Source organism: Prevotella sp. AM34-19LB, from assembly GCF_003468525.1.
Taxonomy (GTDB): domain Bacteria; phylum Bacteroidota; class Bacteroidia; order Bacteroidales; family Bacteroidaceae; genus Prevotella.
This window is the reverse complement of sequence record NZ_QSIG01000007.1, coordinates 1-57,671: the sequence shown is the minus strand read 5'-3', so window position 1 is coordinate 57,671 and position 57,671 is coordinate 1. Positions and strand designations below refer to the sequence as shown.

The following is a 57,671-nucleotide window of genomic DNA, read 5'->3' as shown; positions in this document are numbered from 1 at the left end:
TCCGCCTTCGGTAGTGCCGCCACCCTGGCTGGAATCACCTCCCTGGTTGGTTCCGCCACCTTCCTGCGAAGTTCCACCGCCCTGCGAAGTGCCTCCGCCCTGGGTGGTGTCACCCTTGTTGTCGCCCTCGCCGGAGTTCTCCTTGTCGGCAGAGGTAACCTGCTTCACGATCTTGCCGTTGCGGTCGTAGCAGGTGATGTTGACGCTGGTCTTGGCGAGCTCCTCCTTGATGTCGGCGTTAGGCACGAAGATGATGTAGCGGCGGTTGATGAGCGAAGAGCTCACCTTGTTCACATCCTCCACGGCGGTAGAGTTCAGACCGAATCGGAGTGAACCGAGACCCGGCACTGCCACAGAGTGACCCTCGGTGGCCCATGCGGTGATGACTGCTCCGATGGCGCCCCAGGCAGCGTTGATTACCTGCTTGGCGAGTCCGCTGCGTACGGCAGCTTCCTCGATAACCTTACTCTGGGTAAGCTGACCATAGAGGTCTGCCTGCATAACGTATGCCCACTTCTGCTTACCCTTCTCAAAAGCGACGTTGCGCTCGATAGCTTTTACTTTGATACCCATAATTCAAATAGTTTTTAAAGTGAATAATTTAAATTTCAATAAACTCGATTTTAGTGGTTAATTCAGTTTCAGTCTAGCTCGATATCGTGAAAGATTCGAGCACTACATGCAGCTCGTAACTCCGAGTGATGTGCAGAGTGCAGTGAGTACAGTCACGATGATCTGCAGAATTGATTTCCATGTTTCCTTTTTCATTTTTGTTCATTCCTTTCTTTTTTAGTGAATAATCCAGTTTCTGTATCGGGCATCCCCTCCCTGCAGTTCCGCGGTATCCTGTCCGGCAGAGAGCCCCATCAATGAGTTTCATTGACGATGCAAAGATACAACATTTTTGGGCGAAATGCAATAGTTGTCCCGGCATTTGAATCGGCTTGTCCCGGCAGTTGTGATGTGAGGCATGAAATCCCCTTCGATAGAGCTGCCGTTTCCTGCGTCCCGACGCAGGAAATATTACGTCCCGACGCAGGAATTGCTACGTGGCGACGCAGGAAAAGGGGCGAGGAGGGGAGAGGGATGCTTTTCTGCCCCCTGGCAGAAAAGGTCAAAAGGTCAAAAGGTCAAAAGGTCAAAAGGTCAAAAGGTCAAAAGGTCAAAAGGTCAAAAGGTCAAAAGGTCAAAAGTGACTTTTGGGATTATCCTTTTTTTTAGTGGAAGCCTGGAAGAGAGATAGTCTGCTAGGTCTTCTGTAAGAGAATAGAGCTTATGATGATAGGATGATAGAAGATTCTATATATTATTATTGTATGCGCGCGTACATTATATAATGGTTTATTATTAATAATAGCATCTCTCATTAAGTCTTTAGGAATATCATCCTCCATCTGTTCATATTGCAAAAGGTCAAATGTGACTTTTGACCTTTTGACCTTTTGACCTTTTCGGCATCTTCCATCTCATCTTCCGTCTCATCTCATCTTCTCAATCCTTTCCCTTTTTTTTATTCCTTCTGCTGGCTTTTTTCTTTCAATTTTCATGTTCCTGCATTAAAAAGTAAGCGAAAAAACAGAGTGGATGGAAAAATATCGCTGATAACGCAAAATAACTGGAAAAATGTTTGGTGGTCTTGGCGAAATTCCGTACCTTTGTAGCTAATAAACTCCTAAGCAAATGATAAAATCATTAGACCTACCTCGAGAACTCATTTATATGGGCAAAGGGGAAAATGGATATGAAAAGTACATGGCTGACGACCCTACTGGCATCAACCACGTGTTGGATGAGTTGTATGGTGTCGTCTTCAATGAAGCTTCTGCTGTCTTGAGCTTTGACGAACCAGACATCTACTTCGATTGTGCCTATGAACTGGCGATAAGAATGAGGCTGCAGAAGTATCCTCACCGCTATCTTAAACCGATAGATGTGGAGAATGCTGTAAGGGCTAGGGTAGCTGAACTTCTCGGACAGGAAAGTCGCCCGGATAAGTCGGATGACTGCAGACTTATCTGCTGGTTAGGCTATGCCATCATCCGGTTGCAGGGAGACAATTCTGAATATCTGAAGGATTTTGCGGATAATCTGCTGGAGTATCTTGTAGATTGGCAGTCTTGCAGCACTTATCATTATACAAGGGATATTGATGAGCTGCTGGATGAATTCATCGAAAAGGAAGGGAATATCCGTAATCGCAATCTCGATCCTCAGCCTATGCCTGTAGAAGAGCTTTGCGCCAGAAAGGATTTCCAGATTTCTTTCCGTAAGAAGCTATGCGAGCTAGACCTCATTTCCCTGCTTAAGATTTACAGGGACGCTCAGTCGCAGGCTAAATTCCACGAATTCCTGGTCCTCAACCATGTCACTAATCCTGATGATTATCATTTAAGAGCAAGAATCGAGGAGGGTGAATTTTCCGGGCTTTCTGCTGGCAAGGCGGATACCTATGAGGAGAAATTCAAGGTGGCTATGCAGGAGATAGAACTGCTCAGGCAGCAGAACAAGCAGCTGATCGAGATCTTGACTGACCTGAAAGAGAAATATGCCCCGGATGATCCACCAGGTAATGACTTTTCTGAATTTAAACTGCATCGGTTCAATTTCACGGATAAGGATGCCCAGCTCATGAAGGAAAACGTAGGGAAGGATTTCACCTTTTCCTTCACCGGTAAGGACATTGATGAAGGCTTTGTCCTGGGTTTGAGTACTAAAATGATTGGTCTCTTCTGTGATCTGGGCAATATGGTGATTGATCCGAGAGAAATTGATGATGAACTCTATCCGGGAGCTAAGCGACTGCTGGAAATCTTTTTCGATTCTAAGCAGTTCTTGGAACAGTTTGGTGATCAGGACCTGAGTGAATACGGCAAGCTGTTGAGAAATTGCGACAAGCTGAGAAAACAGCATAGGGAAGAGCAGGAACAGGAGAAAAACGCGCAGCAGCAGAATATGCAGCTGATGCAGGCGGGTGTGGCAGATGCCAAGAATGTGACCATCATCAATGGCAACAAGATAGAGCGCAGCTATGGTACCAACTACAATCTGGAGTCGGGGGCTAGTGTGGTGGCTGATGAAGGCATGCCCACTAAAAAGCTGCAGGCAGTTCTGACCATGGCAGATGGGCTCGGAGAACTTTCAAACAAGGAGATACCGTTCGAACTCGAGATTCAGGCAAATTCGCTGGATCCCAACATTCAGGTGACTCCTATCAATCCGGACAACGTGTATATATCAAGCAGACCTGCGAAAGGAGGCAAGCGATGAACATATACAACAACCATAACTATGGCGATAACTATACCCTGCAGGCTGGCGCCACGGTGGTAGCCAAAAGCGGGCTGGAGGAGGCCTTGGCACGTGAGCGAATCTACGATGAGCTGGAGCGGCAGGCCGAGCAGCAGGGGATGACGCTGGAAGAGTGGCTGGCGATGCAGAAGCACAGGAATCAGCACAAGGACCAGCATCAAGACCTGCACATGGACAGGAATCGGCATCAGGAAGCGGCTGCAGAAACGTGGCTGCAGAAATCCAAGGAGGAAAGGATAAGGATAGCCTTCGAACAGATGAAGACCGAGAAATGCCAGGGGCGTACAGCCAACTATTTCGGCAGGAGAGTGGGCTATCAGTATGCCTTCATCCTTGCCCTGATGAGAGCGAAGGACGAGAGGTATGGTCTGCCATATGTGGAGACTACCAATGAATTCCTCACCTATCTCAAGGAATATGTGGGGGTGAAGGATCTTCCTTCTGAGGACACCATCGGCAGGCGCCTTACCCGCATTTCGGGTAGATACCCCGACTGGAGAATCGAGGATGGCAACCAGATGGATATCCTGGAGGCGCAGCATGTGGCGCAGAGATTCCTTTCTATCTATATGAAAGGCGTTTAAAAAAGAGTTTTGATTAGATTATTAGATATAAAACTGAATTAACGGATAGAAAGACTGTAGTTTTAGGATAATAGAGCGGGCTTCTTGCCCGCTTTTTTTGTGCCTATGCGGCAAAGTGTGCGGCAGGTTATGCGGATTATGCGGCACAGTATGCGGCAACCCATTTCAGCTATTGATTTCCCTTCCTGGATTTTGTATCTTTGCATCAGAAAAAACAATTTAATTATGCAGAAGAACGAGAATTCTTTGCAGCCCGACAATCTCCAGGAGATTGCAGCCGCCCAGCTTTCCAATCCTCAGGCTGGCGAAGGAAAAGAGGATGAATTCATCATGCTGCCCTGGCAGAACAAGGCGCATCGTCTGCCCAAGCCCAAGGACCTGCCACCCGTGTTCCGTGAACTGGTGGGCAATGCTCCCGAGGTGCTCCGTACACTGGTATTCGTGGCTTGTGCTCCGGCTCTCGGAACCTACGCTCCACGTCTGAGATTCCAGTATGTGTACGACCAGACACCATCCACCTGCCTCCTGCAAGTGATAGTCTGCGGCGACCAGAGCTCAGGAAAATCATTTGCCAGATACGTGCAGCAGATTATCATGCAGAAACTCATCGACAGGGATAGCGAGCAGAGAAGAACGGAGCAGAAGTATAATGAAATGAAGAGAAGAAAAGGAAAAAAGGATGGACAATTGCCTCCGGAACCGAAGACAGATATTGTAAACCTTCCTCCTAGCGTAAGTATCACCATGCTGATGAAGCGTGCCGATGCACCGGTAGTGAAATATGGCGCACCCAGAACACTCTTCATGTTTGCCGATGAACTCTCCACCATCACCCAGTCGAACAAGCGAGCCTTTTCCGACCTGAAGCAGATTATGAAGACTGCCTACGATTTGGGCTCTACCTATGGTCAGGATTATCTGAGCGAAACTTCCTACAGCACCGTGGTGGATGTGCTGCTCAACTGTCTCTTCTGCGGAACGCCTGCCGCCATCGACCGCTATATGGACAAGAATGCCATCGAGGGTGGTAACATCACCCGCACCATCCTCTGCCAGTTGGAGAGTCATATCGGCGATGAGCCGCCTACACTCAAGGTCATCACGCCAGCACAGCAGCAAGTAATCGACCATACCATCGAGCAGCTGATGGCAGCCACCTATCAGGACGAAACAACGATGCAGCCCGAGGTAATGCTCGATACCCAATGGCTGGAATCTGCCATCACCAAATGGTGTGGTGAGCGCCGTGTAGAGGCGCTCAAATCCTGCTCCAAGGCACTCGATGTGTTCTACAAGCGCAGCTCCGTATCAGCCTTCCGCATCGCCTGCCTCTGCCAGTATCTCTATCAGCTGGAGGGAAAGAAGGACGAGAAAACTATCCACAAATGGGTGAAGCAGATTTATCTTGCCATGGCCGACTATACCCTCTATAATATGATCTCAAAATGGGGTGCGGTGTATGAGCAGATCAATGCCGACCATGTGGTTACGGATTACCGTCCGAGCCATCTCTTCGAGAACCTCCCTTCTGAGTTTACCCGCGACCTGCTCAAGGTAACCCTGGAGCATCTGGAGCAGAAGACACCTGCCAAGAACGTGATTTCACGCTGGGTGAAATTGGGATGGATAGAGAAGGTTGACAAGAATCAGTTCCGCAAACTCAAGCAGTAGGTTTCTTCCTGAAGCTCGTGTTTCTGTACTTCAACTACTGCTTTTAGTAGATATGATAATATCAAGAACTATAATGAGATAAACTATGATAGATAAAGTAATGATAGAAAAGCTTCGCTCCCTGCCGATAGAGCAGGTTGCCGATGCGTTGGGAATGGGATTGCGATGGCATAATGCCATCTGCCCCTTCCATAACGATTCTCATCCGAGCCTTCATTTCTCAACCTCTCACAATACGTATCATTGCTACGTATGTGGCAAGCATGGGGGCACCATCGACCTCGTGATGCACAGGATGAATCTCAATTTTCATGATGCCTGCTGCTGGCTTGCACAGGCATTCGGACTCTATATTGAGGATGACGGAAGAACAGGCAATCGTGGTTGCAGATATGAAAACTCTGCTGGCAGATTCGCAGATGTGAAGCCCAGAAAGGTGCTGCCTATGGAGCCATCTCGCCCCGTTGCTGTAGATACGGAATACCTCAATCTCTACGTGTCGCATCCTGTGCTCAATGCCGAGGCAGAACACTTCCTGCTGGAAGAGCGAAGGTTGAGAAGAGAAGTCATCGAGTGGTGCCATGTTTCGAGTATCTCGGAGCCTACTCCGTGCAGAAGATTCGGCAAGCCATTCTATGATGCGCCCTCCCTGCTCATTCCTTATTATACCCGGGAAGGGAGGTTGCTCTCCGTGCAGAGCCGCTACCTGGGTACTGATGAAAAAGGGGCTGGGGGCAAGCAGGCTGCACGAGCCAAGGGGGTAGCGAGGTTCAAGTTTCCCAAGGGTTCGGAGTGCCATGTTTACAATCTTCAGATACTTAACTGGGTGTCGCCCGGCGAGCCTCTTTTCATCACGGAAGGCTGTACGGATTGCTGGGCGATGATGAGTGCCGGGCATAAGGCGATAGCCATTCCATCAGCCACCTTGCTGAAGGAAGAGGATCTTCGCCCCTTGCAGGACTTGAATCTCCATATCTTCCCTGATGCCGATGAACCTGGAGAGCGACTGTATCTGCAGTTGAAGGATCTGTTGCCGCAGCTGGTTCGTCATCAGTTGCCTAAAGGATGTAAGGACTTTTCGGAGTATTATATCCGCCTTGTAGGTAATAATTAAAAATAGACATTTAATAATAATCATTTAAAATAATATTGCTATGTTGAATTTGTATGTTGAAAGAATGATTTGTGAGCGTGGTACCATTATGGGGTTGCTCAAGGCTGAGAATGTGAACGATAGTGAGTTTGATGAGCAGGTGAAGGTATGCGGCACCGTAGAGCGTGAGGCAGATTGTCTTCCGGCAGGAAAGTATCGTGTGTGCATTGGCAAGTGCATCTATCACCGTCGCAAGATGCCGTTTCTGGTTCCGATGGATTCCTCCCAGTGTGAGCTATGCTGCAAGGCGCGTCATTCTCATGAGTTTGGCGATATTTCAGCTTTCTCTTCCCTGCCATGTGCGATGATTCAGCCGGGCAACGGTCCGTTTACGATGAGCCGTGGCAGCATCCTGGTGGGCGAGGTTCATGCTCCCGGCTATGTATTGAAGAGCCAGCCGCTTTTCACCACCCTCTACGAGCGCATCAAGAAGGCGGTGTGGCGAGGCAACGTAGTAACGCTGGAGATCAAGGAGGTGTAGGCAGGAGAAGGATGCTTTTGTTATAATACAGTAAGTATTGTAGTAGAATAGCTGATGATATTGTAAAAGAAAAAGTAGTTGTTGCGGTAAGAGGCAACAACTGCTTTTCTATTGTCAGAACCATCAAATATCCCAGAAAATACACTTTTTCGATGATAACAAATGTTAAATCATACACTTTTTCGAGGATAAGGTTGATTTATGCTTGAAAAAATAGCATTTTAATGGTAATGGAGATTGATCATTTGTCAGTTAATTTGTAAGTCGTGCGCAAATGTTCTGACTGCATTTTCTGCAACTTTTCATTGCTCATTTCGCCAGATTCCCAAAGCTTATCCATTTCTCGTTGCAAGCGCTCATTCATGAACTTTACTAATTGTTTTGCCATAATCGTAACTTTTAGAATTATGATATGATAACCCATTTGCCTGATTTCTGCGAGCCTTCTCTGCGGATGATATGATCTTCCTGCATCTTCTTGAGATGCTTGGAGATAGCACTTCTGTTGATATTCAGAGTGCTAGCGATTTCTCTGGAAGTGATATTCCCATTGCTGGTGATAAGTTGCAAAATGGCATTTCTCGTTTCTGGTCCACCTTTCTGGTCCACCTTTTTGATTTCTGGTCCACCTTTCTGGTCCACCTTTTGCTTCTCCTTTTGTACCTTTCCATCTTCTTCCGGCTCCACTTTGATATCTGCTATTGCAATATCTTCTTCCATAGATTTCCTGTATTCAAGAATCTCGTTTCTCAGGTTTTGCGTGTGCTCTTTCAGCATGAATTCCTGGAAGGGTGCCATTGCCTCTTCTTCTCTCGATTCATTGAGGGCTTTGATATACTGCGCTTTATCTTCTTTGATGATTTTAGCAGGCACCAGTCCGAATTCAAACTGCAGGTGATTCATGATGAGGCGCGACATTCTGCCGTTGCCATCTACCATGGGTGAATAGTAACGAGAATGTTGTGGGCATCGAAGCTCAGCAGGTAGGCATCTATGGCATTGGGGCTTTTGATGAGCGCTTCTCTCCGCTGGTTGATGTGGTTGCAGAGTTCTTCCAGTTTCATCGGAACTTTGCGGTAGTCCATGTAGGAGCGGCCACCTGCTCCTGCCGTAACGCCAACAAGGCGCAGGTCACCCTTTGATGAGTCGAATTCGCCCATCAATGTACTGTAATGGCTGCCCGTATTTCTCATTACCAGTGCGGAGAGGTTCTTGAGCATTTCCACTGTGAATGGCTTATGTTCTCTTGCCCATCTGATGGATTGCTCGTAAGCTCTCTTCAGGTCGAGGTTCATGAGTTGTTCCACCATCGGTTTGCCTTTAGCCGTGATACCTTCGTCGAAGAGAAGCTGGTTCTCAATCTCGGTCACGGTGGAGCCTTCGATGGCGGTAGAGTGGGTGATGATAGAGTAGAGATAGAACTTCTGATAGTCTATCTGCTCAGATATTCCCAGCTCCTGGTATTCTTTCAGAACCTCTAGGAGTTCATTGATCTGCTTGTCCATAATGCTTCTTTTTGTAACTGAATCTTTCTGCAAAGATACGATGAATATTTAGAAAGCAAAGAATTTCTCTTGCATTTTTTCTTTGAGGTTAAACTTCTTTGTTGTATCTAGAGCACGTTCAATGCAGATGAACTTCTTATCAGTATGCTGCATAAAGTATTCTACTGTTTCATCGTTGAGATTTGCATCTACAGTAATATAGGCCTCCTTTTTTCCATCTGTTGCCCAATAAACTGTGTTTTGGGTAAAGCTGGCTTGCTTTTCCAGTTTATAGGTAAGCATGAAGCCTTGTTTGATAAGTATTTCTGTTATCAGTTCCTCTTCATTAAACACGAGTGTAAGCTGGCTCTCTTTTTCCTTGATGTAATTATGGAAAAGGGCAAGATTCTCTTCCTCGTTCTTTGTTGGGTCAGGTGTAAAGTCTGTTCTTGGGAAACTTGACTTTGACAGGGTGAAGACCTTGAAGCCTAACTGGTTGAGCTGCTGCTTGTATTCCTCGTCAAGGATTTTACCTTCGCTTTCTTTCTGATATCTTTCAACCACAGCTTTATTTCGGGCAATGGTTATTTCGCTGATGGTCTTGTAGCCAGCTTTATAAGCTGGAGATTTTTTATCTGTGAATTCTGGGATTTGTACAAGGATGAATTTTCTGTGAGCTAATTGTTGGTTGTTTAGCTTAACCACCGAGTGTCCCGTTGTACCAGAACCTGCAAAGAAATCCAGAATGATATCATTTTCTTTTGTTGCAATTTCAAAAATTTTGCTTAACAGTTTTGTTGGTTTCGGATTGTCGAAAATATCAGCAGCACCTAACAATTCTTTTAATTCTTTGGCAGCTTCTTGGTTATGACCGACTTCCTTGTTTGTCCACCAAGTCCAAGCATTGACTCCATCCACTTCTGACAAAAAGTTCTTTTTACGAGGACGAGAAGTACCATCAGCACCGAACCAAATTCGATTGTCCTTTACTAAATCATTAAACGTTTCTTTAGATAAAGCCCAACATCTTCCTATCGGTGGTGTATACTCTATTCCTGCAGGAGTGGTAATTGTATAGAATTGTGATTCGGTTGCATGACCTGTTTGCCCTGTGATGTCAACCGAAGCCCATTTTCCACGAGGATCATTATCAGGATTCTTATATTCAGACGCTCTTTCCTCTGTTAATTCAATCTTGTTTAATGTTGGTTTTAGTTTCTCGATATTTTTGGCATAAACTAATATATAATCATGGGCTGGACCAAGATTGCATCTTGCATCAGGGAAGTACGTTTTTGCCATACAATATTTGCCACAAAATTTTCTTCAAAGAATATTTCATCGCATAGTTTATGAAGATGATGTATTTCGTGATCATCAATAGATATGAATATGACACCATCTTCTTTTAATAAATTGCGAGCAATTAAAAGACGACTATACATTAAGTCTAACCAACTGCTATGATAACGACCTTCTGTATTAGAATTAGTATCAATGTTTGTACCGTGTTCGCTTCTTTCCCAGTATTGTTCTTTACTCTCGTAATAATTATCTTTATAAATTCTGTCTTCTCCTGTATTATATGGTGGATCAATATAGATACACTTCACCTTATTTCTGTAGTTGGAAGTCAGTACTTTGAGCACGTCGAGGTTTTCACCTTCAATGATGATATTCTCGGTAGACTCTGCATTTACGCTTCGCTTCTCATCATAGTGTAATGTGGCACGTGTTGGGGTGAAAGCGTTGCGTTTTGCCGCTGATTTGCCAAACCAGCGGAACTCGTAACGCTCTGTTTCTTCTACACTATTTGGGTTCACTGCCTTTTTCACCTCGTTAATGTCGAGATATCCCTCCTGTGTAAACCAGTCTGGGAACAACTCACGCAGTTTGCTGAGTCGTTCCTCGTTCATGTCGGGTGATAGGGTGATATGTTCTTTATATGTTTCCATTTTCTTTATCTGTATTTATAGTTTGGTCGGCTTGCGACTTAAATGTTTTGTATTCACGAATAGGAGCTTTATAATATGCCTCGATGCCTATTGAGCGGAAGTGCTTGATGGCGCATTTTATTCTAGCTACTTCGTGAGGTGAAAGGGCTTTGGTGTCAGTAATGTCGTTCGTTCCCTTTATCTCCACAACGAAGTAAAACTCCCGCTTGTCGTTTGTATCTTTTAATGATACTCGTTTCAATACCACTCCAAAGTCAGGATTGTAAGAACCTATTGGGGTCGGAATCTTGTACCATGAAGGGAATTTCAGGAAGCACACGACGTCTGAGTTTTCTTTGTCTGCGTCTGCTGCGAAATCTCGTTCGAGTGTACTGTCATATAGAGTCTTGTCCCATACTCCATGATTAGGAGTAGAGACGTAATTCTCACATCCGTCTTTTGTAAAATCCTCAAAGTTGAAAGGAAAATGCTCATCGGTAGGTGAGTATTCTACGCATCTGGTTAACTCTTCCAACTGAATCTGCTTGATTTTGAATACTGCCTGTTCCATATATACAGGCGGATTCTTTAAGTATTGTTCTTTGTTGGTGATACCAAGTAGAATCTGCAGTACCGAATTGTAGCATAAACCAGTCTTCTCGCTCAAATCTTCAAGTAAATCCTGTGGAGTAAAACGGCCATGCAATTTGTAATCTTCCGATCCGACGTATTCGCGAGACAGATCTTCGATATTGTTCACTCTATAGCTAGCCACCTCCGCTTTATAATCACCGATACTTATCTCGCTCAGCGCTTCTATAGAACGGCGGATGATAGCATCTTCATCGAAATGTACACGATAGGTTGTCTTCTTAGCAATGACATTCCAAAAACGGCGGAACATGCTATTGAAGGACTCGTCCTTTTTCAGTGTGAATGTTACTCTGTTCTTGTGCATTCCTTTATGAGTATGCTTCAACTTGGCAGATGCATCCTTGGTGCCGAAAGCCTTCTCATTCTCGTTCTGATAGCTGCGAGCGAAAGTTTCATAAGTTTCGTTTGGAACTACTGTGAGCTGGTTGATGATTTTATCATCCTGTGCATCTTCAGGGTCATAGATGCGCTTACCTTGTTGGTTCACACAAATTCGAAGACCACGGCCTATCTCTTGTCTTTTTTTGTTTTCTGAGTAGCTTTCGTTGAGAGTAGCTATTCCGAATACATTTGGATTATCCCATCCCACGCCAAGTGCTGAATGAGAGAATATAAACTCTATAGGACTATCGAATGACAATAGCAGTTGTTTGTTATGCAGTATCTGGTCGTAAATGTCCTTATTGTCTTTATTGGTTCTCTCATTATCCGTGTATTCTCCTTGTGTGGTTTTGGCAAAGTAGAATCCCTGTACTGCCTTGATTTGTTCCTTTGAAGGAGATACGCCATTATGAAACTCCGCATACACTTTGGTAAATTGCTCTTCGAATATATTCTTGATAACAGGATTGGTGGTGCTCATATAGTTTGCCACCCTATCTATGAATATGAGAGATAGATTCTTGATACCTTGGGGGCGTAGGCGAAGTCGGTTCTCAAAGTGGCGACGAATAAGCCATTCTAGTTGTAATGCCCAAATCTGTTCCTTATTGGCTGAAGAATTCCCTTGCGTAATACTTGTTCCGTTGGTAAACTCCACAGTCCACTTTCTTGTACTCATCTTCTTATAGATGCGGCTGATAGTAAAGTCTGTATAGGAATCATTTCCTGATTTTACAGCCAGATTATCTCCTTTTTTAAGGAAATTCGAATCCTTGAACAGGAAGTTTTCCTTTGACTTATTGAATCTCCACAGTTTCAACTTAATTTTTGGTTCGCCTTTTGTTTCTTGCACATCGCTGATCTCAATTTTCAAGGTTGCTTCATCGTTTTTCTCCGTCACGGTGAGCACTTCTATCTTCTTGACAAGTCCAAGACGATAGCTATCGTTAGGCGTGAGTTGATAAAGCATATTCATTTTTACTGCATGGGTTGCAGAATAACGAAACTTGAACAATGGATGCAACTTTGAAAGCCACTCCTTGGAATTGTCTGTGTCCATTCCTTCTTGTGGTTCATCCATAAAGATGATAGGATGGGTTCTGCCCACAGCTTCAATATGAGGCTTGTTATTAAACAAGTCTTCACGTACAGCTTGATTAAGAATCTTATCTTCAGAATTGAATGAAGCCATGGTCATTATCATCAACTGAGGAGTTTCTGCAGTGATAAAGTCTCTTAGATAACTCAATTTAGAGCTATCGTAAACAAATGCATTCAGTGAGGCTTCGTATCTTTCTTCCAATTGTTCCTTAAAGTTGTAGAAGGTATCTATAACCCCTTGTCTGATAGGAACAGACGGAACTAATACTATGAACTTTGTGAGTCCATATTCTTTGTATAGTTCGTATGCAGTTTGGATATAAGTAAGCGTCTTTCCTGTACCTGTTTCCATTTCGATGCATGCATCTTGCGATTCTTGCAGGTTTGCATTACTCTGGGAAATATGGTTCTCTTCAATGATTCTTTGGATGTTGGCATACAATTCTTTCGGAGGCAATGAGCAATAGTTCGCCCTAATGTCTTCGTCTGTAGAATTGTCATATGTATTCTTCTCCATACCTCTAAAGACTTCCACTACGCTATGAATGGCAATCTTTTGATGTTCTGGGTTTTCTAATCTAAATTGCATGAATCTTCGATGTTTTAATGATGTACTCACAATTGTCTTTGCGTGATATAAGCTTCTTTTATTCTTGAATATGTATCTAGAAAAATCAGCTCTTCTTTGCAAGTTTAGTGCAAAGTTACATTTTTTTTTGAATTATTTATCCAAAAATGACTTTTAATTCTAAATCAGACTATTTTTTGTATTTTAAGGCATAAATGCTTGTAATTTTCAATATTTCTTCGTACCTTTGCCACTTGAAGGATGCGGAATCGGATTAATAGAGGGTTCGGAATCATCCGGAAGGTGGAAGAAAGCAATGTAGAACTTTAAAAACGAAAGAATTATGGAGGAAAAGAAATATCATATCGAGGAATTGAAGATTGCAGGGGATAAGGTCTGTGAGCCATCGCCTGCCTATCGTTCGGCAGCATCATCAGTATCATCTGCATCATCAGTATCATGGGATGAGGCTTACGACACTGATTCCTATCCTATGGGGCGCTCGCTGGAGCAGGTGATGGAGCATTGCGCAGAAATAGACAAGCACTTGGATGACCCGAACTATGGAATGTCGTGGGAGGAATTTAATGCTCATTTACGTAAAACGATTCCAGGATGGTTGTAAGACAGGATGAGGTCTTCATGCAGGAATTTCAGAAATGTCTTGTTTTTGCATTAGAAGAGTTTGGAAAGAAGACGGTTGGGAGATGGCAAGAGCAGATATCTCGTATCATGCATCGGTTGAAAATGATGCCTGAGAGTTATCCGTTTGTGCCTGAACTGCAGAAATGGAGAAAGTATCGTGGTGCCATCATCATGAAGAACTTCAAGATTATCTATTTTATAATGAAAAGGAAGATATCCTCTGGCTGGTGGATCTCTGGGATTTGCGCCAAGATCCTCGTAAGCTGAACCTGCGAGCCAGGAGGATAGAAAGAAAGGATTATCATTAGTCTTTATGATAAACAAAAGAACCCGCCAGGTGTCCCAATGGATTTTGAATCCGGTAGGACACCTGGCGGGATGTTTGTTTGAAGTTGTATTTTACAAAGACTCATCCACTTCTTTCCAATCTATCAATCCCTTGCCTGTTTCATCGAGTTCCACGGCCAGGGCGATGACCTTGCGCTTGTCGGCCTTGAAGGGCTCGGTGTAACTCTTTTCCTTTATCTGGCTCTCGGCAGCAGAAATGCCGCCATTGTTCGATAGCTTCAGCTCCAGGACGTAGATGAAGGTTGGAACCTCCACAATCATATCAATCCTGCCAGTGGCCAGCATTCTCTCAACTTCCACTCTACAGCCAATGGCATTGAAAATTGTACTCAGAATCAGACGGTAACGTTCTTCCATATCCATGCTTGCAAGCTTCTTGTTGCTGTATGGTACATCCGCAACAAGGGCTTTCAGACACTTCATTGCTTCTGGTAGATTTCCCATGTTCAGGTAAAGATTCAGAAATGCTTGTGGTGACTGAATGTCATTACCCTTACGCATGGAAAGGGTTGGCAAAACTATTTCATTCAGAGCCTGTCTTACCTCGAAGTTTGGAATACCAAGGAGGTAAGTTCCGTTCATGTATCCCTTTATTGTGAGATAGCCAGACTGATAAAGAAACAGTTCTGGTCCACCACCTGTTACATCTGACGATTCTATTATAGAGCTTAACAAGGCACAATGATCAAAATCATTCAAGCGTATTTCCATATCATCTACAAACTTAGGAAGCAACGAGGTTGCTCCAGATGAGGCCCAGTAATTTCTCAATTTCCTATCCTCCAGGGCATTGATGAGGCTGAACGGATTGAAGATGTCAATCATATTTTCATGACAGAAATGATATCCGTCGTAAAACGCCGTGAGCTGCTTCAGCGTCTCCTCTGGAGTCCATCCATTTTCTTCTCCCATTGCCTCAATTTCCGGCATGAAGTTGTCGGCAACTTCCTGTTTCGAAATGCCGCAGATGGTGGCGTAGGGTGCATCAAAACTGATGTTGCTCAGATTATTGAGAACAGAGAAGAGAGAAATCTGAGTGAACTTGGTGATGCCCGTGATGAAGACGAAACGCTCGTGCTCGTCCTCTTTTTTCAAGACGGCAAACACGGACTTGTAGATGGCTGTGCAGGCATCATGCTGAGGAGTCTTCCAAGAATGCTGCAATGGAGAATCATACTCATCGATGAGGATAACCGCCTGTTTTCCTGTCTTTTGAAACATCGTTTCGATGATGTTCTGGAAGCGGACGGCAAGGGAAGCCTCTGGGCGCACGGCTACCTCATACTTCTGTTCAAGTTTATAGAAGGCGTCATCGAGATAGGAGTTGAGTTCTTCTGGTGTAGCTCCTCCGCAACTCATATCGAGTCGAATGACGGGATAGCAGGTCCATTCTTTCTCCAGCTCCATCACCTTCAATCCTGCGAAGAGTTCCTTTTTACCTTCGAAGTAAGCCCGAAGTGTATCCACGAGAATCGACTTACCGAAGCGGCGTGGTCGGATCAGGTAATTATACTTTTTTCCCCTGTTGACAAGATTCCAGATGATATCTGTCTTGTCAACATAAAGATAACCATCCTTTCTGATAACCTCAAAAGACTGGATACCTACCGGCAATCTTCTATCGTTCATTTCTGTATCTGTCATAATCTGGTCTCCTATGTTTTCAGGATAGCTTTTTGCGAGCCAGCCATCTTTCTACACATTCTTTCTGCAAAGATACGACGAATATTTTGATTTCGCAAGAAAAAATGGGGGATAATATAAAAAAGGTGGCGAATCTTTATTTCTTCGCCAGCCATCTGCGCACTGGCAGGTCGTAGAACTTCAGACAGAGCCAGGCGGCTGCTATCGAAACCGCACAGGTGATGAGCGCCTCGGGCCAGGTTTCACCAAGCGTGAAGAGTTGCTTCTCGATGAGCCACGAATAGAAGTAATACATAAACGGATAGTGCACGATGTAGAGCGGGAAGGAGATGTCGCCCAGGAACGTGCAGACGCGGGTACTGAAACGGTCGGTTGTTGTCCCGCTCGCTCCCAGCCATACTATCGCCGGAAAAATCAGAATGATGCACACTGCTTCGAAAACACCATTCAGCATGATGCCATTCTCCATGATGCCATCAGCGCTGTCCACACTACTGCCGCCAACCGTACTCTCTATATAAGGTACGTGGAAGAGCAGGAGAAGAATGATGGAACTGATCCAGAACGCACCCCTTACCTTGAACTGGATGCGATGGAAAACACGGGACAGCAGCATTCCTATCGTAAACGGGCAGAGCATGCGCAGAAGTCCACCCCAGAAGTTGAGACCATCCAGCGTCCAGCCCACACCAAACATGCCATATCCGCAAACATCCGTAGCCGTGAACCAAAGCAGAAGGATGGATAAGATTCCGGCGAGTATCGCCAATGCCCTGGTGGAGAGTCGCCGGATGAAAAGGGCATAGAGGATGTTGCCGATGTACTCGAAGAAGAGCGACCAGGCGGGGCCGTTGAGCGGAAACATTTCGCCATTGCCTCTTACTTCGTATCCGCAACCTGGCAGGGCGGGAATCATCAGCATGGCGCAGAGCAGGGCTATCATCATCGCCGGTACCGAAGCCGGTGTGCCGTTCCAGGTCACTGCCCCCTGAAGGATGAACATTACGAGTCCTATCAAGGCACCCATCACTACCATCGGATGCAGGCGGATGAGGCGGCGCTTGAAGAATTTTCCCAGTGTCAATGTCTTTCCCCAACGGTCGTCGTATGCGTAGCCGATGACAAAACCGGAAAGGATGAAGAAGAAGTCAACCGCCAGATAGCCGTGGTTGATTTCCTGGATGATGGCTGAGCCGGATGCAAACTGGTAGCCTCGAACACATGATACCACACCACGAGCAATGCTGCCACCCCTCGCAATCCGTCGAGCAGGGCATAATGGGGTTTGGTATCCGAAAAACGGGATGTTGATTGTTGTAAGTTAGCCATATATTTCTATTTGTTTGATTTCTTGTTTTCTATATTCTGATTTCTTGTTCTCTGAAATTTGAATTCGCATGCAAAAATACAAAATATTTTTGGAATTATCAAGATAATGTTAGATAAAATAAAGATGAAGTGAATGTATAATCCGAAAATAAGATAAAACAAAAACTCACCAGCCGCTTTGAAAGGATGAAAAAAAACAAAGTTGGGCTGGTGAGGGGCAATTGTGCATTACAAAAAAGATTTCTTTATATAGTGTCAGTAGTATGTTTCGGATACAATCTTACGGAGTTATTCCTCCTGATACATCTTCTGTCTGTTCTTGGCAGATGAAAGCCGCTTGACGATGGCTTTCAGGCGCAGGCGGTACATGATGCAGGCAAGGATGCCATACACACCCACCTGGCACCACAAACCAACATATTCATGATGAATATCCTCGATGGATGCCCCCGTGCCCATGATGCGCAGGTAGCCGTTCATGCCAAACGTTGAAGGGAAGAGCCAGGATACATACTTCCAGAACTTTGGTATCTCTGAACCCGGCCACGAAATGCCCGACATGAATAGCAAGGGCACCGAAAGGAAGACGAACAGCATGATGCAGTCTTCCCTCCGGTAAACCAGTACCGACAGCACCATCGCCATGAAGATGCAGGCAAGGATGTAAGGAATGATGAACCTCAGGAACACGAAATAGTTACCCACATTCGGCAGGCTGAACCAACGGGTTACGGCGGCATAGGCATATATCGCCATCAGCAGATAGAGGATGAAGTAGAAGATGGCTTTACCCAGGACGATATCCACCGGTCTTCTGTACACTTGCGCTTAGGCAGCATGCGGGCGAGGCATTTCTCGCGCTGGTTTCCCATCGACATGCCGATGCCCAGAAACAGCGTCTGCTGCAGGATAAGCATCAGCACCGGTGGTATCAGGAAGGCGGCAAAACCGCTCTGCGGGTTGAAGAGACTGATGTAGTCGTATTCTATCGGCATTCGGGCTATCTCCTCATCCTGCCGGGTCATCGGATGCAGATGCTTTTCCACCTTGATGTCGCGGTTCATATCCAGCGAAACATTGTTGGCGGCAAGGAGCAGCGCCTTGTAATAGAGCAGCGAACTCATGTCGCAATACAGTCCTACGGTGGTCTGTTCGCCTCTGCTGATATCAAGATTGAAATTCTTGGGGATGCGCACCACGCCATAAATCTTCCTTTCCATCAGCAGCTGGTGGGCTTCGCTCACATCGTTGCAGTGGGCAGCCATGTGGGCTTCGGGCGTGGCATCCATCTTGCGGATGAACTCACGGCTCATGCTGCTGTTGCAGTCATCAATCACGGCAAACGGCACTTCGCGCACCACCTCGTTGGTATAGACGTAGGAGTAGAGTAGCGGATAGCACAGCGGCACGAAGAGGATGAAAATCATAATGCCCTTGTCGTGCATGATTTCCTTCAGCTCCGTCATCCAAATCTGTATGATATTTATGATAGACTTTGTCATTATGGTATGTACTTAACTTTGGTGAATAAACTGCGATAGTGGTGCAGCGTGAGCAGTGGCAGCAGGGCGAATATCGCCAGTGCCAGCACGCTATGCCAGGCGTATGCGATGCTATACCCGTTGAGTGCCTGGTTGACATACAGCAGATAATAGTGGCGCAGAGGAAAGAGAACGCTGAGCTTCTGCAGGATAGGGTCCATCGCCGTTACCGGATAGGTGAAACCTGCCAGCGAGAACGAAAGGATGCCCCAGAGCGAGCAGAGGCACATGGAGAGTCGCATCTGTCCGCTCACCCCGAAGAGGAAGGTGGCAAATCCCTGTGCTCCCAGTACCGTGAGCATGCCCACGCCTATCATCGCCATGATGCCGCTGTTGCATGGATATTGCAGATAGCGGTAGAAATATACGGCATAGAGGATATAGATGAGCCAGAATACCAGGGTTTGCGGCAAGAGTTTTCCCATGAGGGCGGTGAGCGGAGAGTTGCCCGATATTCGATAGAGTACAAGCTGCGTATCGCGTTTCCATTCCAGTCCGATGGTGTAGGCTGCCGAGAGCATCACCAGGAGGATGAAGATTCCGGGGATGAGCATATTGTTGAGATATACTGCATAATCAAGGTAAGGGTTGTTGAGCGGATGTGTCTCTATCTTGATGGGTTGTATCACGCCCATCGCCTGTCGTGGGTTCATGCCGTGGGCATAGAGCGATTCCCGGGTCAGGGCTAGACCTGTAAGCTCTGAAGCATAGCGCATGTCGCGCATCAGCAGATTACCCGGCACATAATAGCACTCGTTGGTATAGAACGAGATGCGGGGCTGGCGGTTTGCCAGAGCCTTCTCAGTGGTCTTCTTGGGAAGATAGAAGAAGGCATAGATTTCTCCCCGCTGCATGGCTTCTCTTGCCTCGCCGAAGGTAGGATAGTGGCGGATGATCTTCACGCCCTCCATCGAGCCGAGTATGCGGGTGATGGTATGGGTGATGTGGGTATCATCTTCATCCACCATCGCTGCTGGCATCTTGGTAGGCAGGCCGGCATCCATCAGTGAGGTGAGGAATATGAGACAGAACAGCGGCGCAATGATCATGCAGAAGAGGAAGAGTGGGCGATGCGAATACATCTTCAGTTCTCTTTTGCCTATCATGGCGAGCCTTCTGATAGTCTTGCTAATGATGTTCATGATGATTGTTGATTATTTGCTGTTGTTCTTTGGGGCTTCGCTGGTGGCAGAGGATGATTTTTTCAATACTGCCGACATACCCGACATGATGTTGCTTACTGGCTGCAATGGGTGAGCCTGAACCTCGAAGGTCTTCAGGTCGAGATCATCGAGAGCCTTGGTGGCTTTCCATACGGCAAAGGAGCCTACGTCCTTCATCTGGGTGATGCGCACAGGGATGGTCTTGTCCACGGCTGGAACATATACCTCTGCCTGGGTGCCGATGGAATAGCCCTTCAGCTTGTCTTCACGGATATTGAAGACGAACCATACATCTTTTACTACTGATACATTCATGATGGGTGCACCAGTGCCCACCAGTTCGCCTACCTCTGGGAATATTTCGGTTACCATTCCGTCGGCTGTGGCTGTCAGCACCGTCTCCTTGATGTAGGAATGTACTTCGGCAATGGCTCCCTTGGCGCGGTTTGCCTGTGCCTGTGCCATCGACTTCTCTTCTTTTCGTGCTCCGTTTACCGCCATGTCGTATTTAGCCTTGGCTGCTTTCTCGGTGGCGATGGCTGCATCGTATTGCGCCTTCGCCTCGTCGCGTTTCTGCTCAGCCATCACGCCGCTGTCAAAGAGGCGCTGCACGCGGTTGTAGGTCTTGTGGGTAACATCTACGGCTGCTATAGACTTCTGCCACATCTCGTATGCTGCCTGTATTTCCTCCTGTCGGGCACCGCTATATACCTTGTCTTCCATAGCCTTGGCTGCATCGTAGGCAGCTGTAGCCTGCGAGAGCTTGGCTTCCACATCCGGTGCTTCGAGTACCACGAGTGTATCTCCCTTGTGAACAAAGTCGCCTTCCTTCACTCTCAGTTCCAACACGCGTGAAGGTACCTTGGAAGAAAGTCGGTAGTCGGTGGTTTCTGCCTGTCCTTCCAGGGTTTCTTCCTTGGTGGTCTTAAACAGTCCTACTGTGATGACGACGATCATGACAGCAATGAGCACCAGGGCCATTGCCAAAACACTGGTTATGATTCTATTCTTTTTCATTTCTGAGTATTTTCTGATTAAACATTCATGTTGTTATACATTATATATATACCTCATATATTATATATGGGTGTCGATGGAACCTACGGCCTTTCTCAGATAGAGGTTGGCAAGGCGTACATCCACCTGTGCGTTTACCCATTCCGATTTGGCTTTCAGCCATGCCGTCTGTGCTTCCATCACATTGCTCAGCGTAATCACGCCTTCCTTCATTCCCAGGTTGGCATAGCGCAGGTTTTCTTCAGCCTCGTCCACGCTGCGCAGGGTGGTCTGGTATCGCTCCATGCTCTCCTGCAGTTTCTGTCGGCATTGGTTCACCTGCAATTCTATCTTTTCCTTCACCTCTTCGGTTTCATACCGGTGCATCAGGGCTTCTGCCTTGGCACTTTTCACCTTGTAGGATCGGTCGCCCCAGGTAAGGATGGGTACATTCAGGGTGATGCCCACGTTCCACATGCCTTTCAGCTTGCGCTCGAAGCTGTTGAACACCGAAGGGTTGCTGGCTAGATAGCCTCCCATCAGCGCCACCTTAGGCAGATATTCGGCACGTGCCAGATTGATCTTCTCTTCGTAGATCCGGTTCTGGAGTCCCAGGGCCTGCAGTTCCTTGCGGTTGCTTTCAGCCTGCTGCACCAGGTTGTCAGTCTTTGAACTGACCATATCTACCTGCCCCATGATGTTGGCATTCTGATTTTTCTCGTCGATGGCATCCTCCACTTCTACGGGTTCGTTCATTGCGAGTCCACAGATTCGGCAGAGATTCATTCTTGAGAGTTCAATGCCGTTGTTTACCTGGATGAGCGATACGCCGGCTTCGTTCACCTTTACCTTCACGCTCAGCAGGTCGGCCTTGGTAGCCATGCCTTCCTTCACCAGTTTCTCTACATCGCCTTCCAGTTTGTCAACCAGCGCCTTGTAGCCCTCGGCAAGTTTCTTCTTGCTGTATAGTGCCACCAGATTCCAGTAGGCTTCATCTACATCTACAATGATATCCTGCAACTCCTTGTCGTACAGGGTTCCAGCAGCCTCTTCGGCATATTGGGTAATCTTGTTGTAGGCTCTGATCTTGCCACCCATATAGATAGGTTGGGTCAGCATCACCGCCACTACGCCTGCATTGCGGGTGTCGGTATGCAGGGCATCTACTACTCCCTGTCCGGCGGTGTTGATGGCAGAACTCATCGGGGCGAGATTGGGAACCACAGCGGAAAGTCCTGTTCCTATATTAGACAAGGAGGTTTTCTGCTCATCGCTCAGCAAGGAAAGCTCGCGGCTTGTGTACATATATGCACCTGTGGCTGAAACCTTCGGCAGGTAGTTGGTGGCGGCAGATTTACGGGTGTAAGAAGCTGCTACCTTTTTCTGACCTGCCATAAGGAGTGCCTTGTTGTTGCTGATGGCTTTGGCTCTCAGCGAGTCGAGTGACCAGGAGTTGCCTGCGGCATGTGCATCAATCAGCGCAAGCGACAACAATCCAAGCATTAATACTTTTTTCTTCATTCTTTTCTTTCTTTTTTATAATTGACGTGGCAAAATTACTACAAATAGAACACTCTGCGGTGTTCTAATTGTCGGATTTACCGGTCTTTTGAGCGAGTAGTTATCTAAAAGAACAATAATTCTTCAGTTTAAACTACTAGATGTGGCTTTTTTTTGCTAAATTTGCCAGCAAAAACATCGCAATATGGCAAATTTTGAAAAAATAGATATAAGGGACATGGAGCAGTTGACAAACGTGGAGTTTGTTGGCTATGCTGATAATGATGTCGTTATCATTGATGACCTGCGCAACTTCTCTAAGCTGCAGGCCATCAAGGTGGATTTCCTGCTGATTATCGTCATCAAGCAGGGACGCGTGGCTATGCGGACGAATAAGGAAGAAGCTACTGCCTCTTCCAATGATATTATCATCTGCCAGCCTAATACTATCATGAACGATTGCCTGTTCAGCATCGACTTTACGGCGAAGGCGGTCTGTCTCTCTTCTCAGATAGCCCGCAGTATGCTGCATATCGGTGATGTGGTAGATATCTCTTTCTACCTGAAGAACCAGCCTATCATTCATATTGATGAGTCGAGCATGAAGACTTTCGAGAAGTATCATGCCTTGCTGGCTGAGCAGCTGGTAAAAGCAGATACCAAGTACAAGAAGCAGATTGTGGGCAGTCTGGTCAGTTCCTTCCTGTTCTGTCTGCTGAGCATCATCGAGCAGGTTACTCCGCAGAGGGAATCTCTCCACATGTCGAGAGGCAGTCTGCTCTTCAAGCAATTCATCGACCTGCTGACTTCCATGGAAGTAAAACCAAGGAAACTGGAATACTACAGTACGAAACTGTGTATTACCAGCAAATACCTCTCGGATGTCTGTAAGAGCAACAGTGGCAAGACAGCCAATGACTGGATTACGGAATATACGGTAGAAGACATCAACCGCCTTCTCTCACATTCCGATATGAGCATCAAGGAAATCTGTGCCTATCTGGATTTCCCTAATCTTTCCTTCTTCGGCAAATACGTGAAGGCCCATCTGGGATATTCGCCTACGGAATATAGAAGGTTGAAGGGAAGACATGAGAATGGAGCCAATAGTCTTGATTATCCTCGTAATAACGGGAATTTATCGTAATAGCGGGAATAACGGGAAATTATCATAATAACAGGAATTTATCGTAAAAATGCTAATAAGATGTCGTTTCTCTTTGCCGGATGAAAATAAATCCTTACCTTTGCATAATATTTGAAATATGTGGAGATTACCAACGAAAGTTTAAAAAGAGAAAACATAAAAGAGAGACGAAAATGAAATTGAAATTGAGATTCTTGAAATTGATGCTGCTGCTCTTCATCCTGCCTTTGCAGATGCTGGCGGCAGAACTGGGAGAGGCGGGCAAGCTGTTGGCGACGCTGCCTGGTGTGAGTGACGTGGAAACGCTGAAAAGTACGCATTTCCCTGAAAAATATGTGTTCTTCATCAAGCAGCAACTGGATGCCAAGGATGCTTCCAAGGGCAGTTTTGAGCAGCGAGTGATACTCTGCCACAGAGGATTCGACCGTCCTACTGTGCTCGTAACAGAAGGCTACAACGCCAAGTATGCATTGCGCGAGGGATACATCGAGGAACTTTCCAAGCTCTTCGATACCAACATCATCACCGTGGAGTACCGCTATTTCGACAAGTCGATGCCGAAGCCTTGCAACTGGGATTACCTCACCGTGGAGAACTCGCTCTACGATCTGCACCACGTAAACCAGACTCTGCATGCGATGTACAAGGGCAAGTGGATTGCCACGGGTATCAGCAAGGGCGGACAGACCACGATGTTCTATCGCGCTTACTTCCCGAATGATGTGGATATTTCCGTGCCTTACGTAGCGCCACTGAACAAGGGCGTGGAGGATGGCAGACACGAGAAGTTCCTGCAGGAGGAGGTTTCTACCAAGGAGAACCGACAGAAGGTGCTCAACTTTCAGCTGCTGCTCTTCAAGCGCAAGGCTGCGCTGCTGCCGATGTTCGAGAAGTACTGCAGCGAGAAGCAGTATCGCTTCAATGCGCCTATCGCCGAGATTTTTGATTACTCGGTGTTTGAGTATGCCTTCGCCTTCTGGCAGTGGGGTGAGGATATCAAGAAGATTCCTACGAATGATACCACCGACGACCAGGTGTTTAAATACTGGATCAACATGTGTGAGCCGGAGTATTTCACCAACTACAACGCCACCTCTCCGTTTGATGTGCAGGCTGCCAGGGAGTTGGGCTATTACGGTTATTACACCAAGCCATTCAAGAGATACCTGAGCATCAAGTCGGCAAAGGGTTATCTGAAGAAGCTGATGGTGCCAAAGGGTGCCGAGAACGTGGAGTTCTCGCCAAAGCTTTACAATTATACCGTGGATTTCCTGACCAAGAACGATCCGAAAATGGTGTATATTTATGGTGACATCGACCCATGGGGTGCATCGGGCATCTATGGTTTGCCTTTCACCAAGAACAAGAAGAACCTGCATGTCTATATGTGTCATGGCGGTTCGCATCTCACCCGCATCCTGTCGTTCCCTGAGCCTAACAGACAGGAAATCATCGACCTGATTGGGGGATGGTTGAAGGAATAAGTCTTTTAAAAACAGATATAAAAAACAGATATAAAAAAAGCGTCTTGAAATCATTCAAGGCGCTTTTTTATATCTATATGCTTATCATACGTTTATCATACGTTAATCTTATCCGTTTGCGATGTTTCCAAACAAATCGAATGAGGCATCCCAATCCTTCCATACTGGCTCTCTGCCCAATTCCTTCAATCTCGCATTGATGACCTTGGCGGTACGCTCATCGCTTACGGTGAACTGCTCCAATGCCTGAGGATAAGTATGGTAACCGCCAGGATTTACCTTTGATTCTGCCGACATGGTGGTGACACCCAGTGTTGCCATGTTGTCACGGATGTAGGCTGGCTCACGGGTAGAGTAGGAGATATCTACATCGTGGTCGAAGATACGCATGGCGAAAGTAGCCTGTGCCAACTGCTTGTCGGTCATGAAGCAGTTTGGCTGGAAACCTTCATTCTGGGCAGGGCGCATACGAGGGAAGTTCACGCTGTACTTGGTCTTCCAGTAATGCTTCTGCAGGTAGCGCAGGTGATGAGCCATCATCACTACATCCGTGCGCCACTCCTTCTCCAGTCCGATGAGCACACCCATACCGATGGAGTGAACGCCTGCCATACCCATGCGGTCGAAACCATCGCAGCGCCACTCAAACTTGCTCTTCATGCCACGTGGGTGGTAGAGCTTGTAGTGCTCGTGGTTGTAGGTTTCCTGGAAACAGATTACGCCGTTCATACCATGGTCGGCGAGAGTCTTGTAATCCTCTGTAGAGAGCGGCATCACCTCAATCTTCACGTTGGAGAAATACTTCTTGGCGATGTCGATGGCCTTGGCAAGATAAGGGGTGCCAGCCTTTGCCGGGTTCTCGCCCGTTACGAGAAGGATGTTCTCGAATGGAGCCAACTGCTTGATTGCCTTGTACTCGTTCTCAATCTGCTCTGGGGTGAGGATGGTGCGGGCCATCGGATTCTCACGATGGAAACCGCAATACACGCAGGAGTTAGAGCATGAATTGGTGATGTAGAGAGGAATGAACATCGACATGGTCTTGCCGAAGCGCTCCTCGGTATATTTGCGGGAAAGACGCGCCATTACCTCCAGGTATGGCTCGGCTGCCGGTGAAATCAGCGCCATGAAGTCGTTCACATCACAATGGTCCTTGGCGAGGGCACGGCGCACATCGTTATCGGTCATTCGAGCAATGCGCTCCGTGGTCTCCTCCCAACTGATATTCTTTAATTCGTCTGAAAACATTTTCTTACTTTTTAAACTTTCTCAAATCGTGTGTCAACTTGGCAGCGCAGAAGTTTGGACCACACATGGTGCAGTACTCACCGTCTGTATGACCTGCCTCCTCGAAATACTTCAAGGCGAGCTCTGGGTCGAGTGAGAGGTGGAACTGGTCTCTCCAGCGGAACTCGAAACGGGCCTTGGAGAGGGCGTTGTCGCGGATGGTTGCACCTGGATGACCCTTTGCCAAATCGGCTGCATGAGCGGCAATCTTATAGGTTACCACACCTGTGCGCACATCTTCCTTGTTAGGCAAGGCGAGGTGCTCCTTTGGTGTTACATAGCAGAGCATTGCGGTGCCGAGCCATGCTATCTGGGCGCCACCGATGGCTGAAGTGATGTGGTCGTAACCTGGAGCGATATCGGTAACCAATGGACCGAGGGTGTAGAATGGTGCCTCGTGACAGTGGTCGAGCTGACGCTCCATATTCTCCTTGATCTTCTGCAATGGCACGTGACCAGGACCCTCGATGAATGCCTGCACGTTCTTGTCCCAGGCACGGGTAACGAGTTCGCCCATGGTATCCAACTCGGCAAACTGGGCTGCATCGTTGGCATCGGCAATACAGCCTGGGCGCAGACCATCACCCAAAGAGAGGGCAACGTCATACTGTGCCACGATGTCGCAGATGTCGTCGAAGTGCTCATAGAGGAAGCTCTCCTGGTCGTGGTAGAGACACCACTTGCTCATGATACTACCGCCACGGCTCACGATACCGCAGAGACGGCTATCGGCGAGATGCACGTTGTGACGACGGATGCCGGCATGGATGGTGAAGTAGTCAACACCCTGCTCGCACTGCTCAATGAGGGTATCACGGAATACCTCCCAGTTCAAATCCTCTACCTTGCCGTTTACCTTCTCCAAAGCCTGGTAGATAGGCACGGTTCCTACCGGTACAGGGCAGTTGCGCACAATCCATTCACGGGTTTCGTGGATATTGTCGCCGGTAGAGAGGTCCATCAAGGTATCGCCTCCCCACTTGCAGGACCATACAGCCTTATCCACCTCTTCCTCGATGCTGGAGGTAGTGGCAGAGTTACCGATGTTGGTATTGATCTTCACGAGGAAGTTGCGGCCGATGATCATCGGTTCGCTCTCTGGGTGGTTGATGTTGGCAGGAAGCACGGCACGTCCGCGTGCAATCTCATCACGCACATACTCAGGAGTGATATGGGTATCGATGCCCAACTCCTGGCAGTTCATGTTCTCGCGGATAGCCACGTACTCCATCTCTGGAGTGATGATGCCCGCCTTGGCGTATGCCATCTGGGTGATGTGCTTGCCAGCCTGAGCACGGCGAGGCAACTGGATGTGCTCGAAGCGGAGGTGGTCGAGGCTATGGTCAGCAAGACGCTGCTTGCCATACTCGCTGGTAACCTCCTTGAGTTGCTCGGTATCGTTGCGGTCGATAATCCACTGCTCGCGCATTCTTGGCAAGCCCTTCTTCAAATCTACCTGATAGTTAGGGTCGCTGTAAGGACCGCTGGTATCGTAGATATAAACCGGAGCATTTGGCTCTGTATGAGGAATGCCGCGCTCATCCTTCACAACAGTAGGAGTGAGGTTTACCTTGGTCATTCCAACTTTGATCTGTGGGAAGAGTTTTCCCTGCATATACGCCTTTTCTCTCTGGGCGTAAGCTTTCTTATCGTTTGGCATATTTTTTTTAAAAGTTTATCCTATATGTTATAATTAGTCGTTGAGGAATGCGGTGAGTGGAGAACTTGCCTCGGCACAATCGCTGATGGCTCCGAGACCTGCCTCGTAAGCACGGCGACCGCATACCACAGACTCCTTGAATGCCTTAGCCATTTCTACAGGATCACCTGCAACGGCGATGGCTGTGTTAACCAGACAAGCGCTGGCACCCATCTCCATAGCCTCGGCTGCGTGACTAGGTGCACCGATACCTGCATCTACTACTACAGGAACAGTAGCCTGCTCGATAATGATCTGCAGGAAGTCCTTCATTCTCAAGCCCTTGTTGGTACCGATAGGTGCAGCAAGTGGCATCACGGTAGCAGCACCAGCCTCTTCGAGGTGCTTGCAGAGTGTAGGGTCTGCCTGACAATATGGCAAAACTACGAAACCGAGCTTCACCAGTTTCTCGGTAGCCTTCAGAGTCTCGATAGAGTCTGGAAGAAGGTAGCGAGGGTCTGGGTGGATTTCGAGCTTGAGCCAGTTGGTTCCGAAAGCCTCACGAGCCATCTGTGCTGCGAATACAGCCTCCTCGGCGTTGCGCACGCCACTGGTGTTAGGAAGGAGCTGGATATTTGGGTTCTGCACGATATGAGAGAGCAGGTCGTCCTGCTTGTCTTCGAGTTCGATACGCTTCATGGCAACGGTTACCATTTCTGTTTCAGAAGCCTTGATGGCTTCAGCCATGAGCTGGTTGTTGTTGAACTTTCCTGTTCCGAGGAAGAGGCGGGAGTTGAACTCTCGTCCTGCAATTACTAATTTTTCCATTTTTTGTTATTCTTATTTTTAAATGTTTGCTTATCTGAATTCCTTCATCATTTCCATGATGTCATGGGTTTCTGATGCCGGATCCTTGGCATTGAGGATGCAGCCGCTGAGTGCGATGCCGTTAACTCCCGTCTTCATGATTTCGGGGATATCCTCCCTGGTGATGCCTCCGATGGCAACGATAGGGATGTTGATGCCTTCTGCCTTCATCTTCTGGATGATTTCCTTATATCCTTCAAGACCGAGGATAGGGGAGAGCTTCTCCTTGGTAGTGGTGAAGCGGAACGGACCGCAACCGATATAATCGGCACCAGCCTCATAGTGAGCTTTCACATCCTCGAAGGTGTTTGCCGTACCGCCGATGATGAAGTCTTCGCCCAGAATCTTGCGGGCCTCGGCAATCGGCATATCGTTCTTGCCCAGATGCACGCCATCGGCGCCCACCTCTTTCACCAGTTCCACACGGTCGTCGATGATGAAGGTAACATTCATAATCTTGCACCATTCCTTCACCTTGTAGGCGATGGGGCGCACTTCATTATCAGAGGCATCCTTCATGCGGAGCTGAACCCATTTGCAGAGTCCCGTTATTGCCTCGTGGATGCCATCCAGATAACTCATCTTCTCATTCTGATGAGAGATGAACTGCAGTTGAAAACTGTCTAAAGGTATTTTTGCCATAGCCCTATAAACTATTAACTATAAACTCTTGACTAAAGATTATCCTCCGCAGAATGCCTTTACAATCACGATGTCGGCACCCTCCTGAATCACGTGGCTTTCCCACTCGTCACGAGGCACCATCTCGTTACTGATGGCTACAGCGCAACCTGTAGCTGGAAGATCGAGTTCCTGGGCAAGTTCCTTGACTGTCTTTGCCTGAATCTCAGTTTCTTTGTTGTTGATGATAACTTTCATAATCTGTTCCTATGTTTACATTTATAAATTTACAATTGTCAACACGGGGGATATGCCTGATGAAAGAAAAGGGGTTGTAGAGAAGCAAGAGTAGGTTACATCTATCTCTGCCTGGGTGTAAAACGATCTATCATATTTCCTGCGTCAGCATTACCTGCTTCAGGTTCAATGGGTATAATCTCAGCCGATTGCTCAGCACCCCCGTGATAATTACAGATGCAAAAGTATAGATAATTTCCGAATTATCGTAGAAAAGGCGGATTATTTAATCTATATTAACGCAGAAGGTAGGCTGTATTAACACAAGGGGATAATCTGTCCCTACAGGAAGTCTCTCTAGACCATCAACGAAAAAAGCGTGCCAGTAAATAAATACCAGCACGCTTCCTTATATATCAAGTGATTATGCGCAAGCACAACCACGACCTTTGCAAATAGCTTCGCCATAAAGTGACATTGCATTCAGATAGTTTGCAATAAATGACTTCATGACCTTCTTGATTTCTTTCAACATTGTTTTCATAATCGTTATCCTTTCTTTCTTTTTCGTTAATACTTGAGCCTCGCCGGGCTCTACTTTCATTCTCTTTCCTACAAAGGGATGGAGTAATTACTTACCCATCTCAATGTGGTTGTTTACATTGATTGCCTTAGCATCATGATTGCTACTACTGCGAGTGCCATTACTGTTGTCATCATAATTTGTTTCCTTTCTCAATCTTTGTGGAGACATCGCATTTTCGGTCTCCTGTTCTACATGTTATCCTTTTACAATCTCTCTTACCTGAAACCTTCCTTCTCCTGTACTTGAGATTTCTCATCTTTTTTATATATATAAGACTTCTCATCTCGCATACTCAAGATCTCTTGTTTCATCTTTACGAGTGCAAAGGTAATGCCTTTTTTTGATATTCGGGTAACAAATGGGTGACAAAATGATGAAAGAAAGCTATTTTTTGATACAAGTCAAATACTGTCAGTCAGCCTCTTGACGCAGGTCAACTACTGTCAGTTTCTTACTTCACATACTTCAGAATCTCCTTGCTTTTTCTGCCTTTTTTGGCAGGAAGTGGCATAAATCCCTCGGTAAGTCCCGTTTTGTCGGTCATCGCCTGGAATACGGAGGCGGCATAGCTGTCGAGTTTCAGCTTCTTCAGTTCCTCGTTGATAGCATCCTCATCATAATCGTCTGCATATAATAAGGTATGCAGGTCGTCGAGATACTTCTGTGGGATGTTCTTATGCGGCATTCTGCTCTGAATCTGCATAATCTGGGCGATGATGGCATGCTGAGTCTGCTGGGCGATGGCTTCTGCCTTTCTGTGCTCGAAATCGGCGAGGGTAGAGGCATCCGTCTCCTGCCAGTCTTCCATCGTACCTTCTTCGGTGATGAGATGACTGTAGCCGAAGTATCGGATGAGGGTGATATGCCTGTTCCATCCGAGTTTCTCCAGATAGGCTTTCTCCAATGGGGTGGTGGCGATGATGAGGTCTGAGTGCCTGTACATCGCCTTCTGGTACATCAGGGTCTGCAGACTGCGCTTGAAGTGCGGATTCCGGCAGTTGCGCTCTGAGAGGTCGCCGAGTGGGCAAACGATGTAGGGGATGCCCATCTTGCGAGACATTCTGGCGAGCTGGGCACCTTGTCTTGTCCATGCTCCCAGTATCATCACGATATCGGCATCTACCAGGTTCTTGGTGATGTCGAGCTTCTGCTGCAGCGCTCGATGTAAGGAAGATACATCTTCAGCGTCTTCTTATGTTTGGAAATGAACAAATATACTTTCATCGTTATTTAAGTTTGCTTGTTGATTCTAAAATCCTACAGTTTATGACTGGTGAAGTCGTTCTTGTCTGCACGCCAGTATCTTATCTTGTTGGCAAGATTTCTCCAGATGATGCCATACTCATAGAATGGCAGCTTGTGGAGCGAGATGTCATCGTCGAAATGTCTGATGGCCTTGTGGGCGATGACGGTGCGGAGAATCAGGAGCAGAAGCAGGGCGAAACCTGCAATGCCAGTCAGGATCCAGTCTTGCATCAGGATGGCGTATGCCAGGGTGGCCAGCGAGGCGATGAGACTGAGGTGAGGGAAGAGATGATCCATTGCCATCAGCGACATCATCGACTTGGCTCTGGTCAGACTCTTGCGGGATGCCTGGAGGTAAAGGTGGGCGTTGTGCCAAGCCTTGTCGGTAGGTTCATCGTGGATGAGCCATGCATCGCAGTCTAGCTCTACAGCAGTATCTCCATAGGCAGCATACTTGTTGACCAGGAAGTCGTATTCGCCGCGCACATACTCCAGGTTGCCCTGATAGCCCTGCTCGCGCATGAAGTCGCTTTTGCGGAAGGCTACATTTGGCATGTGGGTGCGGTAGCCATAGCTGTGCTGGGCACGGTGGAGCAGATAGAATGCCTTGCGGATGCTGTCGTATCGGCGAACACCCTTGGTTGCCTCCTCTAGAGCTACATAGCCCAGAACCAGATGGTTGGGTTCCTGACAGTTGCGCGCCATGGTATAGAGCCACCTGTCGTTGGATGGGGTGCAGGTAGGTTCGGTGAGGATGATCCATTCATATTTGGCAGCCTTCACGCCCAGTGTAATCTGCAGCTTCTTTCTGCTCATATAGCGGGAGCTTTCCGGGATATACGTATAATATAGGTGAGGATTCTCTGCTGCCATGCGCTTCAGATAGTCCAGAGTCTCACCATCGGTACTCTGGCAAACCACAATCACCTGATAATCGGCTGGATATTTCTGCTGCAGGAACATCTGTAGATTGTGCTCCAGTTCATAGAGGTTGTCGTGAGCGGTGATAATCACCGAGATAGGTTCTCTAGATTCCAAGGATTCCTCCTCGTCAGTAAAACGCAACGAGCGCAGAAATGGATTTATCAGCGATCCGAGGATTGCCAATAATACCACTACTGCGCCTGCTATGATAGTTGTTAAACTAATTGTCATCATTTCTTTTTTTCTCGTATTTTAAAGCTTTTGCCCTTTACCTTTCCCTTCGGCCGGTGACCGTTGGTTCAGGGCGCATTGCTAATACTGTCTTAACCCAGGGCGATGCCCTGGGCTAAGTGCTTCTGCCCTTTCAGGGCGTGCTTTCCTTTAAAAATCTTCTGTGATATATCCCTTTGGCAACTGGCGGCAGTTATACTGGCTCGCCATGATCTCACCGTAGGCTCCGGCTGAACGGAGGGCAATGAGGTCGCCACGATGGGTCTTGTTCAGATCTATAGCCTTGGCGAATACATCGCTCGACTCGCAGATTGGACCTACTACGTCGTATGTCTCTGCAGGTTCATCACTAGAGATGTTCTCTATCTTATGATATGCCTGATAGAGGGCAGGACGGATCAGGTCGGTCATACCTGCATCTACGATGGCAAACTGCTTGGCTGTGCCCTGCTTGATATAAAGAGTCTTGGTGATGAGCGAACCCATCTGACCCACTACGGCACGGCCCAACTCGAAGTGTAACTTCTGTCCATCGCGCAACTTCAACTTCTTGGCGTATGTATCGAAGTAATCCTTGAAGTCTGGGATAGGCACACGGTTTGGATGGTTGTAATCGATACCCAATCCGCCGCCTACATTGATGTTCTTTACTACGATGTGATGAGCCTCCAACTGGTCTTGTAACTCGTTGATGCGGTTACAGAGAGCCTCGAAGTCTCCCATGTCAAGTATCTGACTGCCAATGTGGAAGTGCAGACCCAGGAACTTGATGTTCTTCATTTTGAATGCCTCCTCAATCACGCTCTCCATATCGCGCATAGCGATACCAAACTTGTTTTCAGCCAAACCTGTTGTAATGTTGGCATGGGTATGAGCACCAACGTCTGGGTTGATGCGGAAGCAGACCTGTGCTATCTTGTTTTTTTTCTCGGCAAGTTCGTTGATGATTTCCAATTCCGGGATGCTTTCTACATTGAAGCAGAAGATGCCCTTGTCCAAACCAAGTTGATTTCCCAATCACTCTTGCCTACACCGGCATACACAATCTTATTAGCAGGGAAACCTGCGTTGATGGCTGCCTGAATTTCTCCTCCGCTCACACAGTCGGCACCCAAACCAGCCTGGCAGATGATGTTGAGCACTTTAGGGTTGGCATTTGCCTTCACGGCATAGTGCACCTCGAAGCCCTCATGCTTGCCAGCCTCTGCGTTGATGGTCTTCAAGGTTTGGCGCAACACGTTGGTGTCATAGTAGTAGAACGGAGTCTGTATCTCCTGAAACTTATCTATTGGAAATGTACCTTTCATTTCGCTTATGCTTATTGTTAATATCTTACTTATAGTCAAATTAGAATATATCTCCGCCCCCCGATGGGGCGGAGATATTGAATATGTGATTACTTCTCGAACAATACGTTGCTCAAGTTCTGCAGAGCCTGCTTCTTGTCTCTCTCTCTGATGAGGAATGAGATGTTGTAGTTGCTGCCACCGTAAGAAATCATACGTACTGGGATGTTCTTCATTGCATCGGTAGCGATGGTCTCGAAGCCTACGTTGCTCCAGTCCAGATCACCTACTACGCAGATGATGCACATGTCTGAATCTACGGTTACAGTACCATACTTCTTCAACTCGTTGACGATGTCGTTGAGGTGAGCATCGTTATCGATACTCATGCTCACACCTACCTCTGAGGTAGCAATCATATCGATAGGAGTCTGGTAGCTCTCGAAGATTTCGAATACCTTGCGGAGGAAACCTGTAGCGAGCAACATGCGGCTACTCTTGATCTTGATGGCTGTGATGTTGTCTTTGGCAGCTACAGCCTTGATCTTGCCGCGTACGATGACGTTGTCGATGATGGTACCATCTGCCTTAGGATCCATGGTGTTTTTCAGACGAACTGGGATGCCGGCATACTTGGCTGGCTGAACGCAGGTAGGGTGGAGAATCTTGGCACCGAAGTAAGCCAACTCAGCAGCCTCCTCGAAGTTCAACTGGCGAACAGCCTCTGTGTGCTCTACCACACGAGGGTCGTTATTGTGCATACCGTCGATATCTGTCCAGATCTGAATCTCGTCTGCTGGGAGAGCTGCACCGATGAGTGATGCGGTGTAGTCACTACCACCACGCTGCAGGTTATCTACCTCGCCGTAAGCGTTGCGGCAGATGAAGCCCTGGGTGATGTAGATCTGATAGCCCTGGTTCTCCTCCATGATGGCTGCGAGCTTCTCCTTGATGTACTGTGGGTCTGGTTCTGCGTTCTTGTCGGTGCGCATAAAGTCTAATGCGCTGAGCAATACAGCCTTTACACCCTGTTCCTTCAAGTAGTTTACAACCATGTTGGTGCTCATAATCTCGCCCTGAGCCACGATGCTCTTTTCCTCGAAAGAAGTAAAGAGATCCTTGGTAAATGAACGGAGATAGTTGAACTCGCCCTGCAGGAACTCGCGTGTAGTCTTCTTCATCTCATCAGTAGAGTAGAGATCCTCCACGTGCTGCATGTATTTCTTCTCCAAGTTGTTGATTACCTCGTTGGCGCCCTCTGGGTTCTTCTTGTAGAGATAGTCAGAAATCTCAACGAGAGAGTTTGTTGTACCGCTCATCGCAGACAATACGATGAAAGTTGGTTCACCTGATTCTGTAACCAAAGAGGCTACTCCCTTCATACGCTCTGGTGAGCCTACAGAAGTACCTCCGAATTTCATTACCTTCATAGTCGTAATATTATATTAATGTTTAATTTTTATTGTTCTATTATTTAATTCTCCTCGCCATCTTCTGTCAGGTCGATGTGGTTGTACTCGTTGGTCACGTCGTGGAGTAAACCATCCTTGCAGCGATATACGATGCCAGGGAACTTGTCGAGCATCGGGATGTTATGGGTTGTCATCACTACAGCTGTACCCTGCTTGGTGATATCCTTGAGCAGTCCCACGATGTTGCTGGCGGTCTCCGGGTCGAGATTTCCCGTTGGCTCATCGGCGATGATGATCTTCGGATTGTTGAGCAGGGCACGGGCGATGGCCACACGCTGCTGTTCTCCACCGGAGAGCTCGTGAGGCATCTTGTCGATTTTCTCTATCATGCCTACTTCGTTGAGCACTTCCTCGATGCGCTTGTCTCTGTCCTTCTTGTTTTTCCATTTGGTAGCCTTGAGCACGAACTCGAAGTTCTTGCGCACGCTGCGGTCGTGGAGCAACTGGAAGTCCTGAAAGATGATGCCTAGTTCCTTGCGCAGGGCTGGAATGTCCTTGCGTCGGATGGTCTTGAGGTCTCTGCCGAGGATTTCTGCCTTGTCGGTCTCACCCTCCACGAGGTCAAGCTCGCAGTAGAGGGTCTTCAGGAGTGAACTCTTTCCCGAGCCCACTTTTCCGATAAGATAAGCGAACTCTCCTTCATCCACATGGAAGTTGATGCCCTTGAGTACGCACTTGTCGGCCTGGTATATGCTGACGTTCTGATAATCTATTAACATCCTAATTTTTTCTCCTTTATTAATTGTTCTCTAATGTTCTTTCAGGACGTGCTGTTATTGCATTTCGCCCTTGCTCTTTGCTACGCGGCGCTTCTTGTCCCATTCCGGGTCGTGTCGCATCTGGAGCTCCTTTACTACATCCTCGATTCGCAAGCCCTTGCTGGTGAGCAGTACGATGAGGTGGTAGAGCAGGTCGGAACTCTCGTAGATGAGCTTGTCGTCGGTTCCGTTTGTAGCTTCTATAACCGTCTCAATGGCTTCTTCTCCAACCTTTTGCGCCATCTTGTTCACGCCTTTCTTGAAGAGGCTGGTGGTGTAGCTGCCCTCAGGCATTCCCTCATGGCGCTTGTCGATGAAGTCCTGCAACTCTGAGAGGAAGAGGATAGGGTTCAGCGTATTTTCCTCAGCCCAGCAGGTATCGGTGCCTTTGTGGCAGGTAGGACCATCTGGATGAACCTTTACCAGGAAGGTATCGTTGTCGCAGTCTATCTGAATGCTTACCAGATTGAGGAAGTTTCCTGAGGTCTCGCCCTTGGTCCAAAGACAGTTGCGAGAACGGCTCCAGAAGGTAACCTTCTTGGTTTCGATGGTTTTATCGTATGCTTCCTTGTTCATGAATCCCAGCATCAGGACGTTCTTGGTTACAGCATCCTGGATGATGGCAGGAACAAGTCCACCCATTTTTTCAAAATCTATTTCCATTTTATCTTTACAATTAATTGTTTTGCTTACTCCATTGCCAATCTGCCCTATCATAGGGGAATTATTCACTCTTAAGGAAAAATATATTTTCCCTTAAGGAAATAATTATTTTCCCTTAAGGAAAAAAATATCTAGCCTTAAGGCTCCGTTTTACAACTGTTTACAACCTGACGTTGATGCCTTCTTTCCGGAGGTAATTTTTCAGGTCAGGTATGGCGATTTCACCGAAGTGGAAGACACTGGCAGCCAGTGCTGCATCTGCCTTTCCCAGGGTGAAGGCATCGCGGAAATGTTCCATCTTGCCAGCTCCACCTGATGCAATGATAGGAATGCTTACTTCCTCTGCAAGGCGGGCGAGGGCTTCATTGGCAAAGCCCTGCTTCACGCCATCGTGGTCCATACTGGTGAAGAGAATCTCGCCGGCACCACGGTCGGCAACTTCTCTAGCCCAATCAAACAGACCGAGTTCTACTCGCTCTCTTCCGCCCTTCACGTAGCAATGCCAGCCGTCGGGATCGAGACGGGCATCGATGGCGCAGACGCAGACCTGTGAGCCGTAATGGTTGGCTATCTCGTTGATGAGCTCCGGATGCCGGATGGCTGCACTGTTGATGCTTACCTTGTCGGCACCTGCATTGAGGAGTCGATCTACATCCTTCAGCTCGTTGATGCCGCCACCCACGGTAAACGGGATATTGATTTCGGCAGCTACGCGAGTTACCATATCTGTAAAGGTCTTGCGCTCTTCGAAGCTGGCGGTGATGTCAAGGAATACGAGTTCATCGGCACCTGCATCGCTATAGGCCTTGCCCAGTTCTACCGGGTCGCCTGCGCTTCTCAGGTTCACGAAGTTCGTTCCCTTCACGGTCTCTCCGTTTTTCACGTCAAGACAAGGGACGATTCGCTTTGCCAAACCTTTGTTACTTTGAACTTTGACCATTGAACTTTGAACTTTATGATTACTTAACTCCTAACTTTTCTACATCAATCTTACCCTCGTAGAATGCCTTGCCGAAGACTACTGCTGGGATGCCGGCGGCTTCCAGAGCCTCGATATCTTCATTGCAGCTCACTCCGCCCGAGGCGATGAGGTGAAGCTGAGGGTAGGCTGCCATTACCTCTTTATATAGTTCGATGGCAGGACCCTGCAGGGTGCCATCCTTGCTGATTTCTGTGCAGAGCACATAGCTCACACCCTTGTCGATGTATTTCTTGAGGAAGGGGAGGAGGTCTTCTGAAGAATCCTCTTTCCATCCATTGATAGAAATCTTGCCGTTTCTTACATCGGCTCCGAGGATGAGTTTGTCGGCACCATATTTATCTATCCACTCCATGAAGAGATCAGGATTGGTAACGGCGATACTGCCTATGGTTACCATACTGGCTCCTGCAGCAAATGCCTTCTCGATGTCTTCCCCGGTCTTGATACCGCCTCCGAAATCTACAGTCAGATTCGTTTCGGTTGTAATCGCCTTCAGTACAGCATCATTTACGATGTGTTTCGACTTGGCTCCGTCCAGATCCACTACGTGGAGTCGCTTGAATCCCAGCTTCTCGAAGTCTTTGGCTACTTCAGCCGGATTGTCGTTATAGACCTTCTTCTGGTCGTAATCGCCTTTTGTCAGGCGAACGCACTGGCCATTTATCAAGTCGATGGCAGGAATTAACTCTATCATATTTCTTTTATTGCTATTTTATTTCCAGGAAGTTCTTTAAAATCTGTTCTCCTACCTTTCCGCTCTTTTCCGGATGGAACTGGCAGGTATAGAAGTTGTCTTTGTGGAGCGATGCGCTGTAAGGCAGAATGTAATCAGCCTTGGCGATGGTCTCCTCGCAGAGTGGCACATAGTAGCTGTGTACGAAATAAGAGTAGGGATGCTGCAGGGCTTCTCCCATAGCTGCATCTGCTGCATCGGATCTGTTTCCGAATCCCTTGTAAAGCTCCGTCTTCAGATCGTATATCTCGTTCCATCCCATAGCTGGTACCTTGTCTTCGTGCTTCTGCGGCTGGAATCGCTTCACATCCACATTGAAGATGCCGATGCAATCTACATCGCCTTCTTCCGAATGTCGGCACAGGAGCTGCTGTCCCACGCAAATGCCCAATACGGGTTGCTTGAGATTTTTGATCACCAGATCCAGCTGGTGAGCCTTGAGATATTCCATGGCTTCTCTTGCCTGACCCTGACCTGGAAACAGTACACGGTCTGCCTTCTGGAGCATTTCGGCATCATCAGTGAGTACTGGTTCTATGCCCAAACGCTTCATGGCGTTGACTACGGAATAGATATTTCCTGCATTGTATTTTACGATTGCTACATCCATAACCTAACGTAATTCTTCTGTTTTTTGTACGTATCGGGAGTATTGGTCCCACGTATTGCTAATTTCTGTTGCAAAGGTACACATTTTCTTTCAATCTAACGAAAATATTAGCAAAAAGATTACTATATTGCTATACTTTCTTGCAGAAAGTAAGAAATTGGTATATTTATACGTGTTTATCAGTAAAAAAGGGTTAGAGTAAGATTTTTCCTACTCTAACCCTTGGTTTTATTTCAACTTGTTATTTTCCCTTTATTCCTCCTCGCTGTCTGCTGTGCGGAGGATGATGCTGGTGGCTCCGATAGTGAAGAGAGTGCCGTCTTCGATGACACGGCGCTCGCGGTCGCCCAGGATTTCGTTATCTACGAAGGTGCCGGTGTAGCTAGGACCATCGCGCAGCACATATTTCAATTTTCCTTTCTTGTCGCGGCTTACATTGATTACGCAGTGGTTCATATCTACACTCGGATCTACGGTCTCGATAGGGCAGTTGATGCCACTGTTCTTCATATATCTTCCGATGACGTTGTCGCCCATCTGCAAAGGGATGACCTGCTTGTAGGCGAATACGTTTTCGATGACTACGATGGAGCCTACGCCATTTTCATTGGCGTTTTCATCAAGCTTCTCTTCCTTGCGGGTTTCGCGGAGTTTGGAAACGCCCATACGGATGCCAAATTGCTTGTTGCAATTAGGACAAACGAAGACCAGGCTCTGGCCTGCCTCGTATTTGGTTTCGTCGAACGTGATGAAATTATCGCATTTAGGGCAACGTACTCTTTTCATATCTATTTTTTCTTTCCTTGATTTCTTTCTATATATAATAATGTATACTACTCCTTTACCTTTGTAATCCAGCCATCAGTGAAAGCCTCGTTGGTATGGAGTCGGTTGAGGGTGTTATATGCCTCGCTCTCAGAGCGGTAGTTGCCATAAATCACCTTTACGTTGTTGTCGGTAATCAGAACTCTTGCCTCTTTGAAGCCCTTGCCCTGCAAGTGTTCCACATAACTGGCTGCATTGCGTTTGGTCACGCGGCTTGCCAATACGATGCTGTAATAAGAGGTAGATGGAGTGGCAATCTCTCTATCCTGTGCTATAGCCGGAGCCTTTTCAGCCTTGTCGGTAGGAGTGGTCTCCATCAGCTTCGGTTCATCAGTAGGGAGCAGCAGCTCGTTGCTTTTTACCGGAGCTATCTCCTTAGGCATGATGCGGGTGAGCATCCCCGTGTCAATCTGGCTCTTCTCGATAGTAGGACTTCCGAGTGGAGTAGAGATGGTGAAGAAGGCGATGAGGGCGATGCAGGCTGCTGCCATGTTGCGCAGCCAGCTCTTTTTGATGCTGATGAACTCTGCCTTTTCCTCTTCTTCCTCTTCTTCTGCGATGAATACCGAATTGCTGGCAGGAACAGCAGGTGCTTCTGGCTCGTTTTTGACTGGCTGTTCCTCCTTGGCAAGATTTACAGTCATTGCCACGTTTTGATTCTCGTTCTGCTGTTCACCGTTGCCAATCTGTGCGATAGGAAGCATGTCGAAACCTCCCAAACCATAGAAGTCGGGAGTAAGAATGCCTGCCTCGCATGGCTCGAAACTGATGTTGCCATCCTCGTTGAGGAAGAGCATACCGATATTTTCTATTTCGAATTTACCTTCGTTTTCCAATGATTGTCTGATTTCAACTACCTCATCCTCAATACGGCGCAATGCCTCTGGGTAGCTGATATCGTAAGTCTCCACGTACGAGAGTGCGAGGAGGGAATCGTTCATCGTGAGCTGCGGATTGAATCCCACAGTTCTCAGCGGTGGCAAAAACATATTGTCTCTGCCATCGTAACGTGCATCTACATGATGAGCCATAAATCCACCAAAACCTGGTACGATTACACAATCGTTGCTCAAGAGTAGAATTTCTATATGTCGGTTAATTTCTATCACGTCTAAATGTTTATCTTCTTTTTCTGAATATCTTTTGCAAAGGTACGGCTTTTTTGGGAAATGGACAACTATTTTAAGGGAAATTTTCGAAAGGAGTGATAAAAAGTTTAATTTGTTTTGTCATATCGCCAAAAAGTATTATCTTTGCCACTAAAAAATAGAACAAGTATATAGCAATGGAATATACAGAGACCGAAATAGAAGGAGTGTGGGTCATACAGCCTAAAGTGTTTGATGATGCTAGAGGCTACTTTTTCGAGGCTTGGAAACAGGCTGAGTTCGATGCCCACATTGGCTATCATGTTGAGTTTGTGCAAGACAATGAGTCTATGTCGAGTAGAGGCGTGCTTCGAGGCCTTCATTATCAGAAGGGCGAAAGTTCGCAGGCTAAACTGGTGCGTGTCATCAAGGGTAAGGTCCTGGATGTTGCGGTAGATTTACGTAAAGGCAGCAAGACCTCGGCAAGTATGTAATGGTGGAACTGAGTGAAGAAAATAAGCTGCAGTTCTTCATTCCTCGTGGCTTTGCGCATGGCTTCCTTGTGCTCAGCGACGAGGCAATCTTTACCTATAAAGTAGATAACCCTTATGCTCCTCAAGCTGAGGCAAGTATCCGCTGGAATGATGAAACCATTGGTATTAAGTGGCCTATTGTGGGCGAAAATGTATTGCTCTCAGAAAAAGACCTCAATAAGGCGCTGTCTTTTGAGGAGGCTGAGTATTTGAGTAAGATATCGTGAAAAAATGAAACAAGTTATTAACATATTGTTGTGTGCAAGCCTCCTGGCGGCGATGGCCAGCTGCGGACAGAAGTCTGCGGGTAAGGATTCTGCCGGAGTAAAGGAGGATACTGCTGCCAAGAAAATGCTCCAGGGTATCTGGTTGGATGGCGATGATGAGGATGATGTTGTCTTTCGCGTGAAGGGTGACACCATCTACTATCCTGATTCTACCAGCCAGCCGGTATATTTCTATATTGCTGGCGATACGCTGGTGATGAAGGGTGCCAATACGGCCAAATATCCGATTATCAAGCAGGCTGCTCATATCTTCCAGTTTAAGGTGTTGAATGGCGATATCATGAAACTCGTCAAGACAGATGACACTTCTTATCTGCAGCAGTTCCTGCATAATCAGCCGGTGGTTCTCAACCAGAATACGCTTATCAAGAGAGATTCTGTGGTGTATGCAGGCGATGAGAAGTTGCATCTCTATGTGCAGGTGAACCCTACTACCTATAAGGTTTTCAAGACTTCATACAATGATGATGGCGTAGAAGTGGATAATGTCTATTACGACAACATCGTGAATGTGAATATCTACCGGGGAGCTGGCAAGATTTTCGGCCGTGACTTCCGCAAGGAGGATTTCGATGGACAGGTTCCTCATGAGTTCCTCAAGCAGGCGATTTTGAGTGATATCGTACTGAAAAAGGTGGATACCGATGGACTTCATTATAGAGTGGTTTTGGCTATGCCGGACAGCAGTGTGAGTTATCAGGTGGAAATCATCATCTCGCTCGAAGGCAAAATGAAAATCAAGAAGAGTTAGACCGCTTTTTCGAAAGGCGTGTTCTCTAGGAAAATAGAAAATACGAAAAATGGAATTTGCAATTGTGCAAGTTCCCATTTTTCGTATGGATGAATTAATGAATCTCTGCAGATTAATTGAAGAATCCCAGCAGGGCACCAGCGGCTACGGCGGAACCGATAACACCTGCAACATTCGGACCCATGGCGTGCATGAGCAGGAAATTGTGGCGGTCGTACTCCAAACCGAGGTTGTTGCTGATGCGGGCACTCATAGGCACGGCACTCACACCGGCATTTCCGATCAGTGGGTTCAGCTTCTTGCCCTTTGGCAGGAAGAGGTTCATCAGTTTCACGAAGAGGATACCGCTGGCTGAAGCGATGATGAATGCCAGGGCACCGAGGGCGAAGATCTTGATGGTGTTCAGGGTCAGGAACTCTGATGCCTGGGTAGAACAGCCTACGGTCAAGCCGAGCAGCATCACCACGATGTCATTCAGACTGCTGCCTGCTGTCTTGGCAAGTCTTGTCGTCTTTCCACTTTCCTTCAGGAGATTTCCGAAGAAAAGCATACCGAGCAATGGCAGACCTGATGGTACGATAAAGGTGGTGAGGAGTAAACCGACGATAGGGAAGAGGATCTTCTCTGTCTGTGATACCTGACGGGCTGGCTTCATCTTGATGACGCGCTCTTCCTTGGTGGTGAGCAGGCGCATCAATGGGGGCTGAATCACTGGTACCAAAGCCATATAGGAATAGGCACAAACGGCGATGGCGCCCATCAGGTTAGGACTTAACTTGCTGCTCAGGAAGATGGCAGTAGGTCCGTCGGCACCACCGATGATGGCGATACCTGCAGCCTGGTTCGGTTCGAACCCCAGAGCCAGGGCTATCATATAGGCTCCGAAGATACCAAACTGAGCGGCGGCTCCTATCAGAATCAGCTTCGGATTGGAAATCAATGCCGAGAAGTCGGTCATCGCTCCGATGCCCAGGAAGACGAGTGGGGGATACCATCCCTGTCTTACTCCCTGATAGAAGATGTTCAGAACGGAATTATCTTCGTATAGTCCTATTTCGAGTCCGGCATCGGCACGGAAGGGGATGTTGCCCAGGATGATGCCTAGTCCGATGGGCACCAGGAGAAGTGGCTCGAAATCCTTCTTGATGGCAAGCCAGATGCAGATAACTCCTATCACGATCATGGCGAGGTTTCCTGCCGTGGCATTTGCAAAGCCCGTATAGGTCAGGAACTCATTGAAGTTTTGTATGATGAAATCCATAATTTACTTTGAACATTGAAAGTTGAACATTGAACTTTATGATTAGTATTCTTTTTGAAAAAGTAATCATAGTTGTTCCTGCTTTTTCGCTTATTAGACGATAGTTACCAGTGTATCTCCTTCCATCACGCATCGCCTTTATTGACGTTGATGCCGGTGATGGTTCCGGAAGTCTCTGCCTCGATGTTGTTCTGCATCTTCATGGCTTCGAGAATCACGACGGTATCGCCTGCGTTCACCTTGTCGCCCACCTTCACCTTGATTTCGTTGATGGTGCCAGGCAGAGGGGCTACCACTGGCTTGCCGGACGCAGCTGCAGCAGGTTGGGCGGTAGGTGTAGAACTCGCATTAGCTGTAGCAGAAGAGCTGTTGAATTCTTCATTCTTCACTTTTCTTTCTTCACTTAATTTCACTTTCTGCCTGCCAGCCTTCACCGGCTGTTTCATTTCCACTTCGAATGGGATGCCATTCACGGTTACGTTGGCGATATTGCCTTCTATATCCTGTATTTCGACTTCATAATCGACACCTTTCACTGTATATTGATACTTTGCCATAGTTTCTTTTATTTAGAGTTATTGATATTATTGAATTTCGGAGCATTCCATCTTGTCTGTTTAGGCTTGATGGTGATGATGCCGGATTCCACATCATGCACGTCCTCCAGGTATTCCTTGAGGGCGAGCGAGATGACTGCCATGTAGATCTCCTTGTCGATACCCTTGGTCTCCAGACCATCCTTCAGCAGAATATTGGTCTTATGACTCAGGTCTTGCGTAACCTCGATGGTCTTCTTGCTGGTCTTATATAATAAGGTGGCGTGCTTCTCTGTAGCACGGGCGATGCGCTGCTTGTGTTTCATATAGGCTCCGAATGCCCAGAATACGATGAAGAGGAGGGCGAGACATGAGAATACGATGCCCATTGAAAGCACGGAGATGCCGATGCCGTGTGGATCCTGCTTCTTCAGGAGCTGTGCCTTGCTCAGACCTACGTGTTGTGGCAGATAGCCCGGGGTGATGGCTCCAGCTATGGCTTTCTCCCATATCTTGAAATCCTGGCTCAGTTCGTAGCTCTCGTCGGCAGCCAATACTGGTACGCTTACGGAGTCTATCAGATCCACGGCATTTCCGTCATAGAGGGCTATCCAGTTAGGCTTCTTTTCCTGTAGAATCAGATTGAGATGGAAAGGACCTTTGTTGGAATAATCCTTTGCCTTCCAAAGCTGTCCGTTCCAGCCATCTTTGTACCAGGAACTGCTGTCGAAGATGACGATACTCTTCTTGCCGCCCAGTGTGGTTCGGGGCTCGTTGTTCGGCAGGGGGCACATCAGCTGTCGGCGTGCTTCGGGCGAAAGATTCTTGTTGAGAACCCGTCGGTCGGTGGTTAGAAACATACCACGTACGTTATACGTGGTAAAGGAGGAATTGCTCAATTCCACCCATGGTTTGTGCTGACCGTACTCATCTACGAGGTTGGTACGGTTGTGGGTCATCACCTCCGTAATACGGATGCTCTTGGCTCCCTGGCTCCAAGCGGGCAAGGATGCGATGACTAGCATGGTTATCAAAAATCCCAATTTCTTCATACGCATATCAACGTTTTAGAAGTTTTCATTTTTAAGAAAATCACATTAGGTTTTCTTGTCTGTTGTTTTAATGCGTCAAAGTTACGAATAATTTGTGAAAAGACAACAAAAAAGGTGCACAAATTTTTATCTTTGTGCACCTCTTTTATAATTTATAACTATTACCAGTTCTTTTGTTAACTTTTGTAAGCGTTTATGCTCCGCAGAAGAACAGCACCACGATCTGGGCTGTAAAGATACGGAGGAACATACTCAATGGATATACGGTAGAGTAACCTACGGCTGGAGCCTCCTTAGAGCATGATGCGTTGGCATAAGCCAATGCAGGAGGATCGGTATAAGTACCGGCAAGCATACCCATGATGGTGAAGTAATTGAACTTGAACTTCAATCTGGCGATGGTACCCACGATGAGGATAGGAATAATGGTGATGAGGAAACCGCATCCCACATACTTCAATCCGTCGCCCTGAACTACAGTGTCCCAGAATCCGGCACCAGCCTTGATTCCTACACTCGCCAGGAAGAGTACCAGTCCTATCTCTCGCAGCATCATATTGGCGGAGGTAGTGGTATAGGTAACCAGCTTCATGCGATAACCGAAACGGCCGATGAGGATGGCGATGATGAGCGGACCACCTGCGATACCCAGCTTCAATGGCACTGGCATGCCTGGGATAGCGAATGGGAGAGAACCGAAGATGATACCCACCATGATACCGATGAAGATGGTAGCGATGTTAGGCGCATCGAGGCGCTTTACAGAGTTACCCATGATTTCAGCCACACGGTTTACATTCTCCTCAGGACCTACTACCATTACGCGGTCGCCCACGTGGAAGTGGTGGTTACGGCTTGCGAAGAGATCCATACCCTGACGGGAAATACGGGTCACGTTCACACCATATACACTGGAGAAGTGCATCTTGCCCAGGGTCTTACCGTTCATCTCAGGACGGGTAACGATGATTCTTCTGGATACGAAGTGCTGAACCTCATCCTTCTCGCGGTCCCACTCTGCATCAATCTCAGGACCGATGAAAGCCTTGATGGCCTCGGCATCAGCCTCAGCACAAACCACGAGCAGCTCGTCGCCTACCTCGAAGGTGGTCTTGCTGTTAGGGATGCTCACTTCTCCGTCGTGGAGGAGTCTTGAGCAGACGATGTCTCGGTTCAGGAACTCTGAAACCTCTCTCAGCGTTCTGCCTGCAATGTAGGTATTCTCCACGCGCAGGTGCATATTGTGAGGTTTTGCATGAGGGTTGGCAGCCTCCTCCTCGTTGAGCTGCTCTTCTTCTGCAGCCATATCCACGCGGGTGATGTACTTGATGAGGATGGTAGCACCAATGATACCAACCACACCCAGAGGATAGGCACAGGCATAACCGTTGGCGATGCTAGGAGCACCGTTAGGGAAAACACTGAGCAATGCCTCGTTGGCAGCACCAAGACCTGGGGTGTTGGTAACCGCACCATAGAGGGTACCCACCATCATAGGCAGGTTCTGTGGGTTGCTGGTGTCGAAGAATAGGTAATAGCATCCGAACATCACGAGGATGTTGAGCAGGATAGCTGTGGCAGAAAGCATGTTCAGCGTCACACCACCTTTCTTGAAACTCTCGAAGAAGCCAGGACCCACCTGCAAACCAATCATGAAGACGAAGAGAATCAATCCGAAGTCTTGCACGAAGGTAAGGATTTCTTTGGGCCCTGTGAAGCCCACGTGTCCGGCCAAGATACCTGCGAAGAGCACGAAGGTAACACCCAGCGAGATGCCACCAATCTTGATCTTTCCCAGATATACACCAATCGCAATCACGATTGCGTAGAGCAGGGCGATGTGAGCCACCGACTCTGTGTTGGTGAAAAGATTAATAATCCAATCCATTAATTTCTTTTAAATTTTCGGTTTTAATAAATATATTGAATAAAGGGAATACTGTTTCGTGATTATTAAGGTGGGGTATCTTATACTGAAAAATTCGAGGACATCCACGGATGGGATGCCCCCGAACTCAATTTATATAGATACCTATTGATTACTTCTCAATAGCTGCTACACCTGGCAATACCTTACCCTCGATAGCCTCAAGGAGAGCACCACCACCTGTAGAGATATAAGATACCTGGTCAGCCAAACCGAACTTGTTGATACAAGCTACTGAGTCGCCACCACCGATGAGTGAGAATGCACCTTCCTTAGTAGCCTCAGCGATTGCGTCAGCAATAGCCTTAGAACCACCTGCGAAGTTGTCGAACTCGAATACACCTGCAGGACCGTTCCAGAGGATGGTCTTAGCACCCTTGATAGCTGCAGCGAAAGCCTTGCGAGTCTCAGGACCTGCGTCCATACCCTCCCAGCCGTCAGGGATGTTGTTAGATGGGCAAACCTGGGTATTGCAGTCGTTCTTGAAGTCGTCACCGCAGATAGAGTCTGTGCCGAGTACGAGGTTTACACCGTTCTCCTTAGCCTTCTTGATTACGTCGAGAGCTACATCGAGCTTGTCATCCTCGCAGATAGACATACCGATCTTGCCGCCGAGAGCCTTAGAGAATGTATAAGTCATACCACCGCAGAGAATCAGGTTGTCAACCTTAGTCAACAAGTTCTCGATGATACCGATCTTGGTAGAAACCTTAGAACCACCCATGATAGCTGTGAATGGGCGCTTGATGTTGCCGAGTACTGCGTCAACAGCCTTTACCTCTTTCTCCATCAGGAAACCGAGCATCTTGTGATCCTTGTCGAAAGAATCTGCGATGACAGCTGTAGAAGCGTGCTTGCGGTGAGCTGTACCGAATGCGTCCATTACATATACGTCAGCGTAAGAAGCCAACTTGGCAGCGAACTTCTTCTGACGCTCCTTCATCTCAGCCTTAGCAGCGTCGAACTCAGGAGTACCCTTCTCTACACCTACTGGCTTGCCTTCCTCTTCAGGATAGAAACGAAGGTTCTCGAGCAGGAGAGCCTCACCTGGCTTCAAGGCAGCAGCCTCAGCCTCAGCGTTACCGCAGTCCTTAGCAAACTTAACCTCTACACCGAGAGCGTCTGATACGTTCTTAACAATCTGAGAGAGTGAAAGCTCTGGCTTAACCTTGCCCTTTGGCTTACCCATGTGGCTCATCATGATGAGCGCACCACCGTCTGCGAGTACCTTCTTCAAAGTAGGGAGGGCACCGCGGATACGAGTGTCGTCTGTTACATTACCATTCTCATCCAATGGCACGTTGAAATCAACGCGTACGATTGCCTTGTGACCAGCAAAGTTAAAATTCTCAATTTTCATTTTACCTAAATTTTTATATTAGTATTATATTATTAACCCTGTTTACTGCTGAAACGACCTTTGCCCTACGACTAGTGAGCTTATCAGGCTCCTATGTGCATACTATATAAAATAGGTGTGGTATCGGGTCGTAACAAACTCTTTCCGTAGGCAAAAGTAACAAAAATAATCGGTACTACCAAATCTTTCTGCTACGATTTAAAGATTTTTTGTGGTAGATAAGCTTTTTTGCCATATCTACTTTGCAAAACGATGGTTATAAAATGTAAAAATGGTTACTTTTTTAGTGTTTAAAGAAAAAAAACTGTACCTTTGCCGACAAATTCAATCGTTATGGCAAAAGATAAGATAGCATACGTTTGCAGCAACTGCGGGCAGGAAAGTGCCAAGTGGATGGGTAAATGCCCTAGCTGCGGACAATGGAATACTTTTAAGGAGATTCGCATTGCGGCTGATTCGGGATCGCAGGCGGCTAAAAGCGCTGGCATGACCATGAGGCATGGCGGGGCTGCTACCATGTTTGGTGGGCAACACTCCGACGCGGATGCCAAGCCGATGAATCTGAAGGATATTTCGGCTGTGGATGAGCCGCGTATCGATATGATGGACGAGGAACTGAACCGCGTACTGGGTGGCGGTATGGTGCCGGGAAGCATTACCCTGCTGGGCGGTGAACCGGGCATCGGAAAGAGTACCCTTACGCTGCAGACCATCCTGAATATGAAACATAGAAGGGTGCTGTATGTGAGCGGTGAGGAGAGTGCCCATCAGATTAAGCTGAGAGCTGACAGACTGGCGAAGGGACAGGCTATGTTGAAGGGAACTTCGACAGATGACGTAGCTTTGTTAGCAGGAACCCCACCGGAGAATGCCTTCGATCATATTACGATTCTCTGTGAAACACAGTTAGAGAAAATCTTTTCCCATATTCAGCAAGTGGCTCCAGAACTGATAGTTATCGATTCTATCCAAACAATTGCTACAGAGAGTGTGGATAGTTCTCCTGGTTCTGTATCCCAGGTGCGTGAATGCGCAGCATCGCTCCTGAGATTTGCCAAGACCAGCGGTATTCCTGTTATCCTGATCGGACATATTAATAAGGAGGGAACCCTGGCTGGTCCGAAGATCCTGGAGCATATTGTGGATACCGTCATCCAGTTTGAGGGTGATCAGCATTATATGTACCGCATCCTGCGAAGCATCAAGAACCGATTCGGAAGTACTTCGGAACTCGGCATCTACGAGATGCTGCAGGGAGGATTGAGACAGGTGAGCAATCCGTCGGAACTGCTCCTTACGGAAGACCACGATGGACTGTCGGGTGTTGCCATCAGTGCTGCCATTGAGGGTGTACGCCCGTTCCTGGTGGAAACGCAGGCTCTGGTGAGCACGGCGGCATACGGAACTCCCCAGCGCTCGGCAACGGGTTTCGATCAGCGAAGACTGAATATGCTCCTTGCGGTGATGGAGAAGCGAGTGGGCTTCAAGTTGATGGCGAAGGATGTGTTCCTGAACATTGCGGGAGGCTTGCGAGTGACGGACCCTGCGATGGACCTGAGTGTGCTGGCTGCGGTATTGAGCAGCAATGTGGATACAGCGATAGAGCAGGGCTGGTGTATGTGTGGCGAGGTAGGACTCAGTGGCGAGGTTCGTCCGGTGAGCCGTATCGAGCAGCGCATCGCTGAGGCAGAGAAGCTCGGATTCCAGCATATCATCATTCCGAAGTATAATTATCATGGTTTCGACCATAAGAAATATCAGATAGAGATTCATCCCGTAAGGAAGGTGGAAGAGGCGTTCCGCTGCCTGTTCGGGTAAAATCTCACGCAGATTTCTCGGATTCCGCAGATTTTTGTGTGCAATCTGACTTTATGAATATTGTATAATCTGACTTTAAAATAAAAAGTTCAAAATAAATGAAGGATTCAGTAATTATTGTGAGCGGCGGTATGGACAGTATTACCCTGCTCTATGACAAGAAGGACGAGATAGCCCTGGGTATCAGTTTCAACTATGGAAGCAATCACAACGAGCGGGAGATTCCTTTCGCCAAGATGCACTGCGAGCGACTGGGCATCAAGCATATCACCATTGATCTGGGATTCATGCATCAGTATTTCAAGAGCTCTCTCCTGGAAGGTGCCGATGCCATCCCTGAGGGACATTATGCCGATGACAATATGAAATCTACCGTGGTGCCTTTCCGTAATGGTATCATGCTGAGTATCGCCATCGGTATCGCTGAGAGCAACAATCTGAAGAAGGTGCTCATCGCCAATCACGGCGGCGACCACACCATATATCCGGACTGTCGCCCTGAATTTATCAAGGCAATCGATGAGGCTGCCGAGGCTGGCACCTTCGTAGATGTTCGCGTGGTGGCTCCTTATACCAATATCACCAAGGGTGAGATTGCAGCCATCGGCAAGAAACTCGGTATTGACTATGCCGAGACCTGGAGCTGCTACAAGGGTGGCGAGAAGCACTGCGGAAAGTGCGGTACCTGCGTGGAGCGCAAGGAAGCACTGGCTGCGGCAGGTATCGAGGATACTACGGAGTATGAGGATTAGTTTTAAAATGGAAAAAACAAAGATATAAGAAGATACAATGAAGAAAATGATTTTGAGTGCAGCCTTGGTGTTGGCATCAACAGCTGCGATGGCTCAGAGCGGAACTTTCCAGCTCAAGGCTAATTTGAAGAATATGGGCGATACCATCATCGTCTATAAGGGTAGAGGTGAAAAGCGTGATACCATCTTGGTAAAGAAGGATAAGTTTACTTATTCTGCTACCTTGAATGAACCTAAGCAGATGATGTTTGCACAGCCTGCGATTTTCCGTGGCGGACGTGCTGAGGCTTTCGAGTTGGTTTGTGTGCCTGGTGAGACTGCTGAGTTGGTTGGTGATCTGAAGGCAAAGTTTGATATCAAGGGTAGTAACTTCTACAAGCAGTTTGCTGAGGTAGATGCGGTGAAGGATGAAGCAGACAAGGAGTTGGCTGATTTCGAGATATCTATCAGTGAGAAGATGAAAAATGGTGGTGACCGTGAGGCATTGATGAAGGAATACGAGGAGAAGGCTCCTGCTCTGATAAAGGAAAAGGAGGAGAAGATGTTGGCATTCATCGGTCAGCATCCTGATTACGAGGCTAGTGCTACTCTCATCGACGAAATGTCTAGTTGCGAGTATATGCAGAAGGCTGTTGATATGCTCTCTGCTCAGGTGAAGAATGGTAGAATGAAGGCTTTCTATGAGCCTATCGTTGAGCGTGCCAAGAAGCAGGCTGAGATGGAGGAGAAGGCTAAGAAGGTTCAGGCTTCTGGCGTAGATGCTCCTGACTTCACTCTGAATGACATCAATGGCAAGCCGTTCTCTCTTTCCAGTCTTCGTGGCAAGTATGTTGTCATCGATTTCTGGGGTTCATGGTGCGGTTGGTGCATCAAGGGTATGCCTAAGATGAAGGAGTACTACGAGAAGTACAAGGGTAAGTTCGAGATTCTGGGCGTTGACTGCAACGATACCGAGGCTAAGTGGAAGGCTGCTGTAGAAAAGCATCAGTTGCCATGGATTCACGTTTATAATCCAAAGGGTAGCGATGTGCTCGGCAAGTATGCTATCCAGGGTTTCCCAACCAAGATTGTTGTAGGTCCTGACGGCAAGATTGTGAAGACCATCGTGGGTGAGGATCCTGCATTCTACACCTTGCTCGATGAGGTTTTGGGTAAGTAATTCTAATTAGCAAAGCGCCCTGAAAGAGCAAAAGCATAGTAGATTTAATGCTTTTGCCCTTTCAGGGCGCTTCTGTTATACTCTATGTTTACCCAGGGTGTTGCCCTGGGCTAGGTGCTTCTGGGCTTTCAGCCCGTGTGGGGCCAATCTATATCATATTTTATATATGGTATTTCCTTTGATAGTTTCTCTTTGATTTTACCGGTGTGCCATTGAAGGAGTCGGCACCTCTTTCGATGTGCGGACCACGGCTGCCGCCCCGATAGCTCTCGTGGAAGCTGGCTCCACCGCAGTACTCGCTCCAGCGGGCACGGATTCTATCTACATAATCTGCCGTCTCTGTACCTCGCATATAACCATATTTCACCACAGGGTCTCCATAATAGGCGGGTTGGGTAAGGCGCAGCACGTATTCTCTTACATGTCCCCAGTTCTGTGGGTTGCCACCATGTTTCCTGGTCAGTGCCATTGCATCACGGATATGGTGAAAACCACCATTATAGGCAGCCAGAGCGAAGAGCGCACGCTGTGCCGGATCGCCTACATCCGAGAAATGTCCCTGGAGTTCTGCCATGTATCTGGCTGCTGCTGCCACATTCGCCTCTGCATCGTGGATGGCACTCATCGGTAATCCCAGGTGGGCTGCGGTAGATGGCATGATCTGCATCAGTCCGCAGGCACCAGCCCATGATTTGGCATTCGGGTCGAAGCAACTCTCCTGGTAACACTGTGCAGCCATCAGGCGCCAGTCCATACGTGCCGTTCCGCTGTATCTCATAAAGAGATGGTCGTAGCGGGAGATGACTCCCTTGGAACGGTTGAGGAAAGGAGAATAGACATGTCGGCGGATGCTTGCCGTAGAGAGCAGGAAGGACTCTTCCTTTTTCACCTCGGCTATCAGTTTTGGCTTGAACCATCCGTTCAGTGTATCGGCGAGACTCTTGTTGCCGCCAACTACCGCCCACTGCGTCTTGCCTTTATCAGGCGTTACGCCGCAGAAAAGTAGATTGATAGTCTTGCTATCTCCGGAAACCGATTTTCCTGCCGTTTTGTTCTTTCCTGCTGATGACTTTTCACCTTTTAATATATGACGGGGCAGGGGAACGGCGATGATGTCGCCTTCTCCCTTCTGGAGTTTCTGAATCATCTCGGTAGTGTCCTTGCATTCCTCCACTCTCAACGACACACCAATCTGCTGGGCAAACTTCTCGCAGAGCAGGTACTGCAGACCCATTCCGTGGTTGTGATAGTCATAATAGGTGGTAGGACCATTCACAGTAAGCATGATCAGCTCGCCATTGTCCTGGATATCCGATAGCGACAAACCCCGTTGCTGAGCCTGAGCGCCAGCATCGCCATCTGCTGCGTTTTCGTCAGTTCCCTCTTCATCAGAACCGTCCATATCTTCCACTTCACCCACGGGAGTTCCCCAGGGAGTGAGTTCCTGTTGCGGTTTCTTGTCAGCGCAACTGGCAAGTAAAAACAGCGAATATAATGTGTATAAATATAATTTTTTTCTCATTGCGACTGCAAAAGTACAAAAAAAAAGCATATAAGTACGAAATTATTTGCATATTCTAACAATTTTATGTACTTTTGCAATGTTTTTCAAACAAAATACAGAAATATGTTACGAATAGCAGTACAAAGTAAAGGTCGTCTGTTCGACGACACAATGAATCTTTTAGCAGAGGCGGACATCAAGGTAAGCGCCTCAAAGCGCACTCTTCTGGTGCAGGCAAGTAATTTCCCTCTGGAGGTGCTCTATCTCCGCGATGACGATATTCCTCAGAGCGTAGCCTCTGGCGTTGCCGACATCGGTATCGTGGGTGAGAATGAATTTGTAGAGCGTGGTGAAAACGCACAGATTATCGACCGATTGGGTTTCAGTAAGTGCCGCTTGAGTCTTGCCATCCCTAAGAAGATTGATTATCCAGGATTGCAGTGGTTTAATGGCAAGAAGATTGCTACCTCTTATCCTAACATCCTGCGCAACTTCATGAAGAAGAACAATATCAATGCCGACATTCACGTCATCACTGGTTCTGTGGAGATTAGCCCGGGTATCGGTCTGGCAGATGGTATCTTTGATATTGTCAGCTCTGGTTCTACACTGGTAAGCAACAATCTCGCCGAGGTTGAGGTAGTGATGAAGAGCGAGGCTCTGCTCATCGGCAACTGGAAAATGGATGATGAGAAGCATCAGATTCTCAACGAAATGTTGTTCCGCTTCGAGGCTGTACGCTCTGCCCAGGACAAGAAGTACGTGATGATGAATGCCCCTAAGGCGAAGGTAGAGGAGATTACCCAGGTATTGCCTGGTATCAAGAGTCCTACCATCATCCCATTGGCAGACGAAGAGTGGTGCTCTATCCACACCGTGCTCGATGAGAAGCGTTTCTGGGAGATCATCGGTAAGTTGAAGGAACTCGGTGCACAGGGCATCCTGGTGACACCAATTGAAAAGATGATATTGTAACATTGAACTGTTTGCAAAGTTCAATGTATTAATAAATTTCAAAGTATAATAAGGAATGAAGGTAATAAAGTATCCTGCAAAGGAGGAATGGAGCGAGATTGTAGAACGCCCACACCTGGATGTATCGCAGTTGAATGCGACCGTACAAGGTGTACTCGACGATGTGAAGAACCATGGCGATGAAGCCGTGAAGCGTTACGAGGAGAAGTTTGATCATGCCCATCTCGATTCTTTGGCTGTGACTGAAGCTGAAATCGAAGAGGCTGAGCAACTGGTTTCTCAAGAACTGAAAGACGCTTTGCACCTCGCTCATCATAACATTGCCGCATTCCATCAGAGCCAGAAGTTTGAGGGTAAGAAGGTGGAAACCTGTGCTGGTGTCACCTGCTGGCAGAAGAGCGTGGCGATAGAGAAGGTGGGATTGTATATCCCTGGTGGTACTGCACCTTTGTTTAGCACCGTATTGATGCTCGCCACTCCTGCCAAGATTGCCGGTTGCAAGGAGATTGTTCTCTGCACACCTCCTAACAAGGAGGGTAAGGTGAATCCAGCTATCCTGATGGCGGCAAAAATTGCTGGCGTAAGCAAGATTTTCAAGGCTGGCGGCGTGCAGGCCATCGGTGCGATGGCATACGGAACAGAAAGTGTGCCTAAGGTATATAAGATCTTCGGTCCGGGCAACCAGTTTGTGATGGCTGCCAAGCAGCAGGTTTCTCTCCACGATGTGGCTATCGATATGCCGGCAGGACCTTCGGAGGTTTGTCTTATCGCTGATGAAACTGCCAACCCTGTCTTTGCGGCTGCCGACCTCTTGTCGCAGGCTGAGCACGGCTTCGACTCTCAGGTTTTCTTCATCACTACCTCCGAAAAGGTTTTGGAAGATGTGAAGAAGGAAGTGGAAATGCAGTTGGAACAGTTGCCACGTAAGGAGATGGCGCAGACCTCATTGGACAACTCCAAGTTCATCCTTGTGAAGGACGAAGAGGAAGCCATCGATCTCTGCAATACCTATGCCCCTGAGCATCTCATCATTGCAACTGCTGATTATGAGCAGCTTGCCGAGAAAGTGGTGAATGCGGGCAGCGTATTCCTGGGCAACTATGCATGTGAGAGTGCCGGTGACTATGCCAGCGGTACCAATCATACCCTGCCAACCCATGGCTATGCACTGGCTTACAATGGCGTGAACCTCGACAGTTACAACCGCAAGATCACCTTCCAGCATCTCACGGAAGAAGGTATTCGTAACATAGGTGATGCAGTGGTGACGATGGCGGAGAACGAGCAGTTGGAGGCACATGCCAACGCCATGAGATTGAGAGTAAAAAGTCTAAAATAAAAGTAAGGAATGAAAGATTTAAAAGACTTGTGCCGAGAAAACATCTGGAACTTGGCACCTTACAGTTGCGCTCGCACGGAATTCGCTGGCAGAAATGCCCGCGTCTTCCTCGATGCCAACGAGAATCCCTATAATGACCCTTATAACCGATACCCTGACCCACTGCAGGTGGAACTGAAAAAGCAGGTGAGTAAGATCAAGGGGGTAGCTGAAGACCAGATTTTCCTGGGCAATGGCTCGGATGAGGCCATCGACTTGGTTTACCGTGTGTTCTGTCGTCCTGGCAAGGATAATGTGGTAGCCATCGCTCCTACATACGGTATGTATGAGGTGTGTGCTGATGTCAACGATGTGGAGTATCGCTCTGTGTTGCTCGATGAGAACTATCAGATTTCTGCCGAGAAGATCATTGATGTCTGCGATGAGAATACCAAGGTGGTATGGTTCTGCAGCCCTAACAACCCGACGGGCAATCACATCAATCGCGAGGCTATCGTAGAGGTGCTTCGTCTCTTTGATGGTATTGTCATTGTAGATGAGGCTTATAGCGATTTCTCTTCCGAGCGCACCTTCCGTGGTGTGCTGAAGCATTTCCCTAATCTCATCGTGCTCAATACGATGAGTAAGGCATGGGGTTGTGCTGCGCTTCGTCTGGGTATGGCGTTTGCCAGCAAGGAGATTATTGACATATTCAATAAGGTGAAGTATCCTTATAATGTGAATCTGCTTACCCAGCAGCAGGCACTTGAGGTTTTGAAGAATCCGCTGAAAGTGGATGAGTGGATGAAGAACATCCTTCAGGAGCGTTCGAAGGTGATGGCTGCCTTCCTGGATCTGCCTATCACCGTGAAGGTTTATCCTACGGATGCCAACTTCTTCCTGGTAAAGGTTACGGATGCGCAGGCCATCTACGATTATCTGGTGGCACAGGGCATCATCGTAAGAAACCGCAATAAGGTTCAGCTTTGCGGCAACTGTCTGAGAATCACCATCGGAAACAAGACAGAGAATGCTGAGTTGCTCGGGGCGTTGAGACAATACTAGCATTAGTGAAGCACGCCCTGGGCGTTGAGACAATACTAGCATTTGTGAAGCACGCCCTGGGCACTGAGACAATACTAGCATTTGTGAAGCACGCCCTGAAAGGGCAGAAGCTCCTAGCCCAGGGTAACACCCTGGGTATAATTGGATTTTTACAAAGTCGCCCTGTAAGGGCAAAAGCTTCTTCATATTTAAAGCTTTTGCC

The 57,671-nt window shown here is 47.5% G+C and carries 50 protein-coding genes, 5 pseudogenes and 1 riboswitch (1 of these 56 running past the window's edge); of the genes and pseudogenes, 18 read left to right on the top strand and 37 right to left on the bottom strand.

Annotated elements, in window-relative coordinates:
- Together DW830_RS03660 and DW830_RS15750 are read right to left on the bottom strand one after the other, a co-directional pair.
- Nucleotides 1-573 carry the 5' portion of a DNA-binding protein gene (locus DW830_RS03660; RefSeq protein ID WP_119248909.1) on the bottom strand. It extends 27 nt beyond the left edge of the window, so the window shows 573 of its 600 coding nt (coding positions 1-573); it begins with the start codon at nt 571-573; its stop codon lies off the left edge, out of view.
- A 102-nt stretch (nt 574-675) separates the two neighbouring features.
- Nucleotides 676-768, bottom strand: coding sequence for a smalltalk protein (locus DW830_RS15750; protein WP_158573427.1), 93 nt, complete (start codon nt 766-768; stop codon nt 676-678).
- A gap of 951 nt (nt 769-1,719) precedes the next feature.
- Between DW830_RS15750 and DW830_RS03650 the strand changes: the two genes are divergently transcribed.
- From DW830_RS03650 to DW830_RS03630, 5 genes are all read left to right on the top strand, one after another.
- Entirely contained in the window at nt 1,720-3,267 is a 1,548-nt protein-coding gene (locus tag DW830_RS03650) for a hypothetical protein (RefSeq protein ID WP_147487189.1), read from the top strand.
- A complete protein-coding gene (locus DW830_RS03645) occupies nt 3,264-3,893 on the top strand; it encodes a hypothetical protein (protein ID WP_119248906.1) in 630 nt (209 codons plus the stop codon). Before DW830_RS03650 ends, DW830_RS03645 begins: the two co-directional genes overlap by 4 nt.
- A gap of 225 nt (nt 3,894-4,118) precedes the next feature.
- Entirely contained in the window at nt 4,119-5,564 is a 1,446-nt protein-coding gene (locus tag DW830_RS03640) for a DUF3987 domain-containing protein (RefSeq protein WP_158573426.1), read from the top strand.
- 85 nt (nt 5,565-5,649) lie between these two features.
- On the top strand, nt 5,650-6,678 hold the full coding sequence (locus tag DW830_RS03635; protein WP_119248904.1) for a CHC2 zinc finger domain-containing protein: 1,029 nt from the start codon (nt 5,650-5,652) through the stop codon (nt 6,676-6,678).
- Nucleotides 6,679-6,718: 40 nt separating this feature from the next.
- Nucleotides 6,719-7,198 (top strand): hypothetical protein, encoded by a 480-nt coding sequence (locus DW830_RS03630; protein ID WP_147487187.1) that lies wholly within the window; start codon nt 6,719-6,721, stop codon nt 7,196-7,198.
- Between the two features lie 241 nt (nt 7,199-7,439).
- On the opposite strand, the gene DW830_RS15745 is transcribed toward DW830_RS03630, so the two are convergent.
- The 5 genes and pseudogenes from DW830_RS15745 to DW830_RS03605 form a co-directional block, all read right to left on the bottom strand.
- Nucleotides 7,440-7,586: a hypothetical protein gene (locus DW830_RS15745; protein WP_158573425.1), complete on the bottom strand. Its 147-nt coding sequence runs from the start codon at nt 7,584-7,586 to the stop codon at nt 7,440-7,442.
- A gap of 17 nt (nt 7,587-7,603) precedes the next feature.
- Entirely contained in the window at nt 7,604-8,137 is a 534-nt protein-coding gene (locus DW830_RS16290) for a winged helix-turn-helix transcriptional regulator (protein ID WP_233544366.1), read from the bottom strand.
- Nucleotides 8,131-8,703, bottom strand: coding sequence for a Fic family protein (locus DW830_RS16285; RefSeq protein WP_233544365.1), 573 nt, complete (start codon nt 8,701-8,703; stop codon nt 8,131-8,133). Before DW830_RS16285 ends, DW830_RS16290 begins: the two co-directional genes overlap by 7 nt.
- A gap of 48 nt (nt 8,704-8,751) precedes the next feature.
- Nucleotides 8,752-10,598: pseudogene (locus DW830_RS03615) on the bottom strand (site-specific DNA-methyltransferase).
- A 25-nt stretch (nt 10,599-10,623) separates the two neighbouring features.
- Nucleotides 10,624-13,269 (bottom strand): DEAD/DEAH box helicase family protein, encoded by a 2,646-nt coding sequence (locus DW830_RS03605; protein ID WP_233544364.1) that lies wholly within the window; start codon nt 13,267-13,269, stop codon nt 10,624-10,626.
- Between the two features lie 394 nt (nt 13,270-13,663).
- Here DW830_RS03605 and DW830_RS03600 point away from each other — a divergent pair, with 394 nt between their 5' ends.
- Nucleotides 13,664-13,945, top strand: coding sequence for a hypothetical protein (locus DW830_RS03600; protein WP_119248899.1), 282 nt, complete (start codon nt 13,664-13,666; stop codon nt 13,943-13,945).
- Nucleotides 13,936-14,232: a hypothetical protein gene (locus DW830_RS03595; RefSeq protein ID WP_119248898.1), complete on the top strand. Its 297-nt coding sequence runs from the start codon at nt 13,936-13,938 to the stop codon at nt 14,230-14,232. The genes DW830_RS03600 and DW830_RS03595 overlap by 10 nt, the downstream gene beginning before the upstream one ends.
- A 132-nt stretch (nt 14,233-14,364) precedes the next feature.
- Here DW830_RS03595 and DW830_RS03590 read toward each other — a convergent pair whose 3' ends face one another.
- The 7 genes and pseudogenes from DW830_RS03590 to DW830_RS03565 form a co-directional block, all read right to left on the bottom strand.
- Nucleotides 14,365-15,957 (bottom strand): ATP-binding protein, encoded by a 1,593-nt coding sequence (locus tag DW830_RS03590; protein ID WP_119248897.1) that lies wholly within the window; start codon nt 15,955-15,957, stop codon nt 14,365-14,367.
- Between the two features lie 136 nt (nt 15,958-16,093).
- Nucleotides 16,094-17,286 (bottom strand): annotated as a pseudogene (locus DW830_RS03585) (acyltransferase family protein).
- A 288-nt stretch (nt 17,287-17,574) separates the two neighbouring features.
- Nucleotides 17,575-18,108 carry an ABC transporter permease gene (locus tag DW830_RS16870; protein WP_255415613.1) on the bottom strand — a complete coding sequence of 178 codons (534 nt, stop codon included), beginning with the start codon at nt 18,106-18,108 and terminating at the stop codon, nt 17,575-17,577.
- On the bottom strand, nt 18,042-18,788 hold the full coding sequence (locus DW830_RS16865) for an ABC transporter permease (protein WP_255415612.1): 747 nt from the start codon (nt 18,786-18,788) through the stop codon (nt 18,042-18,044). The genes DW830_RS16870 and DW830_RS16865 overlap by 67 nt, the downstream gene beginning before the upstream one ends.
- Nucleotides 18,788-19,960 (bottom strand): ABC transporter permease, encoded by a 1,173-nt coding sequence (locus DW830_RS03575; protein WP_119248939.1) that lies wholly within the window; start codon nt 19,958-19,960, stop codon nt 18,788-18,790. Before DW830_RS03575 ends, DW830_RS16865 begins: the two co-directional genes overlap by 1 nt.
- Nucleotides 19,961-19,981: 21 nt before the next feature.
- A complete protein-coding gene (locus DW830_RS03570) occupies nt 19,982-21,007 on the bottom strand; it encodes an HlyD family secretion protein (protein WP_119248896.1) in 1,026 nt (341 codons plus the stop codon).
- 60 nt (nt 21,008-21,067) lie between these two features.
- Nucleotides 21,068-22,507 (bottom strand): TolC family protein, encoded by a 1,440-nt coding sequence (locus DW830_RS03565; protein ID WP_119248895.1) that lies wholly within the window; start codon nt 22,505-22,507, stop codon nt 21,068-21,070.
- A gap of 217 nt (nt 22,508-22,724) precedes the next feature.
- On the opposite strand from DW830_RS03565, the gene DW830_RS03560 reads away from it, so the two are divergent.
- Nucleotides 22,725-23,633, top strand: a complete 909-nt coding sequence (locus DW830_RS03560; protein ID WP_158573423.1) for a helix-turn-helix domain-containing protein — start codon at nt 22,725-22,727, stop codon at nt 23,631-23,633.
- 173 nt (nt 23,634-23,806) lie between these two features.
- Nucleotides 23,807-25,117 carry a S28 family serine protease gene (locus DW830_RS03555; RefSeq protein WP_119248893.1) on the top strand — a complete coding sequence of 437 codons (1,311 nt, stop codon included), beginning with the start codon at nt 23,807-23,809 and terminating at the stop codon, nt 25,115-25,117.
- Between the two features lie 108 nt (nt 25,118-25,225).
- On the opposite strand, the gene thiH is transcribed toward DW830_RS03555, so the two are convergent.
- The 17 genes and pseudogenes from thiH to DW830_RS03470 all read right to left on the bottom strand — a co-directional run bounded on the left by thiH (nt 25,226) and on the right by DW830_RS03470 (nt 41,192).
- Nucleotides 25,226-26,365, bottom strand: a complete 1,140-nt coding sequence (thiH, locus tag DW830_RS03550) for a 2-iminoacetate synthase ThiH (RefSeq protein WP_119248892.1) — start codon at nt 26,363-26,365, stop codon at nt 25,226-25,228.
- Nucleotides 26,366-26,369: 4 nt separating this feature from the next.
- On the bottom strand, nt 26,370-28,064 hold the full coding sequence (thiC, locus tag DW830_RS03545; protein ID WP_089542781.1) for a phosphomethylpyrimidine synthase ThiC: 1,695 nt from the start codon (nt 28,062-28,064) through the stop codon (nt 26,370-26,372).
- A 33-nt stretch (nt 28,065-28,097) separates the two neighbouring features.
- Nucleotides 28,098-28,871, bottom strand: a complete 774-nt coding sequence (locus DW830_RS03540) for a thiazole synthase (RefSeq protein WP_119248891.1) — start codon at nt 28,869-28,871, stop codon at nt 28,098-28,100.
- A 30-nt stretch (nt 28,872-28,901) separates the two neighbouring features.
- Nucleotides 28,902-29,552 carry a thiamine phosphate synthase gene (locus tag DW830_RS03535; protein ID WP_119248890.1) on the bottom strand — a complete coding sequence of 217 codons (651 nt, stop codon included), beginning with the start codon at nt 29,550-29,552 and terminating at the stop codon, nt 28,902-28,904.
- A gap of 39 nt (nt 29,553-29,591) precedes the next feature.
- Nucleotides 29,592-29,789 carry a sulfur carrier protein ThiS gene (gene thiS, locus DW830_RS03530; protein WP_119248889.1) on the bottom strand — a complete coding sequence of 66 codons (198 nt, stop codon included), beginning with the start codon at nt 29,787-29,789 and terminating at the stop codon, nt 29,592-29,594.
- A gap of 119 nt (nt 29,790-29,908) precedes the next feature.
- Nucleotides 29,909-30,002: riboswitch (TPP riboswitch) on the bottom strand.
- Between the two features lie 190 nt (nt 30,003-30,192).
- Nucleotides 30,193-30,372, bottom strand: a complete 180-nt coding sequence (locus DW830_RS03525) for a hypothetical protein (protein WP_119248888.1) — start codon at nt 30,370-30,372, stop codon at nt 30,193-30,195.
- A 433-nt stretch (nt 30,373-30,805) separates the two neighbouring features.
- A complete protein-coding gene (locus tag DW830_RS03520) occupies nt 30,806-31,459 on the bottom strand; it encodes a glycosyltransferase (protein WP_119248887.1) in 654 nt (217 codons plus the stop codon).
- A 152-nt stretch (nt 31,460-31,611) separates the two neighbouring features.
- Nucleotides 31,612-32,757, bottom strand: coding sequence for a glycosyl transferase family 2 (locus tag DW830_RS03515; protein ID WP_119248886.1), 1,146 nt, complete (start codon nt 32,755-32,757; stop codon nt 31,612-31,614).
- A 147-nt stretch (nt 32,758-32,904) separates the two neighbouring features.
- A pseudogene (gene lysA, locus DW830_RS03510) lies at nt 32,905-34,061 on the bottom strand (diaminopimelate decarboxylase).
- Nucleotides 34,062-34,150: 89 nt separating this feature from the next.
- The gene (locus DW830_RS03505) at nt 34,151-35,470 is read right to left on the bottom strand and encodes an aspartate kinase (protein WP_089542773.1); all 1,320 of its coding nucleotides are present in this window, start codon (nt 35,468-35,470) and stop codon (nt 34,151-34,153) included.
- Between the two features lie 44 nt (nt 35,471-35,514).
- On the bottom strand, nt 35,515-36,231 hold the full coding sequence (locus DW830_RS03500) for a cell division ATP-binding protein FtsE (protein ID WP_117662063.1): 717 nt from the start codon (nt 36,229-36,231) through the stop codon (nt 35,515-35,517).
- Nucleotides 36,232-36,285: 54 nt separating this feature from the next.
- A complete protein-coding gene (gene hisIE, locus DW830_RS03495; protein WP_119248885.1) occupies nt 36,286-36,933 on the bottom strand; it encodes a bifunctional phosphoribosyl-AMP cyclohydrolase/phosphoribosyl-ATP diphosphatase HisIE in 648 nt (215 codons plus the stop codon).
- Nucleotides 36,934-37,093: 160 nt separating this feature from the next.
- Nucleotides 37,094-37,873, bottom strand: coding sequence for an imidazole glycerol phosphate synthase subunit HisF (gene hisF, locus DW830_RS03490; RefSeq protein WP_119248884.1), 780 nt, complete (start codon nt 37,871-37,873; stop codon nt 37,094-37,096).
- 19 nt (nt 37,874-37,892) lie between these two features.
- The gene (gene hisA, locus DW830_RS03485; protein WP_119248883.1) at nt 37,893-38,609 is read right to left on the bottom strand and encodes a 1-(5-phosphoribosyl)-5-[(5-phosphoribosylamino)methylideneamino]imidazole-4-carboxamide isomerase; all 717 of its coding nucleotides are present in this window, start codon (nt 38,607-38,609) and stop codon (nt 37,893-37,895) included.
- A gap of 13 nt (nt 38,610-38,622) precedes the next feature.
- The gene (gene hisH, locus DW830_RS03480; protein WP_119248882.1) at nt 38,623-39,258 is read right to left on the bottom strand and encodes an imidazole glycerol phosphate synthase subunit HisH; all 636 of its coding nucleotides are present in this window, start codon (nt 39,256-39,258) and stop codon (nt 38,623-38,625) included.
- A 252-nt stretch (nt 39,259-39,510) separates the two neighbouring features.
- Nucleotides 39,511-40,044 (bottom strand): FHA domain-containing protein, encoded by a 534-nt coding sequence (locus tag DW830_RS03475; protein WP_119248881.1) that lies wholly within the window; start codon nt 40,042-40,044, stop codon nt 39,511-39,513.
- A gap of 47 nt (nt 40,045-40,091) precedes the next feature.
- A complete protein-coding gene (locus DW830_RS03470; RefSeq protein ID WP_158573422.1) occupies nt 40,092-41,192 on the bottom strand; it encodes an SPOR domain-containing protein in 1,101 nt (366 codons plus the stop codon).
- A 176-nt stretch (nt 41,193-41,368) separates the two neighbouring features.
- Here DW830_RS03470 and rfbC point away from each other — a divergent pair.
- Together rfbC and DW830_RS03460 are read left to right on the top strand one after the other, a co-directional pair.
- Nucleotides 41,369-41,931, top strand: a pseudogene (gene rfbC, locus DW830_RS03465) (dTDP-4-dehydrorhamnose 3,5-epimerase).
- 4 nt (nt 41,932-41,935) lie between these two features.
- The gene (locus tag DW830_RS03460; RefSeq protein ID WP_119248880.1) at nt 41,936-42,742 is read left to right on the top strand and encodes a DUF4738 domain-containing protein; all 807 of its coding nucleotides are present in this window, start codon (nt 41,936-41,938) and stop codon (nt 42,740-42,742) included.
- Between the two features lie 112 nt (nt 42,743-42,854).
- On the opposite strand, the gene DW830_RS03455 is transcribed toward DW830_RS03460, so the two are convergent.
- The 5 genes and pseudogenes from DW830_RS03455 to DW830_RS03435 all read right to left on the bottom strand — a co-directional run bounded on the left by DW830_RS03455 (nt 42,855) and on the right by DW830_RS03435 (nt 48,878).
- Nucleotides 42,855-44,003, bottom strand: coding sequence for a sodium ion-translocating decarboxylase subunit beta (locus tag DW830_RS03455; protein WP_119248879.1), 1,149 nt, complete (start codon nt 44,001-44,003; stop codon nt 42,855-42,857).
- A 93-nt stretch (nt 44,004-44,096) separates the two neighbouring features.
- Nucleotides 44,097-44,560, bottom strand: a pseudogene (locus DW830_RS03450) (biotin/lipoyl-containing protein).
- A gap of 8 nt (nt 44,561-44,568) precedes the next feature.
- Entirely contained in the window at nt 44,569-45,591 is a 1,023-nt protein-coding gene (locus tag DW830_RS03445; protein WP_158573421.1) for an OadG family protein, read from the bottom strand.
- A 193-nt stretch (nt 45,592-45,784) separates the two neighbouring features.
- The gene (locus tag DW830_RS03440; protein ID WP_119248877.1) at nt 45,785-47,479 is read right to left on the bottom strand and encodes a putative transporter; all 1,695 of its coding nucleotides are present in this window, start codon (nt 47,477-47,479) and stop codon (nt 45,785-45,787) included.
- A gap of 151 nt (nt 47,480-47,630) precedes the next feature.
- Complete coding sequence (locus DW830_RS03435) at nt 47,631-48,878, bottom strand: phosphoglycerate kinase (RefSeq protein WP_118312158.1); 1,248 nt, start codon at nt 48,876-48,878, stop codon at nt 47,631-47,633.
- 333 nt (nt 48,879-49,211) lie between these two features.
- Between DW830_RS03435 and radA the strand changes: the two genes are divergently transcribed.
- The 3 genes from radA (at nt 49,212) to DW830_RS03420 (ending at nt 52,607) form a co-directional block, all read left to right on the top strand.
- On the top strand, nt 49,212-50,696 hold the full coding sequence (radA, locus tag DW830_RS03430) for a DNA repair protein RadA (protein WP_119248876.1): 1,485 nt from the start codon (nt 49,212-49,214) through the stop codon (nt 50,694-50,696).
- A gap of 98 nt (nt 50,697-50,794) precedes the next feature.
- Nucleotides 50,795-51,448, top strand: coding sequence for a 7-cyano-7-deazaguanine synthase QueC (queC, locus tag DW830_RS03425; protein WP_119248875.1), 654 nt, complete (start codon nt 50,795-50,797; stop codon nt 51,446-51,448).
- Nucleotides 51,449-51,485: 37 nt separating this feature from the next.
- Complete coding sequence (locus DW830_RS03420) at nt 51,486-52,607, top strand: TlpA disulfide reductase family protein (RefSeq protein ID WP_119248874.1); 1,122 nt, start codon at nt 51,486-51,488, stop codon at nt 52,605-52,607.
- Between the two features lie 160 nt (nt 52,608-52,767).
- On the opposite strand, the gene DW830_RS03415 is transcribed toward DW830_RS03420, so the two are convergent.
- Complete coding sequence (locus tag DW830_RS03415; RefSeq protein ID WP_119248873.1) at nt 52,768-54,129, bottom strand: transglycosylase SLT domain-containing protein; 1,362 nt, start codon at nt 54,127-54,129, stop codon at nt 52,768-52,770.
- Between the two features lie 105 nt (nt 54,130-54,234).
- Between DW830_RS03415 and hisG the strand changes: the two genes are divergently transcribed.
- From hisG to DW830_RS16280, 4 genes are all read left to right on the top strand, one after another.
- Nucleotides 54,235-55,086 carry an ATP phosphoribosyltransferase gene (gene hisG, locus DW830_RS03410; RefSeq protein ID WP_117662076.1) on the top strand — a complete coding sequence of 284 codons (852 nt, stop codon included), beginning with the start codon at nt 54,235-54,237 and terminating at the stop codon, nt 55,084-55,086.
- Nucleotides 55,087-55,141: 55 nt separating this feature from the next.
- The gene (gene hisD, locus DW830_RS03405) at nt 55,142-56,425 is read left to right on the top strand and encodes a histidinol dehydrogenase (protein WP_119248872.1); all 1,284 of its coding nucleotides are present in this window, start codon (nt 55,142-55,144) and stop codon (nt 56,423-56,425) included.
- A 9-nt stretch (nt 56,426-56,434) separates the two neighbouring features.
- Nucleotides 56,435-57,469: a histidinol-phosphate transaminase gene (gene hisC, locus DW830_RS03400; protein WP_119248871.1), complete on the top strand. Its 1,035-nt coding sequence runs from the start codon at nt 56,435-56,437 to the stop codon at nt 57,467-57,469.
- A 5-nt stretch (nt 57,470-57,474) separates the two neighbouring features.
- On the top strand, nt 57,475-57,671 hold a 197-nt coding region (locus DW830_RS16280; RefSeq protein ID WP_233544363.1), incomplete at its 3' end, for a hypothetical protein.

Coding starts and splice junctions, on each gene's coding strand:
- DW830_RS15745 (WP_158573425.1), bottom strand. CDS start 7,586: ATGGCAAAACAATTAGTAAAGTTCATGAATGAGCGCTTGCAACGAGAA.
- DW830_RS03605 (WP_233544364.1), bottom strand. CDS start 13,269: ATGGAGAAGAATACATATGACAATTCTACAGACGAAGACATTAGGGCG.
- hisG (WP_117662076.1), top strand. CDS start 54,235: ATGTTACGAATAGCAGTACAAAGTAAAGGTCGTCTGTTCGACGACACA.
- DW830_RS03415 (WP_119248873.1), bottom strand. CDS start 54,129: ATGAGAAAAAAATTATATTTATACACATTATATTCGCTGTTTTTACTT.
- DW830_RS03565 (WP_119248895.1), bottom strand. CDS start 22,507: ATGAAGAAAAAAGTATTAATGCTTGGATTGTTGTCGCTTGCGCTGATT.
- hisF (WP_119248884.1), bottom strand. CDS start 37,873: ATGGTCAAAGTTCAAAGTAACAAAGGTTTGGCAAAGCGAATCGTCCCT.
- DW830_RS03640 (WP_158573426.1), top strand. CDS start 4,119: ATGCAGAAGAACGAGAATTCTTTGCAGCCCGACAATCTCCAGGAGATT.
- DW830_RS03500 (WP_117662063.1), bottom strand. CDS start 36,231: ATGTTAATAGATTATCAGAACGTCAGCATATACCAGGCCGACAAGTGC.
- DW830_RS03600 (WP_119248899.1), top strand. CDS start 13,664: ATGGAGGAAAAGAAATATCATATCGAGGAATTGAAGATTGCAGGGGAT.
- DW830_RS03525 (WP_119248888.1), bottom strand. CDS start 30,372: ATGAAAGTAGAGCCCGGCGAGGCTCAAGTATTAACGAAAAAGAAAGAA.
- DW830_RS03535 (WP_119248890.1), bottom strand. CDS start 29,552: ATGGCAAAAATACCTTTAGACAGTTTTCAACTGCAGTTCATCTCTCAT.
- DW830_RS03635 (WP_119248904.1), top strand. CDS start 5,650: ATGATAGATAAAGTAATGATAGAAAAGCTTCGCTCCCTGCCGATAGAG.
- DW830_RS03435 (WP_118312158.1), bottom strand. CDS start 48,878: ATGAAAATTGAGAATTTTAACTTTGCTGGTCACAAGGCAATCGTACGC.
- hisD (WP_119248872.1), top strand. CDS start 55,142: ATGAAGGTAATAAAGTATCCTGCAAAGGAGGAATGGAGCGAGATTGTA.
- thiH (WP_119248892.1), bottom strand. CDS start 26,365: ATGTTTTCAGACGAATTAAAGAATATCAGTTGGGAGGAGACCACGGAG.
- thiC (WP_089542781.1), bottom strand. CDS start 28,064: ATGCCAAACGATAAGAAAGCTTACGCCCAGAGAGAAAAGGCGTATATG.
- DW830_RS15750 (WP_158573427.1), bottom strand. CDS start 768: ATGAAAAAGGAAACATGGAAATCAATTCTGCAGATCATCGTGACTGTA.
- DW830_RS03460 (WP_119248880.1), top strand. CDS start 41,936: ATGAAACAAGTTATTAACATATTGTTGTGTGCAAGCCTCCTGGCGGCG.
- DW830_RS03540 (WP_119248891.1), bottom strand. CDS start 28,871: ATGGAAAAATTAGTAATTGCAGGACGAGAGTTCAACTCCCGCCTCTTC.
- DW830_RS03630 (WP_147487187.1), top strand. CDS start 6,719: ATGTTGAATTTGTATGTTGAAAGAATGATTTGTGAGCGTGGTACCATT.
- queC (WP_119248875.1), top strand. CDS start 50,795: ATGAAGGATTCAGTAATTATTGTGAGCGGCGGTATGGACAGTATTACC.
- DW830_RS03555 (WP_119248893.1), top strand. CDS start 23,807: ATGAAATTGAAATTGAGATTCTTGAAATTGATGCTGCTGCTCTTCATC.
- hisC (WP_119248871.1), top strand. CDS start 56,435: ATGAAAGATTTAAAAGACTTGTGCCGAGAAAACATCTGGAACTTGGCA.
- radA (WP_119248876.1), top strand. CDS start 49,212: ATGGCAAAAGATAAGATAGCATACGTTTGCAGCAACTGCGGGCAGGAA.
- DW830_RS16290 (WP_233544366.1), bottom strand. CDS start 8,137: ATGGTAGATGGCAACGGCAGAATGTCGCGCCTCATCATGAATCACCTG.
- DW830_RS03445 (WP_158573421.1), bottom strand. CDS start 45,591: ATGAAGAAATTGGGATTTTTGATAACCATGCTAGTCATCGCATCCTTG.
- DW830_RS03420 (WP_119248874.1), top strand. CDS start 51,486: ATGAAGAAAATGATTTTGAGTGCAGCCTTGGTGTTGGCATCAACAGCT.
- DW830_RS03475 (WP_119248881.1), bottom strand. CDS start 40,044: ATGAAAAGAGTACGTTGCCCTAAATGCGATAATTTCATCACGTTCGAC.
- DW830_RS03560 (WP_158573423.1), top strand. CDS start 22,725: ATGGAGCAGTTGACAAACGTGGAGTTTGTTGGCTATGCTGATAATGAT.
- DW830_RS03505 (WP_089542773.1), bottom strand. CDS start 35,470: ATGAAGGTAATGAAATTCGGAGGTACTTCTGTAGGCTCACCAGAGCGT.
- DW830_RS16285 (WP_233544365.1), bottom strand. CDS start 8,703: ATGGACAAGCAGATCAATGAACTCCTAGAGGTTCTGAAAGAATACCAG.
- hisA (WP_119248883.1), bottom strand. CDS start 38,609: ATGATAGAGTTAATTCCTGCCATCGACTTGATAAATGGCCAGTGCGTT.
- DW830_RS16865 (WP_255415612.1), bottom strand. CDS start 18,788: ATGACAAAGTCTATCATAAATATCATACAGATTTGGATGACGGAGCTG.
- DW830_RS03455 (WP_119248879.1), bottom strand. CDS start 44,003: ATGGATTTCATCATACAAAACTTCAATGAGTTCCTGACCTATACGGGC.
- DW830_RS03590 (WP_119248897.1), bottom strand. CDS start 15,957: ATGACAGATACAGAAATGAACGATAGAAGATTGCCGGTAGGTATCCAG.
- DW830_RS03520 (WP_119248887.1), bottom strand. CDS start 31,459: ATGATACTGGGAGCATGGACAAGACAAGGTGCCCAGCTCGCCAGAATG.
- DW830_RS03515 (WP_119248886.1), bottom strand. CDS start 32,757: ATGATGACAATTAGTTTAACAACTATCATAGCAGGCGCAGTAGTGGTA.
- DW830_RS03440 (WP_119248877.1), bottom strand. CDS start 47,479: ATGGATTGGATTATTAATCTTTTCACCAACACAGAGTCGGTGGCTCAC.
- DW830_RS03650 (WP_147487189.1), top strand. CDS start 1,720: ATGGGCAAAGGGGAAAATGGATATGAAAAGTACATGGCTGACGACCCT.
- DW830_RS03645 (WP_119248906.1), top strand. CDS start 3,264: ATGAACATATACAACAACCATAACTATGGCGATAACTATACCCTGCAG.
- DW830_RS03570 (WP_119248896.1), bottom strand. CDS start 21,007: ATGAAAAAGAATAGAATCATAACCAGTGTTTTGGCAATGGCCCTGGTG.
- DW830_RS03595 (WP_119248898.1), top strand. CDS start 13,936: ATGGTTGTAAGACAGGATGAGGTCTTCATGCAGGAATTTCAGAAATGT.
- thiS (WP_119248889.1), bottom strand. CDS start 29,789: ATGAAAGTTATCATCAACAACAAAGAAACTGAGATTCAGGCAAAGACA.
- hisIE (WP_119248885.1), bottom strand. CDS start 36,933: ATGGAAATAGATTTTGAAAAAATGGGTGGACTTGTTCCTGCCATCATC.
- hisH (WP_119248882.1), bottom strand. CDS start 39,258: ATGGATGTAGCAATCGTAAAATACAATGCAGGAAATATCTATTCCGTA.